This is a genomic window from Arthrobacter sp. CAN_C5, assembly GCF_017875735.1.
Classification (GTDB): domain Bacteria; phylum Actinomycetota; class Actinomycetes; order Actinomycetales; family Micrococcaceae; genus Arthrobacter_D.
In genome coordinates this window covers 1,718,662-1,776,332 of sequence record NZ_JAGGMZ010000001.1, presented here as the reverse complement: position 1 = coordinate 1,776,332, position 57,671 = coordinate 1,718,662, and the positions used below count along the sequence as shown (strand labels likewise).

The 57,671-nt window shown below is 64.9% G+C and carries 47 protein-coding genes and 3 pseudogenes (1 of these 50 running past the window's edge); 12 read left to right on the top strand and 38 right to left on the bottom strand.

Annotated elements, in window-relative coordinates:
- Window positions 1-247: 247 nt before the first annotated feature.
- Window positions 248-942, top strand: a pseudogene (locus H4V95_RS18320) (transposase); the annotation flags it as partial.
- A gap of 35 nt (window positions 943-977) precedes the next feature.
- Here the strand turns inward: H4V95_RS18320 and H4V95_RS08380 are convergent.
- The gene (locus H4V95_RS08380; RefSeq protein ID WP_245346027.1) at window positions 978-1,988 is read right to left on the bottom strand and encodes an IS30 family transposase; all 1,011 of its coding nucleotides are present in this window, start codon (window positions 1,986-1,988) and stop codon (window positions 978-980) included.
- 591 nt (window positions 1,989-2,579) lie between these two features.
- On the opposite strand from H4V95_RS08380, the pseudogene H4V95_RS18935 reads away from it, so the two are divergent.
- Window positions 2,580-3,059: pseudogene (locus H4V95_RS18935) on the top strand (IS3 family transposase); the annotation flags it as partial.
- Between the two features lie 103 nt (window positions 3,060-3,162).
- Here the strand turns inward: H4V95_RS18935 and H4V95_RS08370 are convergent.
- The 4 genes from H4V95_RS08370 to H4V95_RS08355 form a co-directional block, all read right to left on the bottom strand.
- Window positions 3,163-4,346, bottom strand: a protein-coding gene (locus H4V95_RS08370; RefSeq protein ID WP_209729841.1) for an IS3 family transposase whose coding sequence is annotated in 2 segments (ribosomal slippage) — window positions 3,163-4,085 and window positions 4,085-4,346 — 1,185 coding nt in all. Because the reading frame shifts where the segments join, the coding sequence is not laid out codon by codon here.
- 716 nt (window positions 4,347-5,062) lie between these two features.
- Window positions 5,063-5,338, bottom strand: coding sequence for a hypothetical protein (locus H4V95_RS08365; protein WP_209729839.1), 276 nt, complete (start codon window positions 5,336-5,338; stop codon window positions 5,063-5,065).
- A 260-nt stretch (window positions 5,339-5,598) separates the two neighbouring features.
- Window positions 5,599-7,221, bottom strand: a complete 1,623-nt coding sequence (locus tag H4V95_RS08360) for a serine hydrolase (protein WP_209729837.1) — start codon at window positions 7,219-7,221, stop codon at window positions 5,599-5,601.
- On the bottom strand, window positions 7,218-8,549 hold the full coding sequence (locus H4V95_RS08355) for an alpha/beta fold hydrolase (protein WP_209729835.1): 1,332 nt from the start codon (window positions 8,547-8,549) through the stop codon (window positions 7,218-7,220). Before H4V95_RS08355 ends, H4V95_RS08360 begins: the two co-directional genes overlap by 4 nt.
- Before the next feature lie 414 nt (window positions 8,550-8,963).
- Here H4V95_RS08355 and H4V95_RS08350 point away from each other — a divergent pair, with 414 nt between their 5' ends.
- Complete coding sequence (locus H4V95_RS08350) at window positions 8,964-9,605, top strand: recombinase family protein (RefSeq protein WP_209729833.1); 642 nt, start codon at window positions 8,964-8,966, stop codon at window positions 9,603-9,605.
- 57 nt (window positions 9,606-9,662) lie between these two features.
- Here H4V95_RS08350 and H4V95_RS08345 read toward each other — a convergent pair whose 3' ends face one another.
- A complete protein-coding gene (locus tag H4V95_RS08345) occupies window positions 9,663-10,079 on the bottom strand; it encodes a hypothetical protein (RefSeq protein WP_209729831.1) in 417 nt (138 codons plus the stop codon).
- Window positions 10,076-11,326 (bottom strand): hypothetical protein, encoded by a 1,251-nt coding sequence (locus tag H4V95_RS08340; protein ID WP_209729829.1) that lies wholly within the window; start codon window positions 11,324-11,326, stop codon window positions 10,076-10,078. The genes H4V95_RS08345 and H4V95_RS08340 overlap by 4 nt, the downstream gene beginning before the upstream one ends.
- A 290-nt stretch (window positions 11,327-11,616) precedes the next feature.
- Between H4V95_RS08340 and H4V95_RS08335 the strand changes: the two genes are divergently transcribed.
- Both H4V95_RS08335 and H4V95_RS08330 read left to right on the top strand, forming a co-directional pair.
- Window positions 11,617-12,900, top strand: coding sequence for an IS256 family transposase (locus tag H4V95_RS08335; protein WP_245345628.1), 1,284 nt, complete (start codon window positions 11,617-11,619; stop codon window positions 12,898-12,900).
- Between the two features lie 285 nt (window positions 12,901-13,185).
- Window positions 13,186-13,782, top strand: coding sequence for a hypothetical protein (locus H4V95_RS08330; RefSeq protein WP_209729827.1), 597 nt, complete (start codon window positions 13,186-13,188; stop codon window positions 13,780-13,782).
- Window positions 13,783-13,893: 111 nt separating this feature from the next.
- Here H4V95_RS08330 and H4V95_RS08325 read toward each other — a convergent pair.
- Window positions 13,894-16,928: pseudogene (locus tag H4V95_RS08325) on the bottom strand (Tn3 family transposase).
- Window positions 16,929-16,930: 2 nt separating this feature from the next.
- Entirely contained in the window at window positions 16,931-18,220 is a 1,290-nt protein-coding gene (locus H4V95_RS08320) for an ISL3 family transposase (protein WP_209729825.1), read from the bottom strand.
- A gap of 811 nt (window positions 18,221-19,031) precedes the next feature.
- Between H4V95_RS08320 and H4V95_RS08315 the strand changes: the two genes are divergently transcribed.
- Window positions 19,032-20,282, top strand: coding sequence for a DUF222 domain-containing protein (locus H4V95_RS08315; protein ID WP_312883979.1), 1,251 nt, complete (start codon window positions 19,032-19,034; stop codon window positions 20,280-20,282).
- A gap of 428 nt (window positions 20,283-20,710) precedes the next feature.
- Here the strand turns inward: H4V95_RS08315 and glpK are convergent, their stop codons facing one another.
- The 3 genes from glpK to H4V95_RS08300 form a co-directional block, all read right to left on the bottom strand.
- Window positions 20,711-22,225 (bottom strand): glycerol kinase GlpK, encoded by a 1,515-nt coding sequence (glpK, locus tag H4V95_RS08310; protein WP_196866174.1) that lies wholly within the window; start codon window positions 22,223-22,225, stop codon window positions 20,711-20,713.
- A gap of 84 nt (window positions 22,226-22,309) precedes the next feature.
- Window positions 22,310-23,056: an MIP/aquaporin family protein gene (locus H4V95_RS08305; RefSeq protein ID WP_196866175.1), complete on the bottom strand. Its 747-nt coding sequence runs from the start codon at window positions 23,054-23,056 to the stop codon at window positions 22,310-22,312.
- 132 nt (window positions 23,057-23,188) lie between these two features.
- Window positions 23,189-24,937: a glycerol-3-phosphate dehydrogenase/oxidase gene (locus H4V95_RS08300; RefSeq protein ID WP_245345626.1), complete on the bottom strand. Its 1,749-nt coding sequence runs from the start codon at window positions 24,935-24,937 to the stop codon at window positions 23,189-23,191.
- Between the two features lie 183 nt (window positions 24,938-25,120).
- Here H4V95_RS08300 and H4V95_RS08295 point away from each other — a divergent pair, with 183 nt between their 5' ends.
- From H4V95_RS08295 to H4V95_RS08275, 5 genes are read left to right on the top strand one after another with little or no spacing between them, the layout of a single operon-like run.
- Window positions 25,121-26,080 (top strand): sugar-binding transcriptional regulator, encoded by a 960-nt coding sequence (locus H4V95_RS08295; RefSeq protein ID WP_196866226.1) that lies wholly within the window; start codon window positions 25,121-25,123, stop codon window positions 26,078-26,080.
- Between the two features lie 28 nt (window positions 26,081-26,108).
- Window positions 26,109-26,945, top strand: coding sequence for an aldo/keto reductase (locus H4V95_RS08290; RefSeq protein ID WP_209729823.1), 837 nt, complete (start codon window positions 26,109-26,111; stop codon window positions 26,943-26,945).
- Between the two features lie 3 nt (window positions 26,946-26,948).
- Window positions 26,949-27,839 (top strand): alpha/beta hydrolase, encoded by an 891-nt coding sequence (locus H4V95_RS08285; protein ID WP_312883978.1) that lies wholly within the window; start codon window positions 26,949-26,951, stop codon window positions 27,837-27,839.
- Complete coding sequence (locus tag H4V95_RS08280; protein WP_209729821.1) at window positions 27,836-28,945, top strand: glycosyltransferase family 1 protein; 1,110 nt, start codon at window positions 27,836-27,838, stop codon at window positions 28,943-28,945. The genes H4V95_RS08285 and H4V95_RS08280 overlap by 4 nt, the downstream gene beginning before the upstream one ends.
- Window positions 28,942-29,469: a GNAT family acetyltransferase gene (locus H4V95_RS08275; RefSeq protein ID WP_312883976.1), complete on the top strand. Its 528-nt coding sequence runs from the start codon at window positions 28,942-28,944 to the stop codon at window positions 29,467-29,469. Before H4V95_RS08280 ends, H4V95_RS08275 begins: the two co-directional genes overlap by 4 nt.
- A gap of 13 nt (window positions 29,470-29,482) precedes the next feature.
- Here H4V95_RS08275 and H4V95_RS08270 read toward each other — a convergent pair whose 3' ends face one another.
- The 13 genes from H4V95_RS08270 to pyrR all read right to left on the bottom strand — a co-directional run bounded on the left by H4V95_RS08270 (window position 29,483) and on the right by pyrR (window position 44,636).
- Complete coding sequence (locus H4V95_RS08270; protein WP_312883975.1) at window positions 29,483-31,795, bottom strand: primosomal protein N'; 2,313 nt, start codon at window positions 31,793-31,795, stop codon at window positions 29,483-29,485.
- Window positions 31,761-32,975: a methionine adenosyltransferase gene (gene metK, locus H4V95_RS08265; protein WP_209729819.1), complete on the bottom strand. Its 1,215-nt coding sequence runs from the start codon at window positions 32,973-32,975 to the stop codon at window positions 31,761-31,763. The genes H4V95_RS08270 and metK overlap by 35 nt, the downstream gene beginning before the upstream one ends.
- Before the next feature lie 114 nt (window positions 32,976-33,089).
- Window positions 33,090-34,334 (bottom strand): bifunctional phosphopantothenoylcysteine decarboxylase/phosphopantothenate--cysteine ligase CoaBC, encoded by a 1,245-nt coding sequence (coaBC, locus tag H4V95_RS08260; RefSeq protein WP_209729817.1) that lies wholly within the window; start codon window positions 34,332-34,334, stop codon window positions 33,090-33,092.
- Between the two features lie 49 nt (window positions 34,335-34,383).
- Complete coding sequence (rpoZ, locus tag H4V95_RS08255; RefSeq protein WP_019482806.1) at window positions 34,384-34,647, bottom strand: DNA-directed RNA polymerase subunit omega; 264 nt, start codon at window positions 34,645-34,647, stop codon at window positions 34,384-34,386.
- A gap of 56 nt (window positions 34,648-34,703) precedes the next feature.
- Entirely contained in the window at window positions 34,704-35,273 is a 570-nt protein-coding gene (gmk, locus tag H4V95_RS08250; protein ID WP_209729815.1) for a guanylate kinase, read from the bottom strand.
- A gap of 37 nt (window positions 35,274-35,310) precedes the next feature.
- Window positions 35,311-35,640, bottom strand: coding sequence for an integration host factor, actinobacterial type (mihF, locus tag H4V95_RS08245; RefSeq protein ID WP_196866181.1), 330 nt, complete (start codon window positions 35,638-35,640; stop codon window positions 35,311-35,313).
- 104 nt (window positions 35,641-35,744) lie between these two features.
- A complete protein-coding gene (pyrF, locus tag H4V95_RS08240; RefSeq protein ID WP_196866182.1) occupies window positions 35,745-36,638 on the bottom strand; it encodes an orotidine-5'-phosphate decarboxylase in 894 nt (297 codons plus the stop codon).
- Window positions 36,625-39,939, bottom strand: a complete 3,315-nt coding sequence (gene carB, locus H4V95_RS08235; RefSeq protein ID WP_196866183.1) for a carbamoyl-phosphate synthase large subunit — start codon at window positions 39,937-39,939, stop codon at window positions 36,625-36,627. The genes pyrF and carB overlap by 14 nt, the downstream gene beginning before the upstream one ends.
- On the bottom strand, window positions 39,940-41,151 hold the full coding sequence (gene carA / locus H4V95_RS08230; protein ID WP_209729813.1) for a glutamine-hydrolyzing carbamoyl-phosphate synthase small subunit: 1,212 nt from the start codon (window positions 41,149-41,151) through the stop codon (window positions 39,940-39,942).
- Entirely contained in the window at window positions 41,148-41,705 is a 558-nt protein-coding gene (locus tag H4V95_RS08225) for a hypothetical protein (RefSeq protein ID WP_245345625.1), read from the bottom strand. The genes carA and H4V95_RS08225 overlap by 4 nt, the downstream gene beginning before the upstream one ends.
- Window positions 41,693-43,030: a dihydroorotase gene (locus H4V95_RS08220; protein WP_209729811.1), complete on the bottom strand. Its 1,338-nt coding sequence runs from the start codon at window positions 43,028-43,030 to the stop codon at window positions 41,693-41,695. Before H4V95_RS08220 ends, H4V95_RS08225 begins: the two co-directional genes overlap by 13 nt.
- Window positions 43,027-44,040 carry an aspartate carbamoyltransferase catalytic subunit gene (locus H4V95_RS08215; RefSeq protein ID WP_196866185.1) on the bottom strand — a complete coding sequence of 338 codons (1,014 nt, stop codon included), beginning with the start codon at window positions 44,038-44,040 and terminating at the stop codon, window positions 43,027-43,029. Before H4V95_RS08215 ends, H4V95_RS08220 begins: the two co-directional genes overlap by 4 nt.
- Complete coding sequence (pyrR, locus tag H4V95_RS08210; protein ID WP_196866186.1) at window positions 44,037-44,636, bottom strand: bifunctional pyr operon transcriptional regulator/uracil phosphoribosyltransferase PyrR; 600 nt, start codon at window positions 44,634-44,636, stop codon at window positions 44,037-44,039. The genes H4V95_RS08215 and pyrR overlap by 4 nt, the downstream gene beginning before the upstream one ends.
- Window positions 44,637-44,780: 144 nt before the next feature.
- Between pyrR and H4V95_RS08205 the strand changes: the two genes are divergently transcribed.
- Window positions 44,781-45,953: a PrsW family intramembrane metalloprotease gene (locus tag H4V95_RS08205; RefSeq protein WP_196866187.1), complete on the top strand. Its 1,173-nt coding sequence runs from the start codon at window positions 44,781-44,783 to the stop codon at window positions 45,951-45,953.
- Window positions 45,954-45,956: 3 nt separating this feature from the next.
- On the opposite strand, the gene nusB is transcribed toward H4V95_RS08205, so the two are convergent.
- From nusB to H4V95_RS08140, 13 genes are all read right to left on the bottom strand, one after another.
- Window positions 45,957-46,367 carry a transcription antitermination factor NusB gene (nusB, locus tag H4V95_RS08200; RefSeq protein ID WP_171587123.1) on the bottom strand — a complete coding sequence of 137 codons (411 nt, stop codon included), beginning with the start codon at window positions 46,365-46,367 and terminating at the stop codon, window positions 45,957-45,959.
- Window positions 46,364-46,927 carry an elongation factor P gene (gene efp / locus H4V95_RS08195; RefSeq protein WP_019482818.1) on the bottom strand — a complete coding sequence of 188 codons (564 nt, stop codon included), beginning with the start codon at window positions 46,925-46,927 and terminating at the stop codon, window positions 46,364-46,366. The genes nusB and efp overlap by 4 nt, the downstream gene beginning before the upstream one ends.
- Window positions 46,928-47,063: 136 nt before the next feature.
- Entirely contained in the window at window positions 47,064-48,155 is a 1,092-nt protein-coding gene (gene aroB / locus H4V95_RS08190) for a 3-dehydroquinate synthase (RefSeq protein ID WP_209729809.1), read from the bottom strand.
- The gene (locus tag H4V95_RS08185; protein WP_209729807.1) at window positions 48,145-48,738 is read right to left on the bottom strand and encodes a shikimate kinase; all 594 of its coding nucleotides are present in this window, start codon (window positions 48,736-48,738) and stop codon (window positions 48,145-48,147) included. The genes aroB and H4V95_RS08185 overlap by 11 nt, the downstream gene beginning before the upstream one ends.
- On the bottom strand, window positions 48,738-49,937 hold the full coding sequence (aroC, locus tag H4V95_RS08180; RefSeq protein WP_209729805.1) for a chorismate synthase: 1,200 nt from the start codon (window positions 49,935-49,937) through the stop codon (window positions 48,738-48,740). The genes H4V95_RS08185 and aroC overlap by 1 nt, the downstream gene beginning before the upstream one ends.
- 32 nt (window positions 49,938-49,969) lie before the next feature.
- Window positions 49,970-50,884, bottom strand: a complete 915-nt coding sequence (locus H4V95_RS08175; RefSeq protein ID WP_209729803.1) for a shikimate dehydrogenase — start codon at window positions 50,882-50,884, stop codon at window positions 49,970-49,972.
- Window positions 50,885-52,156, bottom strand: coding sequence for an endolytic transglycosylase MltG (mltG, locus tag H4V95_RS08170; RefSeq protein WP_209729801.1), 1,272 nt, complete (start codon window positions 52,154-52,156; stop codon window positions 50,885-50,887).
- On the bottom strand, window positions 52,153-52,743 hold the full coding sequence (ruvX, locus tag H4V95_RS08165; protein ID WP_245345623.1) for a Holliday junction resolvase RuvX: 591 nt from the start codon (window positions 52,741-52,743) through the stop codon (window positions 52,153-52,155). The genes mltG and ruvX overlap by 4 nt, the downstream gene beginning before the upstream one ends.
- Window positions 52,744-52,776: 33 nt before the next feature.
- Window positions 52,777-55,455, bottom strand: coding sequence for an alanine--tRNA ligase (gene alaS, locus H4V95_RS08160; RefSeq protein ID WP_196866193.1), 2,679 nt, complete (start codon window positions 55,453-55,455; stop codon window positions 52,777-52,779).
- A 177-nt stretch (window positions 55,456-55,632) separates the two neighbouring features.
- Complete coding sequence (locus tag H4V95_RS08155; RefSeq protein WP_171587115.1) at window positions 55,633-55,878, bottom strand: DUF6167 family protein; 246 nt, start codon at window positions 55,876-55,878, stop codon at window positions 55,633-55,635.
- 19 nt (window positions 55,879-55,897) lie between these two features.
- Window positions 55,898-56,272, bottom strand: a complete 375-nt coding sequence (locus H4V95_RS08150; protein ID WP_196866194.1) for a DUF948 domain-containing protein — start codon at window positions 56,270-56,272, stop codon at window positions 55,898-55,900.
- Between the two features lie 146 nt (window positions 56,273-56,418).
- Entirely contained in the window at window positions 56,419-57,045 is a 627-nt protein-coding gene (gene rpsD, locus H4V95_RS08145) for a 30S ribosomal protein S4 (protein ID WP_019482828.1), read from the bottom strand.
- A 302-nt stretch (window positions 57,046-57,347) separates the two neighbouring features.
- Window positions 57,348-57,671: the 3' end of a replication-associated recombination protein A gene (locus H4V95_RS08140; protein ID WP_196866195.1), read on the bottom strand. Its footprint extends 1,068 nt past the window's final position; the window shows 324 of its 1,392 coding nt (coding positions 1,069-1,392); the start codon falls outside the window, past its right edge; the stop codon is at window positions 57,348-57,350.

The window sequence follows — 57,671 nt, the reverse complement described above, 5'->3', positions numbered from 1 at the left end:
ATCAGCCATACTGCAGCAGTCCCAACCCGTGATGGGGTGGCCCGGCTTTGCCGGCTCCCAGCCCAGCCCTACTTCCCAGCCCTACTTCCAGCAATCCGATTGCTTCATCTACAAGCTCCGAAGTAAGTGACTATCAGACTCACCCGGTGACAGCACACACACATCTCGCCTCGCAAAAGGGACTGCTGAAGGTTTGGTTGACTCCTGACCTGTGAGGATTAACCTCGCGGGTGGAAGGATGTTCATCATGCCTAAAGCCTTTCCCGAAGAGTTCCGCCGCGACGTGGTCGCGGTCGCCCGTAAGGGCGAAGCACCCCTGTCCACGATCGCTAAGGACTTCGGTGTCTCCTCGGCTGCCCTGCACCGGTGGCTGAAGAAAGCCGACGAAGAAGACGACCCCAAAGCCAAAGCAGCGAAGGAAGAATCAGTAGAGCTGCGCGAGGCCAGGAAACGGATCAAACTCCTGGAACAAGAAGCCGAAGTGATGCGCAGAGCCGTCGCTTACCTTTCCCGGGACGTCAACCCAAAATGATCTACCCGCTGGTCCGCGAACTGGCCGCTGACGGTGTCCCCGTCACGGTGACCTGCCGGGTATTGAACTTCTCCAAACAAGCCTTCTACAAATGGAAGGCCAACCCCGTCTCGACCCGGGACTGGGAAGAGGTGCACCTGATCAACGCCGCAATCGACGTGCACGCTGATGACCCCGCGTTCGGGTACCGATTCATCACCGACGAACTCAACGCCGGCAACGTTCTGGCGGCCAGTGAACGTCGGATCTGGCGGCTCTGCTCGACCAACGGGATCCTCTCGGTCATCCACCGCAAACGAGTCGGTGGACGCAAGGCCGGGCCGCCGGTCCACGATGACCTGCTGCAACGGGATTTCACCGCTGACGCCGCGGATACCAGGTGGGTTACCGACATCACCGAACACCCCACCGCTTGAATTCTAGGCATCGTCGCAACACCGGCTCGCTATGTGAGTTCCAGTAAAGCATGCAGTCGCTCTGCCGGGGTGTCCCAGTCCAGGGACTTGCGTGGGCGCTCGTTGAGTTCAGCAGCAACTGCTCGAAGATCTTCCGCTGTGTGGGTCGAGAGACTCGTGCTCTTGGGGAAGTACTGGCGCAACAAGCCGTTGGTGTTCTCGTTGCTGCCGCGCTGCCAGGGGCTTCCGGCATCGCAGAAATAGACGTTCATGTCGGTCGCGACTTGAAACGAGACGTGTTCGGACATCTCGGCGCCCTGGTCCCAAGTTAGCGATCGACGTAAGGCATCAGGCAGTTGGATCACTGTCTTCACCAGCCCGTCGCGCACGGTTTCAGCGGTGTGGTCATGCTCGAGGTGCACGAGCGAGACGAATCTGCTGGAGCGTTCAACAAGAGTTCCGATCGCCGATTGGTTCAGGGTGCCGGTAATGAGATCACCTTCCCAATGCCCGGGCACTGCCCGATCGTCGGCCTCGGCTGGGCGCTCAGCGATGGAAATCATGGGATCCATGAAACGTCGGGTTCGATGGGCGGAATCACGGCGGGGTTTCCTTCTCGTCCGCCCGCGGCGCATCGAGGCTGCTATCTCTCGCTTGAGTGCGCCCTGACCCTGAATGTAGATCGCTTGATAGACCGTCTCGGTACTCACCCGCATCCTCCGATCCTCGGGGAACTCCTTCACCATCCGGTGGCTGATCTGTTCCGGTGACCACCGCTTCCGAAGCTTCACCTCAACATAGGCGCGCAAAGCCCCATCGTCGAGTTTGCGGGACCTGGGCCGCGGCCGGCGTGCTGCAGCGGTACGGTGCGCCGCGTAAGGTAGGTAACCAATCGTTGGGGACGCGTTGCGCTCTAACTCTCGACTGATCGTCGACGGGCTGCGACCCAACACCCGGCTGACGGCACGCATCGACTGGCCGCTCCTGCGGAGATCGTGGATCTGCTCGCGTTCAACCAGGCTGAGGTAGCGGGCATTGACAACGGTCTCGAGGCGCACCAAATCAACTGGTGTCCCTCGTGTGTAGGTGGTGCGCGGTGACTTCACATTTGCCAGTATCGCCGCTTGGTTGTAGCGGACCACACGCCCGTCCGGGTAGCGGCGTCCGCCAGTGATCTGGGTGATGCCCTTGTCCCAGTCTGCCGCGGTCCGTTTGTCGACCTGGACTTCGCTGGCCGCCGCGGTCCGACTTACCCCGGCAGCTCGGAGATCGAGAAACCGTGCCCGCTGGGCGCGGGTATCCGTGCCTGTGAAGATCCCGGCCTGATGCGCCCATTTGTAGCAGGTGACCCGGACAAAGCCGAGTTCCTTCGCCACCCTCGACACGTTCCCGCTAATCTTCAGCCGTCGGAAGAACTCAGCCTTGTCTGCAGCCGTATACGACCGGTTTTTCACGCGAAGTGTGGACAGCTGCGCCTCGCGGCGCCACCGGTAACAAGAATCGACGCTCAGCCCGAGCTCGGCTGCGACAGCACGAATCGTGCCCCCACGATCCAAACGATGAAAGAACTCCTCCCGCTCCTTCGCCATGTACTGCAGGTTCCGCTTTCCACGAGGTCGACCGACCACAACATGCTCCCTAAATTTCAGGGTGTTGCGACGATGCCTAGAATTCAAGCCGGTGAGGGCAAGCTCTACCTCTGCGCCATCAAAGACCTGCACTCGAACCGGATCGTGGGCTACTCCATCGACGGGCGGATGAAGGCTTCCCTCGCGGTCGCGGCGCTGGCCCACGCCGTGGCGCTCAGGGCCCCTTCCGCGACCGTGGTCCACTCCGACAGGGGCAGCCAATTCAGGTCTAGGAAGTTCGTTTCCGCGCTGCACGCCAACGGGCTGACCGGCTCGATGGGCAGGGTCGGCGCGTGCGGCGATAACGCAGCAATAGAATCGTTCTTTTCGCTACTGCAAAAGAACGTGCTGAACCGGAAAAGGTGGGAAACCCGCCAAGAATTACGGCTGGCAATCATCACCTGGATCGAACGCACCTACCACCGCCGACGCCGGCAGAAAGCCCTCGGTAAACTAACCCCGATCGAGTTTGAGACAATCAACAACGTGGCGCTAGCCGCCTAAGAAACTATCAATCCCACGAGTCAACCAAACCGTGGGCAGTCCCAAAGTAGGTGTATGTCTGAGCTGCTGCGGGGATTTCGGACAGCGGAATTAGTGGATTCTTCTACGCTGCCAAGGTTGGCTGTTGATAACCATAGTGGACTTCGTTGGGCCGCCGGTAACCGAGCGCGGAGTGACGGCGCCGGCTGTTGTAAAACCCTTCGATGTAGCGAATGACGTCGTTGCGGGCCTGGGATTTGGTGGCGTAAACGGTCCGGTAGACGCGTTCGTTTTTCAGGGCTGAGAAGAACGATTCGGCCATGCTGTTGTCCCAGCACACACCGGTGCGTCCCATCGAGGATCGCATGCCCAGACCGATCACCAGGGCCCTGAAATCGGTCGAGGTGTAGACGCTGCCCCGGTCGGAGTGCCAGATTGCGGCCGGCTCGATCCGGGTGGTGGCGGCGGCGTTCTTGAGTGCGTCGGCGACGAGTTCGGTGCGCATGTGATCGGCGATGGACCAGCCGACAACTTTCTTGGAGTAGCAGTCGATGACGGTGGCGAGGTAGACGAATCCCTGCCAGGTGTGGATGTAGGTGATGTCGCCGACGAACTTCACCCCGGGGCGGTCGGCGGTGAAGTCGCGCTTGACGAGGTCGGGCATGCCCGCGGCCGCGTCGGCGTCAGCTTCGGTGGTGATCCGGAACGGGCGTGGCTGACAGGCCACCAGGCCTTCGTAGCGCATGATCTGCCGCACCAACTCGGGAGAGCACTCGGTCTTTTCCGCGGCGAGATCGGCGTGGATGCGCCGGTACCCGTAGGTCCCCTCGGAGTCCTCGAAGTAGTGCTGGATCCGGGCGGTCAGGGCCTCGCGTCGGGCCGCTGTGGCCGATTGCGGACGGGTGGCCCAGTGATAGAAACCGGACGTCGAGACGGCCAACCAGCGGCACATTCTCACCACCGAATTCAGATTGGCCCGCTCAGCTTTTTGGGAATCGATGAATTCATACTTGCTCACTACCGCTGCTCCCGCGCGAAGTAAGCGCTGGCTTTTTTCAAGAACGCAGTCTCCGCCCGCAGCTCTTGAACTTCACGCTCGAGCTCCTTCAGCCTTGCCCGTTCCGTTACCGTCAGATCCGTCTCCGTGCCGCCGTTGGCCTCGCGGTACTTGATCAACCAGTTGCGGAGCGTCTCAGGGCCGACACCGTACGCGGTGGCCACGTCCTTAATCGGCTTGGAAGTATTGATCACCTCGCGGCACAGCTCGTCCTTGAACTCCTGGGTAAATCGTCTACGTGATGCGGTCATGCTGATCTCTACTTTCGGTAGACCCTCATTTTATGAGGGCCCACTGTCCGAAATCCCCGCGGCAGCCCAGTCGCTTTGCGACGGAGCACACACATCGACTTTAGAGGCCGTACGTATGCATCTACTGGGGATAGCGATGGTCGTGCGCCTGCAAGAGCCCGTGAATGGTGGCAAGCATGTCATCGAGGGATGTTTGCATCCAACGGAGTGCGTTTAGGTCGTCCTCGTACAGTCCATTGTGACGGATATGCTCGAGTGCCTGGGTGTTAGTAGTAAGGCAGAGCGCTACCAACTGGAGTGCCCGAGTATACTGAATTCCCTGGTCGGCCTGAGTCTTTTTTTGGGAATATCCATGTTCCTTTCTCTCATCAATGCAGGAGAGATGCTGGTCCAAGAACTTCACGGTATGGTGCTCAATTCTGCTGAGTCTTTTCTTTGGTGTTGCTTGATCTAACGTGCTGATCTTTAGTCCATTGTGACGGCGCGTGCTTATCCCCTTAACAATTCAGCTCGCACCGACGAACCGACGTTGAAGGATGCTCCCACGGCGAGCAGGCACGCAAGCGAAGCCTGAGTCGTGACACGGAACGAGCACGCGAAGTGCTGTGACGAGATGCAGCCCTTCGGGGCGATGACGAGTCGTCCTAATAGCGCTTGTTCTTGGAGATCGCAGTCCAGTCTCCTGGGGACTACGCGGGATCACCCATCGGTACTTACTACCTAAGGAGAATTACTGTAAGAATCGTCGCGGCGACGAAGTCGACAGTGACGCAGAACGGTGGCCACCACCGTGTGTTACGTACGAATTGCGTGCGGTGTTGCCACAGGTCCTTCAGTCCGTGCGCGGTCAGCGAGGCGACTATGATCCATGCTGATCCCGTGATCGCTGTTGCAGCGACCACGACGAAGGCTGCGGCGACTCCAATTTCGATCAGGAGCACGCGGATACGCCCGTCGGCCACAGCAAATCCGATATAGGCCGAGGCGATCACGGCAAGAGCCAAAGCATAGACTGCGGACGGTGGGAGCCACCATGCGGCCAGCGGTGCGGCGGTTTGCCCTACTCCGACGACTGCTCCCCAAACTATGGCGGCCGTTGGCACGTCTGTCGGTGAACGGGTCGGTCGTGGCGTGGCTCGAACTTCATTGGGTGGCATATGGCTCTTCCCTATCGATGCGGTGTGGGCCTAGGTTGTTGAACCCATCGGCGAGCAAGTTAGCCATCGTGGGGTTATGCGTTTAGGTGGTGGTGCTACATAGGCGGCGGCACTGGTCGCCCCGCCGTTGCCGGGTGTTTCGAAGCGCGCCTGCGTTGATGCAGGCGCAACACTCGAGTGCTCAGAACGATGAGCGCAGCCAGTCCTGTGGAAAGGACGAAGATCACCAGGGCCGGCCAGCCGTAGGCGGCGGCGACCCAGGTCACCTCCCGGCCGTAAGCCAGCTCGGCTAGGCGCGGAAACGCCGCGCATAGCCCCACTACCGCAACAAACGGGACAGTGCTTAGCGCCAAGCGTGTCCGGGATGCACCGCTCCTACTGGCCCAGCGCCGTGAAAGCATTGTAAGTCGAGCTCCTAGAGCCACGCCGACGACGGTGAGCAGGGCAAGAATTGCATTCATAACGTTGGTGCGTGTCAACGTATCGCTCGGTGGGACGTCAGCGCCTTCAATAAGGTCGATGACGCGGGAGATGATGGCTGATTGCTCGTCCAAGAATGCAGTGCTGCTATTGAACAGCAACGCGACACCGATGTCGTCGGAAGGCAACAGCACCTGAAAAGCGCTAAACGTGAGCAAGTTGCCGCTGTGTTCCAGACGAGTCGGTGCCGCGACTGGTCCGTCCGTATCCCAACCGAGAGCGTACCCGTTTGGTGCGCTCGGGGTGTGCATCGAAATCAGCCCTTGCTTAGATAAAATACGGCTGCCGTCGGCAGACATCCCGTAATTCGTTTGCACCGCAAGCCACCGAGCCATGTCGGAGGCCGTACTGACCACGCCCCCGGACCCCGCAGCAAATAGACCTGGCCCCCGCATCCCGACTGGCGTCCCGTACAGTGCGACATGCCCGTCTGCGAGCCCTTCGACTCGTTCGTTGTCCGTTTTCGTCGTGACACTTGAGATCATTCCGATGGGTTGGAAAACGTGGCGTTGAAGATAGTGTTCGAATGTCTCTCCACTGACGACCTCCACGAGGCGTGCGGCGATTTCGTAGTTCGGGTTGTGATAGTTCCACTGGGCTCCGGGCATGGCGACGAGGTCCACAGCGGTGAGGGCCGCAGTTGCCTCGGCGAGAGTGTCCGGCTGGTTGCGACTGAGATCGGGACTGGTGCTGTCGGCAAGTCCTGTCGTGTGGTCGAGCAGTTGCCGGACGGTGATGTCGGACCCGCGCGGGTCGTTCAAGCGGAACTCAGGGAGATGTGCGATAACCGGGTCGTCCAGCGAGACCAGACCGGCGTCGACGAGCTGGAGTACCGCCAGTGATGTGAACGACTTGCTCAACGACGCGATCCGGAACGGGGTGTCGCCCGTTACCGGCCGTCCCTGTGAGTCATGGCCGAACCCACGGACGTGCACTACCCGATCACCTTGCGTAATTGCCACAGCAAGACCCGGGATCGCTGCCGAGCGCATCTGGTTTTCGAGAAACCCGTCGATCGCAGCAATGTCCAGGGTGTCCGGCGCGCCCGCGTGAGCTCTCGTGGTCGAAAACGTCAGTGCAACGCAGATCAGTACACCAATTACGACTAGCCACATCCCCGCTCTTTGCCAGCCGGTGCCGGATAAACGGTAATCCTTTACTCGTAAATGACTGCCCGACTCGGAAACTCGTTCGCGTTCTCTGTCATTCCTATGGGTGTATGTTTTGAGGCCATTCACTGCAGGCCCTCTTCATTCCGTACTGCTGTCACGGCGTCGAGGATGCCCCGGGCGGTCTCCGCGGCGTCCTGGTCATCGTCGAGCAAGGACCCGTGCGTGGCGCCGATGACGGTACGGTGCAGTGTGTTGGTCGACAGAGTGGCGAGGGCGTTTTGAGATGAAGTCCACCCGGGTCTGGTGCCGCTACCCGCCGTCAGGACCACCAGCGGCTTGTCCGCAAAGGTCTTCAGGGCGGCGCCCTGCTGGACCGAGGACCCCGCGACGAGGTATTCGTCCACCGTGCTCCGCAGATGGTCGCCCGATTCCACCCCGAGGAGTGGGCCGATACCGAACCGTCCTGCGGCGCCGACCAATGCGGAGAGACGACGCGTGGTGTCATCGGGTCGCGCGGGCTCTGCGGTGTCGGGTGCCGGGTCGGACGCCGGGGCGGTCGAGTCCACCAACACCAGCCCCGCAACCTCCTCCGGATAGCGGGCAGCGAAGGTAAGCGCGTAGAGGCCGCCGAAGGAATGACCGGCTATCACGTACGGTCCAGACTCGTCGCCGCGCTCCAAGAGCGTGTGCAGGTCGGCGGCGATCTGCGCGCCGTCCTGCGGGGCGGTTGCCGGATCACTCGACCCGCGCCCTGCCCGGTCATAAACGCACACCCGGGTGTCACTGGCCACGGTCGGGGCGATCAGGGCGAGGTCCGAAGACGTCAGACCCGCACCGGGTTCGATCACCACGGTAGGGCTGCCCGAGCCGGTACAGTCCAGGTACAGGCGGTGGCCGCCGACGTCGATCAACCGCCCCTGCCCCGGAGAGGTCCCGGCCGTGAGGGCTCCGCGCACGGTCTCGTACCCGCTCGCCAGTGACGCGAGGACAAGCAACGCGAGCACGGGATAGAGCAGTACGCGCGCGCTCCGGTTGAGCAGCTGCCGGCGGATCCTGACGATCATCCAGACCACGAGCACCAGCAGGGCAGGAGGCCACACCCAGGCGAGTGCCTCCTGCAGCGGGGCGCCGAACACCGCCAGGACTAGGCCGCCCAACCCCAGGAACAATGCGGGAGCTGCGGCCCACCGCTGCGGCTGGTCCGTGAATCGGACGGACAGCACCGCCAGCAGGGCCCACCCTAGGGAGGACCCCAGCAGGATGCCCCCGGTCACGCCGCTCTCCGTCGCGGGGATGAAGGGGGCCGCCGCCAGCAGGAGGGCGGCGAGGAAACCGGCCATGAGTGCGCCGGCGACCACCCAGCTGAGGCGCCCCCGCCCGGGACCAACGCCACGCGGACGATCCTGCCCTAAAGGAACGGCAGCCGTCATTCTTTTCCAACCGGAAATCACCATGCTGTCATTTTGTCATTTACCGGTAGGTGCGGGGCATAACAAAAACGCCTCATATGAAAAGGATCCTGCTCGCTGGTGCATTCGTTAGTTCAGTGGCCCCATGCACCGAGTCGTCGCTTTGGCACTGCCGCGTGCCGTCGCTTTTGACCTTGCCATTCCAGCCCAGGTTTTTGGCCACGTGGATGGACCGGAAACGGTACTCCTTCCGGGTCTGCGCAGCCCAGCCTGGATTGGTGCTCACCACATGTGAAGCAATCCACGGCCTTATTAGGCGCGTCCCACTTCCTTAGAAGTGGAACACTCTTAGCAATCACGCTTTCCCCGTAATGTATGCGGCATTTGCTGTTCCACAACTAATTCCATAAATAGGTCCCAAATGGTGCGTACGGAACTGACATCCGGTACGGTGGGCAGATGGATCTCGGCTACGCCCGTGTCTCGACAGCCAAACAGGACCTCGATCGGCAAATAGATGCGCTCCGAGCTGTAGGGATTGCTCGTGAGCGCATTTACGTGGATAAGAAATCTGGGTCAACTACCAACAGGGTAGGACTCAACACAGCATTGGCCTACGCCCGCGATGGAGATGTCATCGTAGTACACACCCTCGACCGCCTCGGCCGCGCCGTCCGCGATACCCTGAACATGATTCACGATCTGGCCCAACGGGGCATTGGGGTGCGTAACCTAGCCGATCCCATCAGGGTGGATTCGGCTAAACCGGATGACCCAATGTCGCAACTAGCGCTGGTCATGCTGGCGTTGTTCGGGCAAATGGAGCGAACCTACGCTATTGAGCGCGCATCTCATGCCCGGTCGGTGGCTACGAGCCAAGGCAAAAGAGTGGGCAGGCCCTCCGTTGTCGATCCGTCCAAGCTTGCCTATGCCGCACACTTACGCGACGCCGGACGGTCAATCACCGAAATTGTCGACGAGACAGGAATCACTCGATCGAGCTTGTACAGGCACCTGCCGCCAAGACCCCCTGAATCGGTGATGGCCGACGGGTCGTTGGTGTCATTGCGTGAAGAGGACTCGACGCAGAACGCTGAATAGCGGGTCGTCAACCGAAGATAGCAGCGCCATCAGAGCAGGACTGCGACGTGTCTGGGCTCACCGGATGCTCTGAACCTTGTTCTCTACGTTCGTGCTGTTGGATCGCAGACGCAGAAGTTCCTCGTTCTGGGCTGCCAGCCTTGAAAGCGCCTGTTCCTTGAAATTTTCCAGTTCACGGACCTTACTTGCCATTTCTGCGAGGCGGAATTGGAGCCTGTCCCTTTCGGTTTGCAGCTTCTGCTCTTGTTCCGGTGTGCTACCGGGGCTCGGCCCTGCTTGGTCCCTCAGAAACCGCTGTTGCTCGAACTCGGCTTTGAGATGCGGATAGGTCCGATACATGGTGGCGCGAGACACGTTCGCTATGGAGCAGAGGCTGGTAATGTCGCGTTTCATTCCGAGCGGGACCTCCCCTTCCAGCAACTGTCGGATAGCTGCACGGATCCGGTTCTCTACCTGCAGTCGTTCCGATTTCATGTGAGGGGTCCTTGAGCGACTGTCGCGTTGTCTATTTCAGTGAGGATCCGATTGGCCCTGTCCAAGGTCGCCTGAGCTCGGCCGCGTTCAGGTTTGGAAATCCGAGGGTTGCCCAGAAAGACCGTGCGGGTCGCTTCGGCGTGATTTGCCCAGGCTTCGCGGTGTACCTCGTGATGCGTCGCTTGGGGACAGCGTCCCGAATCGCAGAGCCCGATGAGTGGTGCTTTTGCGTTTGGCGTCCCAGCCAGTTGGAGGCATAACGCCTTTTTGGGATCGCTGAACCAGCAATAATTTGCTGCTCCGATGTGCAGACTCTCGGCCTTAACCTTGAGGAGGCGTTCAACCCGGCGGTCATCGATAACGATAGCGGGACCGGGTTGGTGGCCTGTCAAAGCTTCATCGACGGCAATGAACAGAGTGACCAGTTCTTTCGCTCCGCGACCAACGGGAAGTTTTCCCTGCTTGTAGTCGTCGTACGCGGCGACGGTGAGCCGTAAATGTTCCGCATCTTCTTCTGCCGAAATTTCGGCTTGGAGAGCTGCTTGGTGTCCCCCGGGGCGTGCCGCATACCCCTCCGTGGTCGCTACGCTGATGTGTTTGAGGTGATATTTCGCTGCCATCAGTCCGTGTGGGCGCTGGGCAATGGATAGCGCCAGCGTTCGGCGAAGCGCGCGTGGATTAACGGGCCCTTCGGGAACCGGTACCAGCCCCAGGCGCTGCCCATTGGGTCCGTTCATCCACCTGCGAAAGCGGTCGTACCGGACCGAGTCGGAATTCGACTGCTTTGTGAAGAGCAACTCGCTTGACGAAGCGTTCTGCAGCGACTCGACTATCCCCAAGGCACGGTAAACATCTTCAATCACGACCCACGAATCATCGATACCGCCGAATCGTTGTCCCTTAATCCGCCGGGATGAGATCCGATAGCGGAAGATGCCGTTTCCCATGTCTTCGTGCATGCGACTGCCAAATCGGAGCTCCTGCAATTCTGAGGATCTCATCCCCGAGAGCGCGGACGTAAGAAAGAAGGCGGCGGACTCCACGGCGGTTTTGGTCGAATTGAGGCTCGCCCGGTCGGCGGGAAGAGACCAAGGTATCTGCTCTTGGTTGTCCGCTCGGGTGACGGGGGCGCTGTCGCGGCACCATTGCTCTTCGAAACCGCATTCACGAACCCATGCAAGGAGTACCGGCCGGAGTTCCTCGAGGTCACTTCGATGCCCCATCGCACCGACGGCGGTTACCACCACTGTGTGCCACGCCAAGCTAACGAGGGGGTCCGTGACGTCCCAGCCCTGGGACTTCCGTTTGCCGATGCCGGCTCGAGATAAGCGTGGAGCCGCTACACCGGCTTTCCGCAAGCCCTCTACCAACGCCCGCAATTGTGGCTTTTCCGCGATTGGTAGGCGCCGTATCGACTGGCTTTGAAGTTCGTCGAAGTCCAGTGCCCTCCTAACCTCTCCGGCTAGCATGGGCCCGACAACTTCCAGTAGAGGGTCTGTACGATTTTCGGTGTAACTCCTGAATAGGAGGAACCGTAATGAGTGACGTGAAGATCGACGTGGAGGGTGAAGCCGTGGCGACGGTGAAGCAGGATGACGTGGTGGACGGCCGGCTCGTGGAGCAGCTCATCGGGAGGGCCCGGGAGAAGGGGTTGGCACTGACCGGCGAGACCGGCCTGTTGGGTCAGCTGACGAAGATGGTTCTGGAGTCGGCGCTCGAGGGCGAGATCACTGACCACCTCGGCTACGACAAACACGAACGCGCTGGAGACGTCTCGAACGCCCGGAACGGGTCGAGGACCAAGACGGTGTTGACCGAGATCGGCCCTGTCCCGATCGAGGTCCCGGGGGACCGGGACGGGTCATTCCAGCCGCAGATCGTCCGCAAACACCAGCGCCGCCTCACCGGGGTCGACGAGATGGTGTTGTCGCTCTCGGCCCGAGGGTTGACCCACGGTGACATCAGCGCCCACCTGGCCGAGGTGTATGGCGCGGACGTGTCAAAGACGACGATCGGGGCGATCACCGACCGGGTCATCGAGGGCATGACCGAGTGGCAGAACCGGCCGTTGGACCCGGTGTATCCGGTGATCTTCATTGACTGCATCCACGTCAAAGTCCGCGACGGGCAGGTGGCGAACCGGCCCATCTACGTGGCTCTGGCCGTCACGGTCGAGGGGAACCGGGATATTCTCGGGCTGTGGGCCGGCGACGGCGGTGAGGGCGCGAAGTACTGGTTGCAGGTCCTCACCGAGATCAAGAACCGCGGTGTCGAGGACGTCTGCATGGTCGTCTGCGACGGCCTGAAAGGGCTCCCCGATTCGATCGGGACACTCTGGCCAGAAGCGATCACCCAAACCTGTGTGGTGCACCTGATCCGGGCGAGTTTCCGGTATGCAGCCCGGCAGGACTGGGACAAGATCGCTAGAGCTCTGAAACCGATCTATACCGCCTCGACGGTCGACCAGGCTGAGGAACGGTTCTTGGAGTTCAGCGAGGCATGGGAGAAGAAGTATCCGGCGATCGTCAGGCTCTGGGAATCAGCATGGGCCGAGTTCGTGCCGTTCCTGAAGTTCGATGCCGAGATCCGCCGGATCGTGTGCACGACGAACGCGATCGAGTCCGTCAACGCGAGGATCCGCAAAGCCGTCCGGGCTCGGGGCCACTTCCCGAACGAGCAAGCCGCCCTGAAGTGTGTCTACCTCGCGGTGATGAGTCTGGATCCGACAGGCCAGGGACGGGCCCGCTGGACCCAACGATGGAAGGCTGCTCTTAACGCCTTCGACATCACCTTCAACGGCCGACTCAGCGTCGGACGCTAACCCACAACACAACTAGTTACACCGAATTATTGACACACCCCATGAAGACGGCGCATCGTGTGAGTAGCGATGATATTTGAGGCGGTTTTGTGATCGAAGTGTGGCCGAGTGGGGTCGCTCGACGCGTAGCAGCCTGATCGAAGGTGGGCTGGAACCAAGAGATCAAGTCGTCGTTGGCGCGATGGTGCTTGTAACCGCGGCGGGTCGACGTCCGGAAGCGGATCCTGATGCGGGACGGGCATCCCGCGACCCGCTATGGCTATCGCGCAGGAGAATGGAGGGGTGATGTTCGTCCCTTGCAGTGACTTGGCAGCCGCGGAGTGGATCGCGACGAGCGATGAGCATTGGTGGACCCTGGTGACGCTGGGCCCTCCAGGGTTCCCGGCGTATGCGCGACTGCGGTTCATCCCTGATCCGGCCTATGAGGGTCAGTCCGAGAACGAGGGTGCGCGCCAGAGCGACGTCCTTTCAGATACTGATCAACTCCGCGCCGCGGTTGGGACGTTGCTGCGGCACACCGGCTCGCCTATCGAGGGGTATCTGCTGATGTGGGACGGGTGGGGCGAACATGCGTTCCCCGACGTCGTGCTGCGCACACCCCGTGTGGTGGTCCCAAATCGTGAGTACTATCTGTGCAGGGTCTCGCTACCGGACTTTGTCTCCGGGGCGATCGAAGACTCGTGGCAGGCGGAAACGGATTGCTTCATGCCGCCCCCTGCGTTCATTTGGCCCTCGGACCGAGCCTGGTGCATCACCCAGGATGTCGATCCCCACTGGGCCGGCATCGGGGCTGAGCAGGCGCTGATCGACCCGCTCCTGACCGAACCACGTCTCGACGTCGTTCAGGTCGAGGCGAATCAAAAGCGGCCCTTCTACTACTAGAGGAGGCGAACCGACGATCTCAAGGGAAGGGGCCTCGCTAGAAGATCGACTATCGGAACGTTGAGGCGTCCCGCCTACGGGACGGGTTGCGTTCAGTGCAATGCGCCTCGTTCAGCTCTCCCGGTCCTCGTCCGGGTGTCGGAAGGGCCGGAGCGGCGCTCCGGCGGGGGCGTCCGTGAAGGTGTAACGGCCCATCATGTTGATGTGTTCCGAGACCAGCGGGGAGAGGCGTTGTACGTCTTCATCGGCAACACGGGCACCACGGTCGCGGAGCTCCGTGAGCGTGGCGTCCAGGTACCTGGTGTTCCACAGGATCACGGCGTTCAAGACCAGGCCAAGGGCTCCGAGCTGGTCTTCCTGGCCTTCCCGGTAGGACTGACGTATCTGGCCCCGGCGGCCGTGAAAAATGAGTCTGGCCAGGGCGTGCCGGGATTCCTGTAGCGCCAACTGGGTATGAATTTGCCGGCGGTAGCCCTCGTCAACGTCGATGAAGTCCAGTAGATGCCGGGTTTTGGCTATCCTGCCGTACTCCGCCAACGCTTTTCCGAGCAGGGTTGGTGTTCCGCCGCCCTGAGTGACCCGCAGAACTTCCGAGGCGCGCACAGTCCCGGCAGTCAAGGATCCCGCCAGGCGGAGCATGTCCGGCCAGCTCGCCGTGATGAGGCCCAGGTTGATCCGGTTGCGTCCGGCGACGGCATTCAGCTGTCCGTAGTCAGCTGTGGTGTCGATGCGCCAGAAGCGTTGATCGGGAAGACCGGCCAGGCGGGGCGAGAACCGGTATCCGAGCAAGGTGAAGAGCCCAAAAATCTGGTCCGAGTAGGAGGCCGTGTCGGTGGCGACCATCTCGGGACGTTCGCCCCCGTCAAGATCGAGCAGCCCATCTAGTACGTGCAGGGAATCGCGGACCGTTCCCGGGACGACGATGGCGCCCAGGCCTGCCACCTGGTCGTTGAGATAGTTCAGCCAAGTCAGGCCGCGACCCTGGCCGAAGTAGCGTGGATTCGCCCCGGCATTGACGGTGGCGACCGGCACCACGAACCGCATTCCGTCAACGGAGGCCAGCATGCCGGTACCCCAGCGTTGAGCGAGCCCAAGATCGGACTGGGTCTGGACCAGCCGGGAGTTCGCCGCGCGGAGCGTATCGGCGCGCACATAGTTTTGATCGACGTGTGACAAGCGTCCACGGGTCAGCGCGGGGTGGCCGTCCTTGACCACCGGTGTCAGGCCGACGTTGCACGCCTCGGCCACCAGGATGGCGGCGACGGAAACGCTGAGCTGGCCCATCCGTGCGAAGGCTTCCGACACGTGGCTGAATTCTGACAGGAACCCTGTCCAGGAATGCACTTCCAACAGCACATCGGGCAGGTCCACCCGCGGCAGCATCGCCGACACGAGCCCCCGCAGCTCGGTCAAGGACTCGGGTACCGTCCTGGCCTCCAGGGGAGAGAGATGAACCTTGCCGTCATCGCCGATTCGTACCGCAGGATTATCTGCCAGTTGATCGGCCGCCGCACGGTAGCGGGCGTCCAGGCTCTCCCGGGCACCGTCAAGGTGGGCCGCGGGATCTTCGGGCAGCTGGAGTGCCGTCAAGGTCTCTGTCTTGGTCTCCTGCCACGCCGGGTCGGTCAGCAGCTGTGCCCTGGGGTCTCCCCAACGGCGCCCGTCGACAACGAAAATGTCCCTGCGCCGTAGCGCCTTATGGACGGCGTCCATCACGGCCACCGTGTAGGCCTTGCGGTTGATCTCTCCCGCAGCCTCGACAAGGCGTTGCCATGCCGGGGACAGGACAGTCAGATCAACCTGGCCCGGATCGGTTTTGCGGCCGTCCAAAACGTCCGGCAAAGCTGCCAGGGCCGCCAACGTCTGGGCACCGCCTGCCGTTGCCCCAAAAGGTGCCGCCGATGCCAACGCCGGCAGGAACGAACGAACCGTGGCGAACCGGCGCATCATCTCGGCCGCGGTGTCGCCCTCGCTGCCGTCCGGATTGACCAACTCAGTCACCACATCCACCGCGGCGCGCAACTCGGGTAGGGAAATCTGTTCGGCAAGCACCGACGCGGCATCTGCCCCGGACAATTTTGTGTTGCCCAGGACCTCAACCAGTGTTTCCGCGGCCATTGCCAGCTTCAGCGAGGCCTTCGACAGGCGGGGCAGAGACTTCAGCCGGGTGGCCGTGGATTCCCTAGCCGCCTTCCGGACCACCCGTTCAGAGACGATCGCGTCCAAGGCATCACACAGATCATCGGCAACCTCGGCCGTCAAAGCCCGCACCGCGCAGAGCAGTGTCGCGCCCCGGCGTTGGCCCGACAACCCCTGAAGCGCCGATGCCTTGCCTGCCAACCCGTAACGGGCCAAGGCATTCATCCGGCCCGCGGGTACCGTCTCCACATCAATAGTCCCCGCGCCGAGGAAACGCAGGCGGACCAGCCGGTCCAGCTGCCGCAGCAACTCTGGCACCGATACCCTCGAGGGCCCCGTCCGCAGCCTTTCCCACACGGTCAGCCTTGAGCCGTCCTCAACGCGGAGCAAGCCCTCCAGTTCCTGGACCAGCGCGGGGCCGGCCGCGTCAACCAGCACGGAATAGAGCCGGTCATTCGCGCCGGTACGGACCTCTGAAACCAGGCGCGTCAACGTGGAGACACCTGGAAGGAGGACCTTCCGCTCACGCAACCAGACCGCAGCCCGTTCGAACACGCGCACCGGCCCCTCCGAGGACGTCCACGCCCGGGCCGAAAAGAACAGTCTCAGTTCCTCATACTTGACCGGATCAGCGAAGTCCACGTACCCATACACGGCGGCGATCTCCTCGGCATGCTCATAACCGGTCTGTCCCCGCTGCGCGTAAAGCTTGAGAACGGAAGCGTCCGCAATGCCCAACTGTCCGGCCAGGGACTCGACCACCGGCCACGGGACAGCCAGCGGATCCGTCAGGAACCGGCCCACGACACGGACCGTTGCCAGTTGAACAGCGAATCCCAGACGGTTATGAGTTCCCGGCGGCGGCCCACTATCGACAGATCGGTATCGTCCAACCAACAGAAGCGTTCCAGGTCCTCCCGCGATACCTCGTCAGGGAACCGGCCGAACCCAGCGGCCTGCTCATCAGGCTCTTCGCGTTTCGTGGTGAATTCCGCTGCTGAGGAGATGTTCAGGCCGCTGTTCTAGCGGCGCTTCTCAATAGGATACGGGTTTTGTAGTTGGAGTTATTGACGAATCCCCGTCCGGTCCTTTTGATGTTCTTGATCGCGGTGTTGTTGGCCTCGACTTTCGCGGTGGTGGCGCCGGTGACGATGAGGACTTCGATCTCGTTCCACCACCGGCAGACCGTGCGGTAGAGCCTTCTGGCCTCGGGCTGGCCTGCACGGTCGACCAGTCTTGCGAGCTCGGTCTTCGCCGCGGTGGCCTCAGCGATCGACCCAGTGTGCAGCAGTGTCCGGAGCTGTTCCTTCACCTCCCAGACGGCCTGCAGCCCGCCGGTGGGATCATCAACGGAGAAGACCACCTCGAGACGGTTTCGGGCCCGGTCCGAGAGCCGTTCCGTACCCTTGAGCAGTAGTCTCCGGTTTGCCCATACCGGGTCGGTGGCGCGCCCGCGGCGGCCCTTGGCTTCCTGGCAGAGGCGTTGGCGGACCTCGGTGACCATAGCGTTCGCGAGCATGCTCAGGTGAAACGCGTCGACGCTGACCGCGGTGCGGGGCAACCACATCCGTAGCGCCTTGCGGAACGCCGCTGATGGGTCGATTGCGACGACCTGCACGCCGAGCCGCCACCCCAGTGGGCGGGCCTTGAGCCAGTCGCCGACCCCGGTGCTGTCGCGTCCGTCGACGACACCCAGGACCTGCCCGGTGTCCAGGTCGACAAGGGTGGACATCCACGGTTCGTACCGGGTCCAGGCTTTCGTGGCGGGGTCCTGGAAGAACCGCACGGACCGGAACCGGTGCTCATCGATACCCAACCTGACCGGTGCCAGGGAGTCCACGTCAGGTAGTTTCACCACCGCGGTATCCAGGGCCCGCTGGACCAGCCACCAGGACACGCCGAACGCAGTGGCGGTCTCCGACGCGGCACGCCCGGATCCGATCACCGCATCGGTCAGGGCCTCCCGCAGCCTCGCCGTGGACCGCGAGTATGCGGGTACTTGCGGGGTAGATTCAGCGAAGGTTTTCCGGGCGCATTCTGCCTCGTCGCAGAAGAACCTGCGTTTGGACCAGATGACCTCGACCGGGCCAGCGACCCGGATGTCACGAATCCGCTGGAACCGGCGTGAATGCCGGCGGGCACTGATCACGCCACAGCCCCTGCAGCCAGCTTCCAGGACTGATTCGACCCGGATTCTACGCTGCCCGCAGGCAAGGACCTCCGCGCTAGTTACCCGGTAACCGGGCAGGTTGAAAACAGTAGTGGCAGCGTCAGGGCGCTGAGCAGTAGGCTCGATCAAGGCTCGTGGGCCCTGTCAGTGATGAATGCGTCAAGAACATCCATCCCAGCAGGGCCACGAGCCCCTATACGTCTACGACACGAACCCGACTTTCACCACGAACCACGGAGAGCCGCTCATCACTTAGAGACTCGACCGCCATGCAACCAATTCAACAGCCGCCGGACCCCTTAGCGTGAATTTCCGCACCAATCCTCCTCAGACCCCGGTTTCTAAGGGCAGTTCTCGAGCTTTCGAACATCAGCAATCTTGGCTTTTGTCAGGCCTCGAGAATTAGTTGAAAAAGTTTCTTGAGCACCCCTGATTTCCCCCTTGTTTTGTCAGTGCCGGGTGATGGAATTGAGGTATGGAAAGCAGTGAAGCTTCTTCTCCCGGACCGGGATCGTCCCCCGATTCTGGCGCGGATTCTGCTTCCGATAGCGGGACTCCGGATACTTCCACGGAGACATCTGGGGAGACGTCCACTGATACGTCCACGGGGGCTTCCTCAGGCTCTTCCTCGGGGTATGGGCCGGCTGGTCCGTTGGGTGTCGAGTCGGTGTGGACGGCCCCGGTCATCGAGGCGCCGGTGCCCACGACCGACACGGACCCGGCTGAGGCTGATCCGAACCAAGGGGAGACTGCCGAGTCCGATTCAACAGGGCCAGAATCAACGGAGTCAGATTCAACAGAGTCTGAATCTACAGAGTCTGATTCGGCGTGGTTGTTCTCTGAATCGTGGGGTTCCTTTCACCTGGGAGGCGACCCGGATGAACGGGTCCGTTCCAGTAGCGAGCCTCCCGCACTGACTGGGCAGCTTCAACTGGCGGCGGTGGGTGGTTTGGATGCCTGTCAGGCGTTGGACACGTTGAAAGACATCGACGAAGCACGGTCCTGGCTGGACGCGCAGGAAGCCAAGATTGTTACCCGGGTCCTGAACCTGCAAACCGAACAAACCCGCCACGACCCCCGAGGTTGGGGTTACGAAGCAACCCTCACCGCTAGTGAGGTTGGGGCGGCGTTGCACCTGCCGGACCGGACGGCGGGGTTCCTGGTCGAGCACAGCACCCTGTTGACCCGGTACTACCCGGCCACCCTGGAAGCGTTGGAGGCCGGGAAACTCAGCCGGCGGCACGCCTGGGCCGTGGTGGAGGAAGCCACCAGCATCCCCGACACCGACCCGACGGTCACCGCCGCCTTCGAGGACCGGCTGATCGAAATGGCGTCCCTGACGACCGTGGTGAAGTTTCGGCAGCAGGCGAACCGGCTCCGGGAAAAACTCCACCCCGAAACGATCACCACCAGACACAAGAGAGCCGTGAAGGAACGCGGGGTGTACTTGACCCCTTCCTACGACGGGATGGCCTGGCTCGAAGCCTACCTCCCGGTCGATCAGGCCGCCGGGATCTTCCACCGCGTCGACACCGCCGCCCGCGCATTACAAGGCCCCGACGAACCCCGCACCCTCACCCAGCTCCGCGCCGACGTCCTCACCGACGTCCTCACCAGCGCCGGCGCCACCGCCGACGGTGCCGATGCAGCGGGTGAGTTGGTCAGCCGTGGTGGTGCAGGTGCCTACTGGGGTGTGCAGGCGAAAGTATTCGTCACCGTCCCCGTGATGACCCTCCTCGGCGGAGATGTACCGGGGGAACTCGAAGGGTACGGCCCGATCGACCCCGACACCGCCAGGAAACTCGCCGGGCACGCACCATCATTCACCAGAATCCTCACCCACCCCATCACCGGAGCCAGACTCGGCGCCGACGCCACCACCTACCGGGTCCCCCAAGACCTCCAAGACGCGGTCCGGGTCAGAGACCGGACCTGCCGGCACCCGGGGTGTAACCGGTTGGCGGTATTCTGCGAACTCGACCACACCACACCCTGGTCACAAGGCGGGAAAACCAGCTACGGCAACCTCGCAGCACTGTGTAAACGCCACCACAAACTCAAATCCGAAGGCTACTGGCACTACCGACAACCCGAACCCGGAATGATCATCGCCATCTCACCCATGGGCGAAACCTACCTCACCCGACCAGACCCACCACCGGCACCACCAGACGACCCGCCACCCTTTTAGAGTCCTGAGCCAGACACTCTGTACTGGAGTGTTGCGGGTGCACGGCATGGGACATCCACTCGGCGCTGTACATCTCTTCCACCCCATGGCTCCCAGGACAAGCACGTGGCTCTTTGCCCACCCGAAGTTCCACCCTCACTCCTGAACGACCCCGCCGGATATCCGAACAGACACCGAGCTTCACCCGTCGCGGCGGAATGAGACCAGCACATGCGCGGGCCCTTCCTCTGTGGGCGGGACGTGACATCCACCGATCCAGACAACGCTCGGGAAGGTGCAGCCCCAAGCACTCACCCCGAACACGCAGCAGGGGGCGGCGACCATCCTTCCGGATAGCCGCCGCCCCTGCTGTGATGCAGATACCTGATGTGTCGCAGATACCTGCTGGTCTTGCACAAGTGGTCAAGCAACCACAGGTGAAGCTAGACCTACTTCACGTCCTCGTCGACCCAGTCGAACGTGCGCGTGACAGCCTTCTTCCAGAGGCGCAACTGGCGGTCCCGCTCTCCTTCGTCCATTGAAGGCGTCCAGCGCTTGTCTTCGGCCCAGTTGGTTGCCAGCTCGTCGGTGTCCTTCCAGAACCCGACGGCCAGACCGGCTGCGTAAGCCGCGCCGAGGGCGGTGGTTTCGGTGACCTTCGGGCGGATCACCGGAATGCCGAGGATGTCGGACTGGAACTGCATCAGCGCATCGTTGGCGACCATGCCGCCGTCGACCCGCAGGTCCTCCATGTCCACACCCGAGTCTGCGTTCGCGGCATCCAGGACCTCGCGGGTCTGGAACGCCGTGGCCTCAAGCGCGGCACGGGCAATGTGACCCTTGTTCACAAAGCGAGTGAGTCCCACGATGGCGCCGCGGGCTTCGCCGCGCCAGTAAGGGGCAAACAAGCCGGAGAACGCCGGCACGATGTAGACGCCTCCGTTATCTTCAACGGTCTCGGCCAGCTGCTCCACCTCGGGAGCCGTTTTGATGATGCCCAGGTTGTCGCGCAGCCACTGGATCAGCGACCCGGTCACCGCGATCGAACCTTCGAGGGCGTAGACGGGCTTGGCATCGCCGAGCTTGTAGCAGACGGTGGTCAACAGACCGTTCTTGGAGTGGACGATCTCCTCGCCGGTGTTGACGATCATGAAGTTACCGGTGCCGTAGGTGTTCTTGGCGCCGCCCTTCTCGAACGCGGCCTGGCCGAAGGTCGCCGCCTGCTGGTCACCGAGGATGCCCGCCACCGGCACCTCGCGCAGCAGCTGGGATGTGTGGACGGTGCCATAGACCTCGGACGATGACTTGATCTCCGGCATCATCGAACGTGGCACTCCAAATGCCTCAAGGATTCCATCGTCCCAGGACAGGGTCTCAAGATCCATGAACATGGTCCGGGAGGCGTTGGTGACGTCGGTGATGTGCACGCCGCCGTCGGTGCCGCCGGTGAGGTTCCAGGTGACCCACGAGTCGGTGTTACCGAAGAGCAGGTCGCCGGCCTCCGCCTTCGCCCGCGCCCCGTCGACGTTGTCCAGGATCCATTTGATCTTGGTGCCCGAGAAGTAGGTGGCCAGCGGCAGGCCGACCTTCTGCTTGAACCGCTCCACTCCCCCATCGGCCGCGAGTTCGTCGACGATGGACTGGGTCCGTGTGTCCTGCCAGACAATGGCGTTGTAGACAGGCTGGCCGGTGTTCTTGTCCCAGACCACTGCAGTCTCACGCTGATTGGTGATGCCGACGGCGGCAATATCGTGCCGTGTCAGGTTCGCCTTCGACAGCGCGTTGCCGATGACCTCCCGAGTGTTGTTCCAGATTTCCATCGGGTCGTGCTCAACCCAGCCGGCCTTCGGGAAAATCTGCTCGTGTTCCTTCTGGCCTGAGGACACGATGTCCCCACTGTGATCGAAGACAATGGCCCGGCTGGAGGTGGTGCCCTGATCGATTGCGATGACGTACTTCGACATGTAGTGCTCCTCTTTGAGTATTTCCGTCGTGAATAGTCCCAGCCTGCGCGGTAGAAGGACCGAGCTGCCGGGGTGTACTGATTGTTAGCCGGTGACAGCCGGGAAGGTTATCAACATGGCGACGAGGCCGCCGAGAACGCCACCAACGAGGGGGCCAACCACTGGCACCCAGGAGTAGCCCCAGTCGCTGCCACCCTTACCCTTGATGGGCAGCAAGGCGTGGACGATCCTGGGACCGAGGTCACGCGCAGGGTTGATGGCGTAGCCGGTGGGACCACCGAGGGATGCACCGATACCCACAACGAGCAGAGCGACAGCCAATGGGCCGAGGCCCGAGGGCGTCCCTGCGAACGAAATGACCACGAACACCAGGACGAACGTGCCGATGACCTCGGTGACCAGGTTCCAGGCATTGGACCGGATGGCCGGACCGGTAGAGAACACGCCCAGCTTGTTGGCGGGGTCGGGCTCAGCATCGAAGTGCTGCTTGTATGCCAGCCAGCAGAGGAAGGCGCCAAGCATGGCGCCGATCAGCTGGGCGGCGAAATAGGCCAGCACGTTGACGAAGGTCTTGTCGATATCGGGGCCGAGCGTCGCAACATCAGAGTTGACCAGCAGGCCGACCGTCACGGCCGGGTTCAGGTGGGCGCCGGAGAGCGCAGCCACATAGACACCGGCGAAGACGCCGAGCCCCCAACCGAAGTTCACCATCAAGAATCCGCCATTATTGCCCTTGGTACCGGCCAGCGCGACGTTGGCAACGACACCTGTACCTAGCAGCAACAGCAGCATGGTGCCGAACATTTCGGCAACGAATGCTTCCAGAGACATCTTTGACTCCTTTAATTATTCATTTTTAGCGAACCCAGCCTGCGGCTGTGGCTCTCTTGCTCCCCCCGGCAACAGCTGCCGTTGGTCCTGCATCCGCTCCGGGAGCGGCAATGGTTGCGTGCCTGACAGCGGCTACGCCACCAAATCTTCGACCTGAACGTTATGCCACTGAAGCAGCACCTGCTCAGCCAGTTCTACCTCAGCCGACACTTTTTCGACGCTCCAGCCCAGCAGCGGGGCCAGCGTTTCCGCAAGCTCGTGAAGCAACTCACCGGTCACCAATCCCCGGAAGGCGATCGACGTCCGGCGGATCAGAACATCAGCCAGGTGCCCCACCTGCTCGTGCGCGACCATGTACTCCAGCTCCCGCTGGCTCAACTCACGGGTGGAGGAGAACTGACGGTCCTCCCCCGCACGCAGGTACTCGATGACATCGACGGCGCGGGTCCCGTAACGGGTCAGCAGCACCTCGACTCGCTCAGCTGAAAGTCCCGGCTCCACATGAGCGCTCACCCAGGCTTTCTCCGCGGACGGCGTCCGGGGGAATCCCTGGCCGCCGCCGATGGCGAGCCCCGCCGTCGTCGTCGTCCGTCGTTTTCCCAGGATCTCGAGCACATCGTTGGTCATGTGCTCCGAGAGGGCGCGGAAGGTGGTCCACTTGCCGCCGACCAGGCTGAGCGTGGTCACCGGCTTGGTGCCGGTGCTGTCCTGGCGCTTCTCGATCCGGTAGTCGCGTGACACGAAGCCGGGCTGGGTGTCGTCGTGCCGTGGCAGCGGGCGGACCCCGGAGAAGCTGTAGACGACGTGGTCGTGCTGGACGGTGATGGCCGGGAAGACGTGCCCGATCAGTTCGATGAAGTAGTCGACTTCCTCGGGCGTGCACACAGCGGGCTCGTCCACATCGGTGTCGATGTCGGTGGTGCCGACCAGTACCCGGTCGCCGATCGGGTAGACCAGAACAATGCGGCCGTCCGTGTGTTCGAAGAAGATCTCGCGGCCCGCGCAGGCGGCGAGCAATTCCGGGTGGTCGAGCACAATGTGGGAGCCCTTGGTGCCGCCCATGAAGGTGCTGCGTTCGCCCAGTGCGCCGTTGGTACCGTCCACCCAGGCGCCGGTTGCGTTCACGACGACGTCGGCTGCGAAGGTGAATTCCTCGCCGGTCAGTTCGTCGCGGAGGAGCACCGACTCGCCGTCGCGCCCGATCGCGCTGACATAGTTGCTGGCCCGCGCCTCTGGATTGGCGGCGAGGCCGTCGCGGAGCACGTCGAGGGTCATCCGCTCGGGGTTGTGAACCGACGCGTCGAAGTAGGTGGCCGTGTAGCGCACGTCAGGGCGCAGATCCGGGAGCTGGGCGAGGGAAGCTTTGCGGCCGGCGAACGTGTGGCGAGGCACGGCTCCGCCGTCGCGGGAAAACCAGTCGTACATGGTCAGGCCAACCTTGATCAGGAAGGCACCGCGTTCGCGGGGCTGGCCATGCTGGCGGTGGGTGAGGAAACGCAGCGGCGCCGCCAGGATGCCCGAGAAGGTGCTGAAAATGGGGATGGTGGTCTGGAGGGGCTTGACATAGTGGGGTGCGGTTTTCAGGAGGGCGTTCCGCTCGACCACTGATTCGCGGACCAGCCGGAACTCACCGTTTTCGAGGTACCGGATCCCGCCGTGGATCATGTGGGATGACGCCCCCGACGCGCCCTGGCAGTAATCTCCCCGCTCTACGAGCGCGACGTCGACGCCCTGCAGCGCAAGGTCGCGGAAGGTGCCTACGCCGTTGATGCCGCCACCAATGATGAGGACAGACGCGCGGGGGGTCTCCCTGAGGCGTGTCACCCCTGCTCGCTCAGCGGGTGTGCTTGTGGCACCTTTGCCGGTAGCGGACTCAGCCAAAACATTCTCCTCAACAGTCTGCACGCTGCACTGGATCCGCAGCCGTTCCACCTATTCTTGAAATGCTGGGAATAATAGTCAATGGTGATGCACATACGTGCAGATGTGACGGAGGATTTGGCTATGAACGTTCGACCCGAGGCTGAAAGGCCCGACCCCGCTGCACAATCTTCCGCTGAGGACTTGAAGCGTTCACGGAGCGGGGACGCGCTGCGGGCAGCCCAGATGTATTACCTGCAGGACCTGACCATGAACGCCATCGCCCGGGAGCTGAGGACCTCCCGATCGACTGTTTCCCGGCTACTGTCGATGGCCCGGGACACGGGGCTCGTGCAGATCCAGGTCAACAATCCGCTGCAGCGGGCACCGTCCCTTGAGCAACAGATCCGGCGACAGTTCGGTGTGGAGGCCCACGTGGTTCCGGTCACCGACATCGTCAGCGACTCGGAGGTGCTGGACCGGGTGGCGATCCAGGCGGCGCGGACCATTGGGCCGCTGGTCGATTCGAACGCCATCATCGGCGTCGCCTGGGGGTCCACCCTCAGCGCGGTCAGCCATCACCTGACCCGCAAGGTCACCCATGACAGCACCATCGTGCAGCTGAACGGCGCCGGCAACACCCAGACCACCGGGATCACCTACGCCAGCGAGATCCTGCGCCGGTTCGGCCAGGCCTACGGCGCCCGGGTGGAGCAGTTCCCCGTACCGGCCTTCTTCGACCACGCAGAAACCAAAACGGCCATGTGGGCCGAACGCAGTGTCCTGCGAATCCTCGACCTGCAACGCCGGATGACCATGGCCATCTTCGGGGTCGGCTCCATCGACGCCAACATTCCCAGCCACGTCTACTCCGGTGGATACCTGGACGACGACGACCTGCGTGCGCTGGACGAGCACCAGGTGGTGGGCGACGTCGCGACCATGTTCTTCCGCGCCGACGGCACCCACAGCGACCTCCTCCTCAACCAGCGGAGCACCGGCCCTGAGTTGGATCTGCTCCGGCAGGTACGACGGCGCATCTGCGTAGTGTCGGGGGAAACCAAGATCAACGGGTTGCGCGGGGCGCTGGCCGCTGGGCTGGCCACGGACCTCATCCTCGACGAAGGGTCGGCGCGACGGCTGGTGCACGGCGGGTCCCGCTGAGCCAGAGCCCCTTCGGTATTGTCGAGGTATGCATAAGGCACCGAAAATCGCGCTCAACAACGGGGTACAGATCGACCAGGTTGGCTACGGTGTGTACAAGGTGCCGCCCGAGACGACGGCCGACCTCTGCGCCCAGGCCCTCGAAGTGGGGTACCGGACGATCGACACCGCCGCCATGTACGGCAACGAGGCGGGGGTGGGCCGGGCGGTCACGAATGCCGTCGGCGACGGCTGGCTGGAACGCGACGACGTCTTTGTCACCACCAAGCTGTGGAACGACAACCACGGCTACGATGCGACGCTCCGCGCGTTCGACGCTTCCCAGCAGGCACTCGGCCTGGACGACGTCGACCTTTACCTGATCCACTGGCCCTGCCCCGACAAGGACCAGTACGTTGACACCTTCCGCGCCCTGGAACAGCTCTACCACGACGGGCGGGTACGGGCCATCGGGGTGTCAAACTTCCAGGTCACCCAGCTGCAGCGACTGCTGGCGGAGACCGGGGTAATTCCTGCCGTGAACCAGATCGAGCTGCACCCGTACCTGCAACAGGATGAGCTGCGGCAGTTCCATGACGCCCACGGGATCCGCACCCAGGCGTGGAGCCCCCTCGGCCGGGGAGCCATCCTGGCTGACCCGGTGATCGGTGGGATCGCCACCGACCTCGACCGGACGCCAGCCCAGGTGGTACTGCGCTGGCACGTGCAATCCGGCAATCTGGTCATCCCCAAGGCGAGCACCCGGGCCCGGATCGCCGGCAACCTCGACATCTTCGGGTTCGAGCTCACTCCCGGGCAGCTCGCGGCAATCCGCGGGCTCGAACGGGACACCCGGTTCGGTTCCCATCCGGACAAGGTGAACTAGCTGGTGCCTTCCCCGATAACTGTGCGCCGCCAGGCCTCGGTGGTGACCATGACCTATCTCCGAGCGGCTCAACGCTACTGGATCTTCCCGTCCCTGGCCGTCGGCGGCGCTTCGCCGACAATCTTCATGGTGCATGGTTTCAGGGGTGACCACCACGGGTTGCTCCGCATCATCGAGGAACTGCCCACGCACCGGGTTGTGGTGCCGGACCTTCCCGGTTTCGGCCAATCCGAGGCTCTGGAGGGCGTGCACGACGTCGACGCGTACGCGCGGTTTGTCGGTTTCAGCCTTGCGGAGCTCGGATTGGGCTCCGACACGGTACTGCTCGGCCACTCCTTCGGGTCGATCGTCGCGTCCCGGTGGGCAGCAGACCATCCCTCCGCGATTGCCGCCCTGATCCTGATTAATCCCATCTGTGAGCCTGCGTTGGAAGGTTCCAACCGGCTGGCCTCCACAGCGGCCGCACTGTACTACCGGGTCGGCGCTGCGCTCCCGGAGCGGTTGGGAGTGGCACTGCTGGGGAATCCACTCATTGTGCTCGGCATGAGTTCAATGATGGCGAAGACCCGGGACCGGGCACTCCGGAAGTACATTCACGGCCAGCACATCAGCTACTTCAGCAAGTACGCCAGCCGCCGGGTCCTGCTCGAAGCGTTCCAGGCGTCCATTACGGGAACGGTCAGAGACAGTGCGGCGCGGCTCGCCATGCCCGTTCTGCTGATCGCTGCCGAGAAGGACGACCTCGGCTCGGTCGCCGGACAGCATGCACTTGCCGGCCTGATCCCACACGCGCGGCTCGAAATCATCGACGGGGTGGGCCACCTGGTGCACTATGAGACCCCCCACGTAGCGGCCCGCTTGATTGAGAGTTTCCTGGGAGGGACACACGAATGAGGATCCTGTTTGATGCGCGGTTCACCCGCCTCGACCACCATGACGGCATCAGCCGGTATGGTGCCAGCCTCATTGCCGCCGTGGCAGAACGGGCCGACGTGGCGATGCTCGTTTCCGACCCCAGACAGCTTGCCCTCCTGCCCGCTGTCCCCTCCGTCCTGATCACTTCGCCGCTCTCCCCCCGGGAACTGTTCGTGGCCTCGACAATCAACCAACTGGCGCCCGACGTCGTGATCTGCCCGATGCAGACCATGGGGAGCTGGGGACGAAAGTACCCGTTGGTGCTCACCCTGCATGACCTGATCTATTACCAGAACCCCCAGCCACCCGGTTTCCTGCCCTGGCCGGTCCGCGCGCTGTGGCGGCTCTACCACCTTGCCTACTGGCCGCAGCGCCTGCTGCTGAACCGGGCCGACGTCGTCGCCACCATCTCGGAGACCACCCGGGGGCTGATGCAGGAGCACCGGCTGACCAGTCGTCCGGTCCGGCTTGTGAGCAACGCTCCCCAGGCGGACACCGAGGTCCGCCCCGAGGGGGTCCCACCCGGCAAGGACCTCCTCTACATGGGGTCCTTCATGCCCTACAAGAACGTCGAGACCCTGGTGGCGGGCACGAATGGTCTCGACGGGTACACGCTGCATCTGCTCAGCCGGATCACCGATGACCGGCGGACAGAGTTGGAGCGGTTGATCCCGCCGGGCCAGCGGGTCATCTTCCACAACGGCGTGACCGACGAGCGGTACCAGGAGCTGCTGCGGTCCGCGGCGGCTTTGGTGACACTCTCGCGGGCCGAGGGCTATGGCCTGCCGGTGATCGAGGCGATGGCGGCCGGGACCCCCGTGATTGCCGCCAACACGCAGATCTTCAGGGAGGTCGGTGGCGACGCCGCGCTGTATGTGGACCCCGACGACCCCTCGGCGTTCACCGCAGCGGTAAAGACCCTCGCCGCACCTGACCGGTGGGACGCGGCCTCGCATGCCGGCAAGGCGCAGGCAGGCTCCTACTCCTGGGACCGCTCAGCCGACCAGCTGCTTGAGGCTGCCGCCATCGCCACCGTCGAACACGCGGGCCGCTCAGGCCTCGGCCGACTACTCCGGCGCCAGTGACGGCTGGCAACGACCCGACGGCTGATGCTTTCCCGACGGCTGGCAACGACCCTGCGGCAGGCGCGGTCCCGACGTCCGGGGACGTCCCGACGGCCCCTGCCGAAAGAACTGACTGGAACGTGGGCCCGCTGACCCCTGATCGCTATGGCGAGGCAGCGGCCCTATGGGAGGTGACCGGGTTGACCCGGCCGTGGAATGATCCGCTCGAGGACATCCGCCGCTCCTTGGTCGGGCCGGCGTCCACGGTCCTGGCGTGTGTTGTCCAGGACCGGCTCGCTGCGACCGCGATGGTGGGCCACGACGGGCACCGGGGCTGGGTCTACTACGTTGCGGTGGAGCCCGGGCGCCGGACCTCCGGGCTCGGCCGGACGATGATGGCAGCCAGCGAACGGTGGCTCGCCGAACGAGGAGCCGTCAAGGTCCACCTGATGGTGCGGGAGTCGAACGAGCAGGTGATCAGGTTCTACGAGCACCTTGGCTACGAAAGATCGCAGGTCTCGGTGCTCGCGAAGTGGCTGCCCTAGATCGGGTCCGCTACTAGATCAGGTCCGCGGCATCACAGCGGATGTGGACCGGTTCGGACGTCCCCTTCGCTGACAATGACGCCTTGCGGGCCTTCAGCCAGGCGGTCGCCGCCGGTGCACTGCGGTAGCTGAAGAACACCAGTAGCCGCTGCTGGTCAGCGCTGGAGGTCTGCGTCTCGGCTGCGTCGCGGCGCACCCCGGGTCCGCCCTGACGTCCCCCCGGGGCGCGGCCCGGCTGCGGTGCAACCGGCATGGGGCCCACGGTGCGAAGGGGCAGGGCCGGATCGAGGTCGGCCGTGAACGCGGTCAGAGCTTCCCGGGACCCGGTCAGGGCGGCGAAGCGGACGGCGGGCGGCAAACCCAGTTCGGTCCGGGTGGACAACTCCCGCCCGGCAGCGCCCTGCGGATCCCAGCGCACCAGGTGACCCACCGCAGTGGAATCATCAGCGGTGATGACCACCAGGCCGCCGTCGCTCGCGGGGCGCGCGAGCAGCGATGCGGTAAACCAGCGCCGCAGGGTGTCCTCCCCAGCCCGGAGGGATTCCCGGGACAGCATCGTCGACCCGTCCAGGAGGATCACCGCCGCGTAGCCGTTCGGGGCGAGCGGCTCAGCCCCGGGCGTGGCGACGACGACGGCTGGACGGTCGGGTACTGAGTCCAGGATGTGCTCGCCGGCAGAGGAATAGACCGTCGCCCCGGGAAAGGCGCGCCCCAACTCTTCGGCGGTCCGAATGGCACCGGCGACTGTCGCACGTAACCGGTGGCTTCCGCAGTTGGCGCAGGCCCACCGTGGGTCAGGCCGTCCGCACCAGCGGCACCCGGGAGGTCCGCCCCGCCCGGTCTGGGCCAGCGGGCCGGTACACACGGTACAGCGGGCCGGTTCCCGGCAGTCCTCGCAAGCCAGTGCCGGTGAGAATCCGGTCCGTGCCACCTGCAGGAGCACCGGCCCCCGGGCCAGCCCGTCGGAGGCAGCCTTCCACGCTGCGTGCGGGATCCGTGCGCGGGCCGCCAGTGGATCGCGGGCCGTCTGGAACTCGTCCCCGGTGTGGAGTACCCGCGGGCTGCTGCGCCGGACCTCGGCCCGGTCCGCGGCGACCGACTGCGCCCAGCCAGTAGCCACCAGCCGGTGCGCCTCGGTGCTTTGCGATCCGGCTGCGAGCAGCGCGGCGCAGCCCTGGAGCTCTGCCCGGAGCAGCAACACTTCGCGGGCATGCTGGTAGGGCGCCCGTTGCTCCTGGTGCAGGTCGTCGCCGTCGTCCCAGATGCAGACCAGCCCCAGGTCCTGCACCGGTGCGTAGGCAGCCGACCGGGTGCCGACCGCCACCCGTACCTGCCCGTGCAGAAGTTTCAGGAAGTTGCGGTACCGCGGAGTCGGCCCGTCCTCAGCGGTCAGCCGCACCATGTTGTCGGAGCCCAGCCGCAGCGCCAGGGCGGCTTCAACCCGAGCCAGGTCCCGCTGGTCGGGGACGACGACGACGGCGCCCCGGCCGGCATGCCACACAGTGGCGACCGCCTCAGCGATTTCTGCGGGCCAGTCCCGTGCGCCGTACCCTCCCAGGCTGGTGAGGACCGCCCGGGGGCTGTGCCCCGCTGCCAGATGCCTGAGGAAGCTGGCACCGTTGCCATAGCGGGTCAGCAGCGGTGCGGAGGGCTGCCCTGGATCGTTGTCACCTGCAGGGCTGGGCTTCTCGTCATGCTCCGGCTCGTCGGCGACCGGCTGTTCGGCGACCGTTTCATCGAAGCCCGCGTCCACCCGCGCCATCCGCGGCGGGATGGCGACCTTGAGGATATCGCTGACGGTCCCGGCATACCGGGCGGCGACGGCACGGCCTAGGGCCAGCACCTCGGGAGTGAGGACGGGCTGCGCGGAGAGGACCTTGCCGAGGGGCAGGAGCCGGGTGGTGCTGTCGGTGGTGGCCGCCCGGGCGACGATGAATCCGGTGAACTCCCTACCGCTGAAGCGCACCTTGACCCGGACCCCGGGTTGGGCGGAGTCCGCCAGCTCCTCGGGGACGGCATAGTCAAACACCCGGTCCAGGTGCGCCAGCGGAGAATCGAGCAGGACCTGCGCCACCGGCAACTCTCCGGCGGGCACCGGCGCCCCGGCGGCCCGTGGTGCCGCCGGGAATCCCTGCAGCAGCGACAGCTGAACCGCCCCGTGATCGCCGACGGTACCGGCAGTCGACGAAGGCGGGGTACCGGCAGTCGACGAACGCGGGGTGGCGCCGGGGTGCTGCCGGGTCGCGCGTCCGCCGGAAGTGTCCCCGTTGCCGTTGCCGGGCGGGCGCGTGCTAGGCGTTGAAATAGCTCCGCAACTTGTCCACACGGTCGGTCAGTTCCCAGTTGAAGCCGACGTCCTCGCGGCCGAAGTGGCCGTGCGCGGCGGTCTTCTGGTAGATCGGCCGCAGCAGGTCCAGAGCGTTGATGATGCCGAGCGGACGCAGATCGAAGACTTCGCGGATGGCGGCGCCGATGGCGGCAGGGTCAACCGTCTCGGTGCCGAAGGTCTCCACGTAGATGCCCACGGGCTGGGCCATTCCGATCGCGTAGGCGATCTGGATCTCGGCGCGCTTGGCCAGGCCGGCCGCAACCACGTTCTTGGCAACCCAACGCATGGCATAGGCCGCTGAACGGTCAACCTTGGACGGGTCCTTGCCGCTGAAGGCGCCTCCGCCGTGCCGGGCCATTCCGCCGTAGGTGTCGACAATGATCTTGCGTCCGGTCAGGCCCGCATCGCCCACGGGGCCGCCGATGACGAAGTCGCCGCCTGGGTTGAGGATGTGGCGCACATTGCTGATGTCCAGCTCCGATGCCGCCAGCACAGGATCGATCACGTGGGTCACAAGGTCGGCGCGCAACTCGTCGAGGTTGACGCCCTGCGCGTGCTGGGAGGAGACGACCACCGAGTCCACGGAGACGGGCACATCGCCGTCGTATCCGATGGTCACCTGGGTCTTGCCGTCAGGCCGGAGGTAGTCCAGGGTGCCGTCCTTCCGGACGGTAGTCAGGCGCTCGGACAGCCGGTGGGCCAGCCAGATCGGGGTGGGCATCAGCACGGCGGTCTCGTCGCTGGCATAGCCGAACATGATCCCCTGGTCGCCTGCGCCCTGCGCGTCGTAGGGGTCCGCGCTGGTTCCCTGGCGGTTCTCCAGCGAGTTGAACACTCCGCTGGCAATTTCCGGCGACTGCTGCCCGATGGACACCGAGACGCCGCAGCGTGCGCCGTCGAACCCGTTCGCAGATGAGTCGTAACCGATGTTCAGGAGCGTCTGGCGGACCAGTTCGGGGATTTCGACGTACGCCTCGGTGGTGACCTCGCCGGCGACGTGCACCAGCCCCGTGGTCACGAGGGTCTCGACGGCGACCCGGGACTTCGGGTCCTTCCGAAGCATCGCGTCCAGGATGGCGTCGCTGATCTGGTCGCAGATCTTGTCGGGGTGGCCTTCGGTGACGGATTCCGAGGTAAACAGGCGCAGATCGCTGCGAACGGGATTGGCTGACTTCACGTGATCACTCTACTTGGTTCGACCGACAGAATTGCGGCTTGTGTGACGGACTGTGTGACTGCTGGATGGGGTTGCTGACGGCGACGCCAACAGCACTGGCGGACCGGTGCTTGGTTAGCCTCGGCCCGTCAGAGCGGCTGCCACCCGGGCCACCACTGCGGTGGCGACGTCGGTTTTGGTACCGGCAACCTCAACTGGTTCGGCGCCGTGGGCGTCGAGGATGGTTGCGACCGTGTCATCGAGTCCGAACACCTTGCCATCGCCCACCTGGTTGAGCACCAGGAGGTCGCAGCCCTTCCGGACCAGCTTCTGGCGGGCGTGGTCGAGCGGGTCGGCGGTCGGGTCACCGGTCTCAGCGGCGAACCCCACGATCACCGGCCCCGCGCCCGCAGCGTCACGCTGCTCCACGGCTTCTCGCAGGATGTCGGGGTTGCGGACCAGGGTAATCACGGGGTCGACGCCGTCGGGGCGCTTCTTGATCTTGGTGAGCACCGGCTCGGCTGGCCGGAAGTCGGCGACGGCTGCGGCCATGATGAGGGCGTCGGCCTGTTTCGCCGCACGCAGTGTCGCGGTCCTGAGCTGTTCCGCGGTTTCGACCTGAACCAGGTCGACGCCGTCGGGAGCGGGCACCTCCACGTGGGCGACGATCAACTCCACGGTGGCTCCCTCGGCGAGGGCTGCGGCGGCCAGCGCCATCCCCTGCTTGCCCGACGAGCGGTTGCCGAGGTAGCGGACGGGGTCAATGGGTTCGCGGGTGCCACCAGCGGTGATTACCAAATGCCGGCCAACGAGCGAGCCGGGTGCCGACGCTGTGGGAGACCTGTCGTGATTGGCGCCCTCGCAGGCCGCCATCGCGGCGGCAAAGATGTCGGCCGGTTCGGGCAGCCTGCCGGCACCGGAATCGGTGCCGGTCAACCGTCCCGAGGCGGGATCGAGCACCAGCGTGCCCCGGCTGCGGAGGGTGGCAATGTTGGCCACGGTGGCAGGGTGCTCCCACATCTCGGTGTGCATGGCGGGGGCCATGAGGACCGGACAGCGGGCCATCAGCAGGGTCCCGGTCAGGAGATCGTTGGCCATCCCGGCGGCAGCGCGGGCCACCAGGTCGGCCGTGGCCGGGGCAATGACCACCAGGTCGGCGAGTTGGCCGAGGCGCACGTGGTTGACCTTGTCGACGTCGTCGAACACGCTGTTGCTGACCGGGTTGCCGGAGAGAGCCTCCCAGGTGGCGGTCCCCACGAACCGGGTCGCGGCATCCGTGGGAATGACGGTGACGTTGTGCCCCGCCTCAGTGAAGAGTCGGAGGAGGGACGCCACCTTGTAGGCGGCGATCCCTCCCCCGACTCCCAGAATTACGCGCACTTGCTCGGCATTCGGTTCGGCTCGGCTGCAATCACAAGGACGGCGAAAATTACTGCTCGGTTGATTCGACCGGTGTGGCGACGAGCATGCCCTCGTTGATCTCGCGCAGGGCGATCGAGAGTGGCTTCTCGTTCAGACGGGTGTCGACCAGCGGGCCAACGTACTCGAACAGTCCCTCGTGCAGCTGGGAGTAGTATGCGTTGATCTGGCGGGCACGCTTTGCACCGTAGATCACCAGGGCATACTTCGAATCCGATGCCTCCAGCAGGGAGTCGATCGGCGGGTTGATGATGCCTTCAGGCTGTGTTGACACAAATACTCCGTAAATGGTTCAGATTGTTGGTGGGACAGCGGCTACCAGGTCACGCGCTAGCGTGCCTGAGGGCTTAGTCCCATCAGTGATACAAGCTCGTCCGCTGCGCGCTGAACACTGTCGTTGACCACCGTGTGGTCGAATTCAGGCTCAGCGGCAAGTTCTAGTTTAGCGGTTTCCAGCCGTTGCTGCTGTTCCTGCTCCGTTTCGGTCCCCCGGCCGATCAAACGGCGGACCATCTCGTCCCAGCTGGGCGGTGTCAGGAACACGAAATTCGCCTCGGGCATTGACTCCTTGACCTGCCGGGCACCCTGCAGGTCAATCTCCAACAGCACCGATTTCCCGTCGGCCATTGCCGCGTCGACGGTCCGCCGGAGGGTGCCGTAGCGGTTGCGGCCGTGGACCAGCGCCCATTCCAGCATCTGGCCCGTGGCGACCAGGTCGTCGAATTCCTCGTTGCTGACGAAGAAGTAGTGGACTCCGTCCACCTCGCCCGGCCGCGCGGGCCTGGTGGTGGCCGATACGGACAGCCAGACCTGCGGGTAGTTGTCACGGATGTAGGTGGATACGGTTCCCTTACCGACGGCCGTTGGCCCGGCGAGTACTGTCAGCCGAGGCTGCGACACGTGGTTCCTTACTTACAGGTCTGCTGCCTTGCCCCGATCAGGGCGAAGGGTCCTGCTTTGCTAGATGTTCGATCAATGCCTGGCGCTGGTGCACACCCAGCCCCCGCACTCGGCGGGTTGAGGCGATGCCGACGTCGTTCATGATGCCCGAGGCACGCACGTCCCCCACGCCCGGCAACGCCTTCAGCAGGTCGAGCACTTTGAGCCGACCCACCGCGGGATCCATTGACATGCCGTTGACGACGTCGCTGACCGAGGTTTCCCCCGATTTCAGCTTCACCTTCAGATCTGCCCTGACCGCACGTGCGGCGGTGGCCTTCTCGCGCGCTTGTGTCCGTTCGGAGTCCGATAGCGGCTTCAAGCTCACAAGTGCTCCCCTGCAGTTGGCACCGTGCCGCGCTGGACGCTCGGGTAGATGCAATTCTTGTGGAATGGGCTTCCACTGAACCTATCTGTAGAGGTGGCACAAAATCAATTGCGCAGTTCCGCCGTCGCGTGCTCCGCGGCCGCCCGAAGCTTGCCGCTGTCGGGTCCAGCCCGCAGGATGCTGCGGCTCGCGCTTCCGACCACGAGGGAGGATGCGGGCCCGAACGTGTCGGCGACTTCTTTCCCGCCGGCACCCTGCGCGCCGATGCCGGGGGCAAGGATGGGTCCGTTGAGGTTCTGAAGGTCAAGGCCCAGGGTGCGCACGGCCGTGCCGGCCGTTGCTCCGACGACCAGGCCCACCGATCCCAGCCCGACGGCGTCGCGGTTCTCCCGCGCAGCCGCGTCGGCGATCAGCCGGGCCACCGCGTGACCGCTGGGTGGGGTGTTGCTGGGCCTGTCGGCCACTGGTTCGCCGGTCTGGCCCGACACTACCGCGTGCTGGATGGCGGCGCCCTCCGGGTTGGAGGTCAACGCCAGCACGAACACACCGCGTCCGGTGGCGGCCGCGAGGTCCAACGCGGGACGCAGGGATTCGAACCCCAGGTAGGGGTTGAGCGTAACCGCGTCGGCCGCCAGCGCTGACCCGTCCCGGAGCCAGGCATCGGCGTAGGCGGCCATGGTGGAGCCGATGTCTCCCCGTTTGGCGTCGGCAATGGTCAGCACCCCCTGGTCAGCGGCGTCGGCCAGCAGCCGTTCCAGGGCTGCCATTCCGGCAGAGCCGTGCCGTTCAAACAGCGCCACCTGGGGTTTGAGGATGGCCGCCGTCTCGCCGACGGCCGCCAGCACGGTCAGCGCGAAGCGTTCGCACCCTGCGGCGTCGTCGGTCAGTCCCCAGTCACGCAGCAGGGCCGGGTGCGGGTCGATTCCCACACACAGGCTGCCGCGCTCCTGCATGCGGGAGGCCAGACGGACCCCGAAGGAAGGCCTATCGTGCGGCATCGCGGGCCTCGGTTGCCGCCTGCAGGTTGGCGGCGTGTTCCTGGAGGCTGGTCACCGACCACTCGTAGGAGCGCATGGCCTCGATCGCTTGGACGGCAGCGCCGAACTCGGGGACGGTCGTGATGACCGGAAGCCCGTAGGAGGTCGCGGCCGCTCGGATCTCGTAGCCGTCGCCGCGGGCCTGACCGCCCGAGGGGGTGTTGATAATCATGTCGATGGTGCCGTCGGTGATCAGGTCAACGACGGTGCCTTCACCGTGCTCACCGGTGCCCTCGGCGATCTTGCGCACGGTGGTGGCCTGGATGCCGTTGCGGCGCAGCACATCGGCGGTGCCGCCGGTCGACAGGATCTCGAAGCCCAGATCGACGAGCCGCTTGACCGGCATGATGATCGAGCGTTTGTCCCGGTTCGCCACCGAAACGAAGACCCGGCCCTCAGTGGGGAGGGCCGCGTTGGCGGCTGACTGGCTTTTCGCAAAAGCGGTGTCGAAGTACTTGTCGATCCCCATCACCTCGCCCGTTGAGCGCATCTCAGGGCCCAGCAGCGAATCGACGACGGTCCCGTCGGGGGTGCGGAACCGGCTGAAGGGCAGGACCGCCTCCTTCACGGAAACCGGTGCGTCCAGCGGGAGGTCCCCGCCGTCGCCGCGGGCGGGCAGGAGGCCGTGCTCGCTGCGCAGTGCGGCGATGGACACCCCGGTGCCGATCAGGGCGGCAGCCTTGGCCAGCTGCACTCCGGTCGCCTTCGACACGAAGGGTACGGTGCGGGAGGCACGCGGGTTGGCTTCGAGCACATAGAGCACATCCGAGGCCAGCGCGAACTGGATGTTGATGAGCCCACGGACCCCTACCCCATCGGCGATCGCGAGGGTCGCTTCGCGCACACGTTGCAGGATGTCGGCGCCCAGGGTGATCGGCGGCAGGACACACGCCGAGTCGCCGGAGTGGATTCCTGCCTCCTCGATGTGTTCCATGATGCCGCCGAGGTACATGTCGGTGCCGTCGTAGAGGGCGTCGACGTCGATCTCGATGGCGTCCTCAAGGAACCGATCGATCAGGACCGGGTGGGCTTCGGTGATTTCGGTGGCGTTGGCGATATAGCGGGAGAGATTGGCCTCGTCGTAGACGATTTCCATTCCGCGACCGCCGAGAACGTAGGACGGCCGGACCAGGACCGGGTAACCGATCTCGTCGGCGATCTTCTTGGAGTCCTCGAAGGACACGGCGGTGCCGTTCTTCGGCGAGACCAGTCCGGCCGCGTCGAGGACCCTGCTGAACGCACCCCGGTGTTCGGCCAGGTCGATCGCCTCGGGTGACGTGCCGAGGATCGGGATGCCGGCGTCGGCCAGTTCCTGCGCGAGCTTCAGCGGGGTCTGCCCGCCGAGCTGCACGAAGACACCCAGCACGCCGCCGCTGCGGTCCTCGGCCGCAATCACCTCCAGGACGTCCTCGAGGGTGAGGGGCTCGAAGTACAGGCGGGTGGAGATGTCGTAGTCGGTGGACACCGTTTCCGGGTTGCAGTTGACCATGACTGTTTCATAGCCGGCCTCGCGCAATGCCATGGTGGCGTGGACGCACGAGTAGTCGAACTCGATGCCCTGCCCGATCCGGTTCGGACCGGAGCCCAGGATGATAATGGACGGCTTCGCGTGCGGGCCCACCTCGTCCTCCTCGTCGTAGGACGAGTAGTGGTACGGGGTGTAGGCCGCGAACTCCGCGGCACAGGTGTCAACCGTCTTGTAGACCGGGCGCACGCCGAGGGCGTGGCGGACTCCACGCACCACCGCTTCGGGGGTGTGGGTCAGAGCACCGATCTGTTCGTCGGAGAAGCCATGCCGTTTGGCCAGCCGCAGCATCTCCTCGGTGAGCGCGGGCGCCTCCCGGACGGTCGCAGCCACCTCGTTGAGCAGCACCAGCTGGTCCAGGTACCACGGGTCGATGCCCGTCGCCTGGTAGAGCTCATCGATCGTGCCACCGCCCAACAGTGCCTGCTGCACCTGGGCGAGGCGTTCGGTGGTGGGCCGCTTGGCGGCGGTGATGAGGGCCGGCACATCGATGTCCGCTGACGTGTCGAAGGACAGCTGGGAGCCCTTCTGCTCCAGGGATCGCAGGGCCTTCTGGAGTGCCTCGGTGAAGTTGCGGCCGATCGCCATCGCCTCACCCACCGACTTCATGGTGGTGGTCAGGGTGGGATCCGCCGCCGGGAACTTCTCGAACGCGAACCGGGGCACCTTGACCACGACATAGTCGAGGGTCGGCTCGAACGAGGCGGGGGTCTTCTGGGTGATGTCGTTCGGAATTTCGTCGAGGGTGTAGCCGAGGGAGAGCTTGGTGGCGATCTTCGCAATCGCGAAGCCGGTGGCCTTGGAGGCCAGGGCCGAAGACCGGGAGACGCGCGGATTCATTTCGATGACGACGATGCGGCCGGTGTCGGGTTCGATGGCGAACTGGATGTTGCAGCCGCCCGTGTCGACGCCCACCTCACGGATGATCGCGATCGAGATGTCACGCAGCCGCTGGTATTCACGGTCGGTGAGGGTCATAGGCGGGGCGACGGTGATCGAGTCACCGGTGTGGACTCCCACCGGGTCGAGGTTCTCGATGGAGCAGACAACCACCACGTTGTCGTTCTTGTCCCGCATCATCTCGAGTTCGTACTCTTTCCAGCCGAGGATGCTTTCCTCGAGGAGGACCTCCGTGGTGGGGCTGTACTGGAGACCCTGGCCCACGATGCGGCGCAGATCCTTTTCGTTGTAGGCAAGACCCGAGCCGAGCCCGCCCATGGTGAAGGAGGGGCGCACCACCATCGGGTAGCCGAGGTCGGCTGCCGCCTCGAGCGCGCCGTCGATGGAGTGGATGATCATGGATCGCGCCGACTCGGCCCCGCAACGGGCGACAACACCCTTGAACTTCTCGCGGTCCTCCCCCAGCTCGATGGCGGCGATGTTCGCGCCGATCAGTTCCACGCCGTACTTCTCCAGGACACCGTTTTTGTCCAGGGCGATGGCGGCGTTCAGTGCGGTCTGCCCGCCGAGGGTGGGGAGGAGGGCGTCGGGGCGCTCCTTCTCAATGATCTTGGCGACCACCTCGGGAGTGATGGGCTCAACATAGGTGGCATCGGCGAACTCGGGATCGGTCATGATGGTGGCCGGATTGGAGTTGACGAGGATGACCCGCAGGCCCTCCTCCTTCAGCACCCGCAGCGCCTGCGTTCCCGAGTAGTCGAATTCGGCGGCCTGGCCGATGACGATCGGCCCGGAGCCGATGACCATGACGCTTTTGAGGTCGGTTCTGCGTGGCATCTAGTTTTCTTCCTTATCGTTTGCGTCGCTGCTCAGCTGGTGACCGGACCGGGTGTCGGTCATCAACTGGATAAACCGGTCGAACAGGTACGCCGAATCGTGGGGACCGGCTGCCGCTTCCGGGTGGTACTGGACGGAGAAAGCAGGCAGGTCCAGGCAGGCCAGGCCCTCGACGACGTCGTCGTTGAGGCTGACATGGCTGACCTCGACCCTCCCAAACCGGGCCTCAGGCGCCAGGGTGGGACCGTCGAGGGGTGCGTCGACGGCGAACCCGTGGTTCTGCGAGGTGATCTCCACCTTGCCGGTGCGTCGGTCCAGGACGGGCTGGTTGATGCCGCGGTGGCCGTAACGGAGCTTGTACGTGCCGAAGCCGAGGGCACGGCCCAGGATCTGGTTGCCGAAGCAGATACCGAAGAACGGGATCCGCGCGTCGAGCACCTCCCGCAGCAGGCTGACCTGGGGGTCGGCTGTTGCCGGGTCGCCCGGCCCGTTGGACATGAACACCCCGTCGGGTGACTCCCGCGCCACCTCCGCGAAGGTGGACGTGGCAGGAAGGACCACCGTGCGGACCCCGCGCTGCGCGAAGTGTTTCGGAGTCATCGACTTGATCCCCAGGTCCAGGGCGGCGACGGTGAACAGTGGCTCGCCCTCCCAGCCGTTGTCGGACGGCTCCACCACATAGCGTTCGACGGCGCTGACCTCCTCGGCCAGCCGGGCACCCGTCATCGACTCCTGGCCGAAGACCTGCGCCAGCAGTTCGGCGTCGGACCCCGATGCTGCCGGGCCGGAGAAGATTCCGGCCTTCATCGCACCGCGTTCGCGGAGGTGCCGGGTCACGGCGCGGGTATCGACGCCCTGAATGCCGACAATCCCCTGGTCCCGGAGCTGCCCGTCGAGGCTCTGCTCGGACCGCCAGTTGGAGGGGCGGCGGGCGGCGTCGCGCACGATATAGCCGGCCACCCAGATGCGGCGGGACTCGGCGTCGTCCTTATTCACCCCGGTGTTGCCGATGTGGGGGGCCGTCTGGACCACCAGCTGGCGGGCGTAGGACGGGTCGGTGATGGTTTCCTGGTAGCCGGTCATGCCGGTGGCGAAAACCGCTTCGCCCAGCGCAGTGCCCTGCGCCCCGTAGCTGCGGCCACGGAAGGTGCGGCCGTCCTCAAGGATCAGTACTGCAGCGCTCTCGGTTGCTGGCTGGCTGGATTCTGTCACGGTGTGTCCTTCATGGGGTTTTGACTCTGTGCCGGGGGTGTGTGGGTGTTGGGAGACGGCTGAGGGCTGGCGGGGGCGAGGGCCGCGGCGGCGCCCAACAGCCCGTTGCGGTCCTGGGCCTGGCGGGTGCGGAAGCCGGTGTCGACGGGTGTCCCGTTCAGTGCCCAGGTGAAGACCACCAGGCCGTCCTTCTCGACGAATTTGCCGGCCATCCCGCGGTCCAGCCGGACGCTCCTGAGGTCGGCACGCCTGATGAACAGGTCGCGGGCGCCGCTGCGGACCACCATGATGCCCTCCTCGTGGACGCTGGCGGTCGCGTTGGATTTCACGCCCAGGCCGTGGACGGCGATCCGGTCAAGCCAGTCCCCCGCCGTCGTCGTGACCACGTACTGGCCGTTGGCGACGTACACCGGGTCGCTGAGCACCTCGGGTGCTTCGGGAGGGGCGGGGACGTCCCGCTGCCGGGCCAGGCGGCCGCGCCACCCCAGTACCCCGAGGGTGATGACGGCGGCGATGATGCCCGTGGAGAGGGCGACGGGCATTAGCCAGTCCATGTGGATTCCTCAGCTGCTGTTGGGTGCGGGGTGTTCAGGCGGCCGTCCAGCACGGTCGGGTGGCCCCGGAAAAACGTGGCGTGGACGGCCCCGGGTAGCTCCGTGCCGGCAAATGGGCTGTTGCGGCCCATCGTGGCCATTTTATCCGGATCGACTACCCATCGTGCCTCCGGATCAACGAGTGTGACGTTAGCTGCCTCGCCCTCGGCCAGTGGCCGGCCCTGGCGCTCCAGGCCGCCGATCGCTGCGGGGGTGTGGGAGGTGACGCGGGCGAAACCCTCCCAGTCCATCAGGCCGGTGTTGATCATGGTGTGCTGCACCACCGACAGTGCCGTTTCCAGCCCGGTCATGCCCATGGCGGCCTGCGCCCACTCACAGTCCTTGTGTTCGGACGGGTGGGGTGCGTGGTCGGTGCCGACGACATCGATGGTGCCGTCGGCCAGGGCCTCCCTGAGGGCCTGCACGTCTTCGCCGGTACGTAGTGGCGGGTTCACCTTGTAGACCGGGTTGTAGGTGCGCACCAGCTCATCGGTGAGGAGCAGATGGTGGGGGGTGACCTCGGCGGTGACCCTGATGCCGCGGGCCTTGGCCCAGCGGATGATCTCCACCGATCCGGCGGTTGAGACGTGGCAGACGTGGAGGCGGGACTGCACATGGTGCGCCAGGAGGACATCCCGGGCAATGATGCTCTCCTCGGCGACCGCAGGCCAGCCGGTCAGGCCGAGTACGGCCGAGACGGCCCCCTCATTCATCTGGGCTCCCTCGGTGAGCCGGGGTTCCTGGGCGTGCTGGGCGATCACGCCGTCGAACGCCTTGACGTACTCCAGCGCACGGCGCATCAGGACCGGGTCGTTGACGCACACGCCGTCGTCGGAAAACACCCGGACGCGGGCGCGCGAGTCCGCCATCGCACCGAGCTCGGCGAGCTGGGTGCCGCCGAGCCCCACGGTGACGGCACCAACCGGGCGGACCTCCACCCAACCGGCCCGGCGGCCCAGGCTGTAGACCTGTTCCACGACGCCTGCGGTATCGGCGACGGGGGTGCTGTTAGCCATGGCGTGGACCGCAGTGTAGCCGCCCCTCGCCGCGGCGCGGGTGCCGGTTTCAACGGTTTCGGCGTCCTCCCGGCCGGGTTCGCGGAGGTGGGTGTGCAGGTCTACCAGCCCGGGCAGGGCGACAAGGCCGTCGGCGTCGATCACCGTTGCCCCTGCGGCCGAGAGGCCCGGTCCGACGCCGGCGATCACACCGTCAGTGATCAGCAGGTCGGAGCGTTCCCGGCCGAGCAGCGCTGCGCCGCGGATGAGGTAGCGGGCTGATGCGTTCATCGGTGGTTCTCCTGGGTGGGGGTGGGAAGTGCCGGAGCGGGACCCGTCTGGTCCTCACCGGCGAGCAGCAGGTACAGCGCAGCCATCCGGACCGATACTCCGTTGCGCACCTGCGCCAGCACGGTGGAGCGGGACGAATCGGCTGCTGCGGCCGAAATTTCCAGACCACGGTTCATCGGCCCGGGGTGCATGATGACGGTGTGGTTGAGCCCGTGCGTATCGAGGGCCGCCAGCCGTGCGTCGTCGAACCCCCAGCGGCGGGAGTATTCGCGGGTGGAGGGGAAAAAGGCGGCGTTCATCCGTTCGGCCTGGAGCCGCAGCATCATGACCGCGTCGGGGCCGGCGGCGAGGGCTTCGTCCAGGTTGTAGGTGATCCGGCAGGGCCAGTCTTCGGCTCCGACCGGGACGAGGGTGGGCGGCGCCACCAGGGTCACCGTCGCGCCAAGCGTCACCAGGAGCCACAAGTTGGACCGCGCCACCCGGGAGTGCAGCACGTCGCCGACGATGGTGACCGCCATCCCCGAGAGGTCGGACCCGTGGGAGGGGACGCCGTTGAGCTTCGCCCAGTGGCGGCGCAGGGTGAAGGCATCCAGCAGTGCCTGGGTGGGGTGTTCGTGCATCCCGTCCCCCGCGTTGATCACCGCGGCGTCGATCCAGTCCGACGTCGCCAGCCGGGCGGGTGCACCGGAGGCCCAGTGCCTGATCACGACGGCGTCCGCGCTCATCGCTTCAAGGGTCTGCGCTGTGTCCTTCAGCGACTCGCCCTTGGACACGGACGACCCCTTCACTGCGAAGGTGATGACGTCGGCGGACAGGCGCTTGGCTGCCGCTTCGAAGGAGATCCGGGTCCGGGTGGAGTCCTCGAAGAACAGGTTCACCACGGTGCGACCGCGGAGGGTGGGAAGTTTTTTTATCTCCCGCTCCCCCACTGCCGCCATTTCCTCAGCCACGTCGAGGATCCGGATGGCGTCCCACCGGGACAGGTCGCGGGTGGACAGCAGGTGCCTCATGCGGGGCCCTCGATGACAACCTCGTTGATCGGCTGGCCGTCCACGGCGTCGATTTCGGCGAGGTGGACGCGTACCTTCTCCACGGAGGAGGTGGGAAGGTTCTTTCCCACGTGGTCGGCCCGGATGGGGAGTTCCCGGTGCCCGCGGTCCACCAGGACTGCCAGCCGGACGGCCCGCGGTCGCCCCAGGTCCACGAGGGCGTCGAGGGCGGCACGGATGGTCCGCCCGGAGTACAGGACGTCGTCGACGAGCACCACCACTTTGTTGTCAATGCCCGACGGCGGCAGCTGGGTCCGCAGCGGCGAGCGGGTGGGGTGGTGGCGGAGGTCGTCCCGGAACATGGTCACGTCGAGTTGTCCGACCATGGCGGCGGGGTCGAGCGAGGATCCGGTGGCCTGGTTTTCGGCGGCCGCGATCTTGCGGGCCAGCCGTTGGGCGAGGGGGTAGCCGCGGCGTGGGATACCCAGCAGCACCAGATCGGCGGTCCCCTTGTTGGCCTCGAGGATCTCGTGGGCAATGCGGGTGAGCGCACGGTCAATATCGGCTTCGGCGAGAACGACACGCGAGAGCACATTCTCAGACTGAGGTGCAGGCATGTTCATTGGACGCTTCCTCCTTCCCCGCCTCACAGGACGGAATTTAAAGGTTGGTTGCGCTGTCAAAACTATCACAGCACATGCCGCGTTCTGAGCTGTCGCTCCTTTATATGACGCCCTGCCGCGACGATCTATTGTGTGAGGATGAACATCACCGCCCCACCGCACTGGGAATCCCCACAGCCTCTACGCCCGGTCTGGAAGCAGGGGGTGCGTCGGGGCCCCGGCGTCGTGAATGTCCTGCTGGTGGCGGTGGCCGCCCTGGTCCTGGTGCTCCTCGCCTGGTTCCTGAGTACCACCCTTGGCGGCGTCGCACTGATTCTGTGCGGGATCCTTGCGCTGATCCCGCTGTCCATCTGCGTGGCGGGTCTGATGTGGATCGACCGGTGGGATCCCGAACCGCGGGGTGCGCTCTGGTTTGCGTTCCTGTGGGGGGCCGGAATCTCGGTGGTGGCGGCCCTGGTGTTGGGCAGTTATGTGACCGAACTGCTGTCCGTGGCGCTGGCTGCTACGCCATCGGATGTGATTGGCCCGGTACTGCAGGCACCGCTGGTGGAGGAGATCGCCAAGGGGCTGGGCGTGCTGGTACTGGTGTTCTCCAGGCGCAGCCACTTCGACGGACCCGTCGACGGGATTGTGTACGCAGGAATGGTGGGGGCAGGCTTCGCCTTCAGCGAGAACATTCTGTACTTTGGCGCGGCCGCGTTGGACGGCGGCGGGCTGGGCGGCCTGGTCTCGGTGTTCGTGATCCGGGGCCTGTTCTCCCCGTTCGCCCACGTGATGTTCACCGCCGCCCTTGGCACCGTGGTGGGTTTGGCGGTGGCCCGCAGCGGCCGGCGCTACATCTTCCCCGCGTTCCTGGTCGGTCTGGTTCCCGCCATCGCTGGGCACATGTTGTGGAACGGTGGCCTGCTGGTGCTGTTCACCGATTTCTTTGAGTTCTATTTCCTGATCCAGTTCCCCCTATTCCTCGCCGCCCTGGCCAGTATCGTGGCCCTCCGGCGTGCCGAACGACGTCTGACCGAGGATCGGCTCGGTGGGTATGCGGCGGCAGGCTGGTTCACCGCCCAGGAGGTGCACATGCTGGCTACCCCCGGGGGTCGTTCGCAGGCCCTCGGCTGGGCGCGGCGGTTTGGCCGCCAGCAGACCATGAAGGCGTTCATCCGCTCGGCCACCCGGCTGGCGTTCACCCGCCAGCGCATCGTCGCGGGCCACGACCGGCACCTGAACATCGCCCGGGAACAGCTATTGCTAGCGGATGTCACCCGATTACGGAACGAGCTGTTTACTGCGGCCCACCGGCACACCAACGCCTGAGTGCTAGGCGAGCAGTGTCGGCTTCAACTGCTGAAGACGACCAAGGAGGCCGTTGATAAAGGCGGGCGACTCATCGGTGGAGAGCATTTTCGCCAGTTCCACGGCCTCGCTGACTGCGACGCCGTCGGGCACGTCCGAGTTGTAGAGCAGTTCCCAGGCGCCAATGCGGAGGATCATCCGATCCACGGCTGGCATCCGGTCGAGGGTCCAGCCCTGCGAGTAGGTGCCGAGAAATTCATCGATCTGCTCGCCCTGGGTCATGACACCCTCGATGATATCCACCGAGTAGGGAGCGACGATGGTGTCGGTCTTTTCCCGTCGGGCCTTGAGCGCCTCGAGGGGTGAAACGGCACGCTGTTCCGCTTCGAAAAGGATGTCCAGTGCCCTGCGGCGGGCTTTACTGCGGGCACTCACTCGTTGACGCGTCCCAGGTAATCGCCGGTGCGGGTGTCGACCTTGACCTTGGTGCCGGTCTCCAGGAACAGGGGAACCTGGATGTCGTAGCCGGTTTCGACCGTCGCTGGCTTGGTGCCGCCGGTGGAGCGGTCGCCCTGCAGGCCCGGCTCCGTGTAGGTGACCTCGAGGACCACTGAGGGTGGCAGTTCGACGTAGAGGGCTGATCCTTCATGCATGGCGATGGTGACCATGAGGCTCTCGAGCATGAAGTTTTCGGCCTGGCCGACGGTCTTGCCGGGCACGGTGAGCTGATCGTAGTCCGACGTGTCCATGAACACGAAGTCTTCGCCGTCCTTGTACAGGTACTGGTAGTCCCGGCGGTCCACCGTGGCGGTCTCGATCTTCAGGCCGGCGTTAAAGGTCTTGTCGACCACCTTGCCGGACAGGATGTTGCGCAGCTTCGTGCGGACGAAGGCGCCACCCTTGCCGGGCTTGACGTGCTGGAACTCGAGAACGTTCCACAGGTTGCCTTCAAGCTTCAGCACCGTGCCGTTTTTGATGTCGTTTGTGGTAGCCACAGAGTCTCTTTCGTTCGAACACATCGTTCCCCGGGCAGTAAGTATCCGGGGCCACATGCAGTGGGGTGGGAAAAGTCCAGAGCCTATTCTACCTTGTGGGACGGCCCACGGCTGCGGCGGGCCCTGCAACGGGTGGTTAGGAAGCAATCTCCTGGTACGCGGCGAACAGGAGCGACGTGTCCGGCACCTCCAGCATGCTGGGCCGGGCGACGTCGTCGAGGACGACGAAGCGCAGGAGGTCCCCGCGAGACTTCTTGTCCCGACGCATACCGTCGAGCAGCGCCGCCCACCGGTCCTTGCGGTAGGTGACCGGAAGCTCCAGTGACTCAAGGACGCTGCGGTGACGATCAGCTGCCTCGTCGCCGAGCCGACCGACCATGCGGGAGAGTTCAGCCGCGAACACCAGACCCACCGAGACGGCCGCACCGTGCCGCCAGGAATACCGTTCGGCCAATTCGATGGAGTGCCCGAGCGTGTGCCCGTAGTTGAGGTATTCGCGACGGCCGTGGTCCTTGAGGTCGCCAGAGACGAAGTCGGCTTTGACCGCGACCGACCGTTCGATGAGTTCCCGGACCGTTGCGGATCCGCCGTCGGACACCGCCGCCGGGTCGGCTTCGATCAGCTCGAGAATCCGCGGGTCGGCGATGAAACCGCACTTCACCACCTCGGCCATCCCGGTGAGGAGTTCGTTGCGCGGCAGGGTCTGCAGGGTGTCGAGATCCGCCAGGACCGCGGCCGGCGGGTGGAAGGCCCCCACGAGGTTCTTGCCCTCGGCCGTGTTGATCCCGGTCTTGCCGCCCACGGCGGCGTCAACCATGCCGAGGAGGCTGGTTGGCAGGTGGACCACCTTGACGCCGCGCAGCCAGGTAGCGGCAACAAACCCGGCGAGATCCGTGACCGCGCCGCCGCCGACAGCCACCACCGCGTCGGAGCGGGTGAAGTCGTTCTGGCCGAGCACCTGCCAGCAGAAGGCCGCCACCTGGATGTGCTTGCCTTCTTCAGCGTCGGGGATCTCGGCCGTCACGGCGGTGAACCCGGCATCCGCGAGTTCCGCGCGCACCGTGTCGCCGGTGCTGCGCAACGCCCGGGGATGGATAACCAGAACCCGGCGGACCCGCTCTCCCAGTACTGCTGGAAGCCGCTCCAGCAGTCCGTGCCCGATCACTACGTCGTAGTTCTCGGCGGTGGTGGTCCCGGTGACCTTGATGACGGTCGGCTCATTCGCCATGACTGTCCCCCTCATTGTTTGAAAGCTTGTCGTGTTGCTGCTTGTGGTGGTGACGCCGGTCGGGTGGAAGCTGAAGTTGTGTGCTGAGCTCGGTGACAAGCTGGTCAATGCTGCGGCCGCGGGTGTCCAGCACGATGTTGGCAAGGCGTTCATACAGCGGTCGACGCTCACGGTCCATCCGGGTCCACGCCTCGACCGGGTCACCGGCAAGGAGGGGCCGACTCCTGTCCCGGGTGATCCGGCGGCGTACGGTGGCCAGGTCCGCGTCGAGGAAGACCACCCGGGAGCCGGCGAGCAGCGCCCGGGTGCCCCCGTCGAGGACCGCGCCACCTCCGAGGGAGACCACCGTTTCGGCGGAGGCCCCGGTGAGGACCTCGGCGACCACCTCGGCCTCGAGGCGCCGGAAGGCCTGCTCACCCTGCTGGCTGAAGATCCTGCTGATCCGCCCGTGGCGGGCGACGATCAGCTGGTCGGTGTCGATGAACGTCCAGCCTAGGCGGGATGCCAGCTGGGCACCCACCACTGACTTCCCGGTCGCCATCAGCCCGATGAAGGCCACCGCCCCCCGGACTGCTGAGTCCATTAGTTCCCGGCCGAGTTCAGTGCGGTGGGGATGGCCGCCAAGTACGACTGGAGGTTGCGGGCGGTCTCCCCGACCGAGTCCCCGCCAAATTTCTCGGTCACGGCCTCGGCGATTACCAGGGCCACCATGGCTTCGGCGACGACGCCGGCGGCGGGCACGGCGCAGACGTCTGACCGCTGGTGGTGCGCGCGGGCGGCATCACCGGTGCTGACGTCAATGGTCCGCAGCGCGCGTGGCACGGTGGCGATGGGTTTCATGGCTGCCCTGACCCGCAGGGTGTCACCGATGCTCATGCCGCCCTCGATGCCGCCGGCGCGGTTGCTGGCGCGTTCGATCATGCCGGAGTCTCCGCGGACAATTTCGTCGTGGGCGCGTGAGCCGCGTCGGGACGCGGTGAGGAATCCGTCGCCGACCTCAACGCCCTTGATCGCCTGAATGCCCATCAGTGCGGCCGCCAGCCGGGAGTCGAGCCGCCGGTCCCAGTGGACGTAGCTGCCGAGTCCCGGGGGCAGACCATACACGACCACCTCGACGACCCCGCCCAAGGTTTCGCCTTCCTTGTGGGCGGCATCCACCTCGGACACCATGGCCAGGGACGTCTCATGGTCAAAGCACCGCAGCGGATCCTGATCCAGGGCGATCACGTCGGAGGGAATGGGCAGCCTCGACCCTTCGGGGACGGCGACCGAGGCGATCGCCACGGTGTGGCTGACCAGGCTGATTCCCAATGCTGACAGGAAGCGCGAGGCCACCTCGCCGAGCGCGACCCGAGCCGCTGTCTCCCGGGCGCTGGCCCGTTCGAGCACCGGCCGTGCCTCGTCGAACCCGTATTTTTGCATGCCGGTAAAGTCGGCGTGGCCTGGGCGGGGGCGGGTGAGCGGCGCGTTTCGGGCCAGCTCGGCAAGTTCGCCTGCGTCCACTGGGTCGGCGGACATGATCCGGTCCCACTTGGGCCATTCGGTATTACCGACCTGAATGGCCACCGGCCCGCCCTGGGTCAGCCCATGACGGACACCGCCGATGATGCTCACCTGGTCCTGTTCGAACTTCATCCGGGCGCCGCGGCCGTAGCCGAGCCGCCTGCGCGCCAACGCAGCTTGAATGTCGCTGCTCGTGATCTCCACGCCTGCAGGCATTCCCTCAATAATTCCCACCAGTGCCGGTCCGTGGGATTCTCCGGCAGTTAACCAACGCAACATGCTTCCAATCCTGCCACGGTGACGCGGCTGTTTCAGCGAGCGGGCGCTCCGACCGCGTCACACATGGCTTTTAAGACCCGTGCTGGATCAGGAAATCTGGATCCAGTGAAGAGTCTGACCTGCTCCACGGCCTGGTAGATGAGCATCTCCAGTCCCGGCACGATCGTTCCGCCGCGCGCCTCCCAGGCCGCGGCGAGGGGGCTCGGCCAGGGGTCGTAGGCGACGTCCAGGAGGACCGGCCGGGTGGGGTGCACCCGCGGTGCCCGCAAGTTGCCCAGCTGGCTGGCCAGCGCGTCGGCGCCCCCCGGGGGCAGGGTGGAGATGACGACGTCGGCCTCGAGGAGTCCTGTGGCCGCCCCGTCCCATTCGCGCAGCTGCACGGGAACGCCCAGGGAGTCGCCGAGCGTGCGCAGCGGGGCGGCGAGCCCGGGTGACCTGACGAACACGGTGACCCCGGTGGCCCCGAGCTGCTGCAGGGCCGCCAGCGACGCCGCCGCAGTGCCGCCGCCGCCGAGGATCACCGCGGAGCGGGGAGCTTCGAGCACCCCGCCGTGACGGAGGGCACCAATAATCCCGGCGACGTCCGTGTTGTGGCCGGTCAAGACCGGCCGGGGCCCTCCGGTATCAACAGTCACCGTGTTCAAGACGCCCAACACCCCCGCCAGAGACGTGACGGAATCCACCAGGTGCACCATCGCCGTTTTGTGGGGCATGGTGACCGATAGTCCCCGCCAGTTCCCGGCGGCGCGGACGCTCTCGACGAAGGCCGGGAGGTCCTCCGGCGACACGTCGATCGCCTCGTAGCTGCAGTCAAAGCCCAGCAGGTGATAGGCAGCCCGGTGCAGGGCTGGTGACTTGGAATGACCGATCGGTGACCCGATCACTGCCGCCCGCAGGCTGTGCCCAAGGCTGGCTGGTCCGGCGGCGGAGTGCGCCGTCGGGGTCACCTAGCTGCACCTGCCGGGGTTGTCGGCGCACCAGGCCTGGTACTCGGCGACGTAGACGGCGTGTTCGGCCAGTGTTTCAGAGAATTTGGTTTCCCCGGTGTCCAGGTCGACTGTCACCCAGTAGTAGAACGGAACGTCGGCCGGGTTGACTGCAGCGTCGATAGCTTCCGCACCCGGGGATCCGATGGGCCCGACCGGGAGCCCCGGGTTGGCGAACGTGTTGTAGGGGTTGGAATCGTCCCGGCGTTCGTCCTCGGTGAAGTCGAAACTGCGCCGGTCCAGGCCGTAGGTGACTGTCGCATCGGACTGGATCAGCCCGTTGGTTTCGGTGTTGTCTTCCCGGAGCCGGTTATCGATCGAGCCGGACACGGCCGCGTAGTCGGCTTCGCCGGCCTCGGCTTCAATGATGCTGCCGATGGTGAGAATCCGGAACTGCTCGGCCGGGTCGGTGACGCCAGCGTCCTCCAGCAGAGCAAAGCTGCTGTCGACCATGATCTGGATCATTTCCACGGCGGTGGCACCGACGTCGAACCGGTACTCTCCCGGCGCCAGATACCCTTCGAGGCTGGGGGCAACATCGGGGATACCGAACTGGGTGGGGTCGGCGGCCAGTTCCTCGAAGGCATCCCGGGGGACTCCGGTCGATTCGGCAAGAATGTCGAGTGTCTCACCCTGGCGGAGGCCCTGGGCGACGGCCGCGTAGAGCACCTGGTTCGCTTCGACGTCCAGCAGGGCGAGGGCGGCGCCCTCAGACGACATCTGGTAGCTCAGCTCGTATTCGCCGGGCTGGACCTCACGCCCGTCCGCCACCTGCTGAAGGGCCATCACGAACTCCGACCCGTCCGCGACAATGTCCTGGGCCTCAAGGCCGGTGCCGATGGCCAGGGGGCCTGCGCCGTCGGGAACCGTGAAGACCACGCTGCCCTCACCCGGTCCGGCGTAGTCGGTGATGTCGTCCAGCCCCAGGAGGTCGCGCAGCATCAGGGAGACTGCCACCACCACGCCGATGAAGCCGAGGACCACCACCAGCATGATCACTGTGCGGCGGCGACGTCGGCGCTGCTTGGCTTTGGCCGCCCGGTGGCGATGGTGGCCGGTGGGCGCTTCGAAGAACTGGTCCACCGGTTCGACGTGCTCGTCGTGGTGGTCGTATGCGTCGTCATGCACGTCGTGCTCGTCGTGGTGGTCGTATGCCTCGTCATGCCCGCCGTCGTTGGCGTGGCGCTCGGGCTCGCTGTCGGCGGCCGGGAACTGGGGGTGTTGGTGGCTCACAGTTCCGGGTTCCTTTCGCGGGTGTTCTCCGTAATGACTGGCTCCTTGGTAGGGGTCAGCGGATCCCCTTGTGGATGATCCCGCCGACGTGCGTCGACCTGATCCCCCACATCCCGCATTTGTGACCTTTGCATGTCCATGGCGTGCTGGAGAATTTCCACAGCCGCCACCTGATCTACCACCTTACGGTGGTCGCGGGTATTCAGGCCAGCTTGCCGGAGCGACCGGTGCGCCGAAACCGTGCTCAACCGCTCATCGATCAGCCGGACACTGACCGCCAGGCCGGCCCGGCCGATGGCGTTGGCCAGCTCCTGGGCGTACCCGCGCGCCATCTCAGCCGACGCCGACTCGGTGCCGCTCAGGTTTCTTGGCAGCCCGACAAAGACCTGGACGGCCTCCCGCTCGGTGATCTCCCGAATGAGTATGTTGAGATCCGATTTTTTCTTCAGATCCCGTTTCATGGTCCGCACCGGCGTGGCGAGCAGCGAACCGCTGTCGCTGCTCGCCACCCCCACGCGGACCATCCCGACGTCGACGCCGATCTTGACGCCCCGCGGATAGTTGCCGTCGGTGCCGTGCTCACTCATTGTCAGTGCTCACCGGTCGCTTGGGTTGCTGGCTCAGCGGGCCGCGACGGCTGCACGGATCGCGCTCAGGGCCGGTTCCACCTTGGCGGGATCGGACCCACCGCCCTGTGCGACATCGTCCTTGCCGCCGCCTCCGCCACCGAGAATCCCAGCGGCGACGCGGACCAGTGCTCCAGCCTTCACTCCCGCGGCGCGGGCCTCCTCATTGGTGGCGACCAGCACCAGCGGGCGGTCGTTGCTCACCCCGGCGGTCGCGACCACTGCGGCACCGGATCCGAGCCGGTTCCGGAGGTCGAGTGCGAGGGTCCGCAGATCATCGGCGCCTCCGATGGTTCCGGCGTCGTGCACCAGCAGGCGGACGCCGTCGACGTCGACAGCGCTACCGACGAGGGCAGCCGCCGAAGCGCTCAGCGCCTCCTTGCGCAGCCGCTCAAGTTCCTTCTCGGCTGTCTTGAGCTTCGCCAGGGTCGCGGACAGCCGTTCGGGCAGCTGAACCGACGGGACTTTGAGCATCTCGGAGAGCTCGGTGACCAGGGCCCGCTCGGCGGCCAGATGGCGGAACGCGTCCATGCCGACCAGAGCCTCGACCCGCCGGTTGCCTGATCCGACCGACTGTTCGCCGAGCAGGGTCAGCGACCCGATCAGCGAGGTGGACCCGACATGGGTGCCACCACAGAGTTCCCGTGACCAGTCACCGTCGATCTCAACCACCCGGACGGTGTCACCATAGGCTTCACCGAAGAGGGCGGTCGCGCCGAGGGCTTTTGCCTCGTCCAGTTTCATCAACTTGGTGTCGACGGTGTGGTTGTTGCGGATCGCAATGTTGGAGACCTCTTCGATCTCCGATTTGGCGCCGGCGCTGATACCCTCGCCCCAGGAGAAGTCGAACCGTAGGTAGCCCGCCTTGTTGAAGGAGCCACGCTGCAGGGCCTCCGGGCCGAGGATCTGGTGCAGGGCTGCGTGCACAATGTGGGTGCCCGAATGGGCCTGCTCCCCCGCGTGCCGTCGCTGCCGGTCGACGGCCGCGACTACCGGGGCACCGACCGTGACTTCGCCCTCCCTGACGACCGCACGGTGGACGCTCAGACCCTTGACCGGGCGCTGGACATCGAGGACCTCCACCACGAAACCGTTGCCGGTGATGAGCCCGACGTCGGCGGCCTGGCCACCAGCCTCCGCGTAGAACGGGGTCTGATCCAGGATCAGGTCGATCTCTGCTCCCTGACCCGCTGCGGGCACCGTGACGCCGTCACGGACGATGCCGGTGATCAGAGATTCGGTGGTGAGCTCGTCGTACCCGGTGAACACGGTCTGACCGTCGGCCAGAAGCTCGGTGAAGACCGACAGGTCGGCCTGGCCGGCTTTTTTCCCACGGGCGTCCGCCTGGGCGCGCTGCCGCTGCTCGAGCATCAGGGCACGGAACCCGTCGGCGTCGACCGCGAGTCCCGCCTCTGCTGCCATTTCGAGGGTCAGATCGATGGGGAAACCGAAGGTGTCGTGCAGGGCGAAGGCGTCCTCCCCGGACAGCGGCCGGCCAGCGGCCTTGGATTCGACAACTGCACCCTCGAGCCGGGCGGTTCCGGAGGCGATCGTGCGGAGGAAGGCGCGCTCCTCGGCGTAGGCGATCCGGCTGATCCGCTCGAAATCATTCTCGACCTCGGGGTAGGTGCCCTTCATGGCGTCGCGGGAGGCCGGCAGGAGTTCGGGCAGGCAGGCGCGTTCGACGCCGAGCAGCCGCATCGCGCGGACGGCGCGGCGGATCAACCGACGGAGCACGTAGCCGCGGCCCTCGTTGGAGGGGGTGACGCCGTCGGAGATGAGCATCAGGGCGGAGCGGATGTGGTCGGCGACCACCCGCATCCTGACGTCGTCGGTGTGGTGCGGGTCGGTGTCGGACTCAGCGCTGGTGTAGGTCTTGCCGGAGAGTTCGGCCGCCCGGTCCAGGACGGGACGCACCTGGTCGGTCTCGTACATGTTCTCGACACCCTGGAGGACCAGCGCGAGGCGCTCCAGTCCCAGGCCCGTGTCGATGTTCTTGGCCGGCAGCTCGCCGGCGATATCGAAGTCCTCTTTGCTGCGCACGGCGGAGAGCTGGTACTGCATGAACACCAGGTTCCAGATTTCGATGTACCGCGGTGAATCCGTGGCGGGCCCGCCGGCGATGCCGTACTCGGGCCCACGGTCGTAGAAGATTTCCGAGCAGGGACCGCCGGGGCCCGGCTGGCCCGTGCTCCAGTAGTTCTCCGCTTCGCCGAGCTTCTGGATCCGTTCGGCAGGGACGCCAACCTGGTCGCGCCAGATGGCGAGTGCCTCGTCGTCGTCCTGATACACGGTCGCCCAGAGGCGGTCCGGGTCCAGGCCATAGCCGCCGTCGTCGAGCGGGGAGGTCAACAGTTCCCACGCCATCATGATGGCGCCTTCCTTGAAATAGTCACCGAAGGAGAAGTTGCCGCACATCTGGAAGAACGTCCCGTGGCGGGCGGTCTTGCCCACCTCTTCGATGTCGCCGGTCCTGATGCACTTCTGGATGCTGGTTGCACGGTCGAAGGGCGCCTTTTCGCGCGCCGTCAGGTACGGGATGAAGGGGACCATTCCCGCGATGTTGAACAGCAGGGACGGGTCGGTCGACACCAGCGACGCCGACGGCACCACCGTGTGTCCCTTGCCTTCGAAGTACGCGAGCCAGCGGCGGGCAATCTCATGGGATTTCATGGAAAGTATCAGTCCTTATGGTCTTTTCTGGGGCCGGGAACCCGGGAGCCTTGTTCCTCGGGGAGCCTGACGCCTTGTTACCTCTCAGGCCCTGGTCCGATGGCAAGACTGGCCGGTCGGTGAAGCTGGGGCCGGCGGCGTTCCCTGAGGCGGTGCCACCTGGTGGGCACGGGGCAGTTACTGGCCGGGGCGTTCCGGGGCAACGTCGGCGGGATTGATTCCGAGGGCAGCGCGGAGGTCGGACTCCCGCTCCTGCATCCCCGACCGCAGGGCATCAGCAAAGCTGGCGACGCTGTCAGAGACTTCTCCCATGGCCCGGTTCAGGCCCGCTGGCCCGTAGCTATCGGCAACCGAGGACAGTTTACGGACGGCGATGACGCCAATGGCGACGCCGGCACCCATCCAGATGACTCGCATGATCATTGAATTCCTCATCGTTTCCTCAGCGGCTTCGGCGGCGGGGGGCGGGCTTGCCGCGCGCTGCCAGGGCAGAACGGACACCGTAGGAGAAGGCTGCGACCTTGATCAGCGGAGCGCCGAGCGTTGCCGCGACAAGCGACGACAGGGCGGAAAGATTCGCTGTCGCATCGGAGACGTTGGACGTGATTCCGTCAACGTTCTTCAGCTGCTGATGGGTGGTGGTGACGGTGCTCGTCACTTCTTCGATCAGCGGTGTGGTTTCGTTGCTCACACTGCGGATCGTGGTCCGGAGCTCATCGAACACTTTCCCGAGTTTCCATACCGGCACAGCCAGCAGTGCCACCAGCACGGCGAACACTCCGGCCGCGATGAGACCGGCGATATCTCCACCAGACATGGATCGTGTCTCCTTCGTCAATCAGGTAGGCCGCCCGGGCTTCGGTCGCTCGGCGGCAATAACGTACTTCTGTACCTTACCTACTCAAAGGCCCGCGGCGTGTGCCGCGGGCCTTTGAGTAGGTCCTTGCTGAAATAGCTAAGGAACTAGCGTGCGTAGTACTCCACCACGAGCTGCTCTTCACAGGTCACGGGGACCTCTGAGCGCTTGGGGCGGCGAACCAGGCGGGCCTGAAGCTTGTCCAGCTGGACCTCCAGGTAGCCGGGAACTGCGGGCAGCACATCGCGGTGCGCGCCTGCGGCGGCAACCTGCAGCGGGTCGAGGACCTCGCTGCGTGGGTGTACGTGAATGAGCTGTCCTTCGGCGACGCGGTAGGACGGGCGGTCAACGCGTGAACCGTCGACCATGATGTGACGGTGAACAACCAGCTGACGGGCCTGCGCGCTGGTGCGGGCGAAGCCGGCGCGGAGCACCAGGGCATCGAGACGCATTTCGAGCAGTTCGATCAGGTTCTCACCGGTCAGCCCCTTGGTGCGGCGGGCTTCTTCGAAGACCCGGGTCATCTGGGCTTCGCGGATGCCGTACTGGGCGCGCAGACGCTGCTTTTCGCGCAACCGTACAGCGTAGTCGCTGTCCTGCTTGCGACGGGCACGTCCGTGCTGGCCGGGCGCGTACGGCCGGCGTTCCAGATACTTTTCGGCCTTGGGGGTCAGAGCAATGCCGAGGGCACGCGAAATGCGGACCTTGCGGCGGGCACGTGTGTTGTTAGCCACGAATACCTTCCATTTATTTTTGCGGCAAAGCAGCTCAGCTGAGTCCAGTCGGTCTAACCCGGCCGGACGGCTGGCACTTTCAGTGTCGCTGGCCTCCACTTGCGGAGAGCCGGGAGTGGCCGCTTCCCGGTACTACAGTGCGCAGTTTGCGCAACCTCCACGGAAGGGAACCGCCGAAACGGATCACACTTGAGCGAATCAAGCCTTCAATGATGGGATGCGCAGAACGCGACTTGCCAGTCAACCGACAATCCTAGCAGTGCGCCCGGCCCGCCGTGGAATCGCTGGGGCCGCCCCGGGAATCACTTGCCGCGGATGATGCGGCGAAGTCTCGCCAGACGGGAACCGATGTCCCGTTCCGCGCCCCGGTCGGTCGGCAAATAGTAGTCGTGGCCCGCCAGGTCGTCGGGGGCGTACTGCTGGGCGGCGATCCCGTGGGGCTCGTCGTGGGAGTAGATGTAGCCGCTGCCATGCCCCAGTTGTTTCGCACCCGGATAGTGGGCGTCCCGTAGGTGGGAGGGGATCCCCTGCCCCCGCCCGGCCCGGACATCTGCCACGGCCGCGTTGATCCCGTTGTAGGAGGCATTGGATTTGGGTGCAGTCGCGATATGCACCACCGCTTCGGC

Excerpts from the sequence above, each read along its gene's own strand:
- H4V95_RS08355 (WP_209729835.1), bottom strand. The coding sequence starts at position 8,549 with ATGGTGATTTCCGGTTGGAAAAGAATGACGGCTGCCGTTCCTTTAGGG.
- H4V95_RS08350 (WP_209729833.1), top strand. The coding sequence starts at position 8,964 with ATGGATCTCGGCTACGCCCGTGTCTCGACAGCCAAACAGGACCTCGAT.
- glpK (WP_196866174.1), bottom strand. The coding sequence starts at position 22,225 with ATGTCGAAGTACGTCATCGCAATCGATCAGGGCACCACCTCCAGCCGG.
- pyrF (WP_196866182.1), bottom strand. The coding sequence starts at position 36,638 with ATGCCGCACGATAGGCCTTCCTTCGGGGTCCGTCTGGCCTCCCGCATG.
- aroB (WP_209729809.1), bottom strand. The coding sequence starts at position 48,155 with ATGGCGAATGAGCCGACCGTCATCAAGGTCACCGGGACCACCACCGCC.
- H4V95_RS08205 (WP_196866187.1), top strand. The coding sequence starts at position 44,781 with ATGAACATCACCGCCCCACCGCACTGGGAATCCCCACAGCCTCTACGC.
- H4V95_RS08290 (WP_209729823.1), top strand. The coding sequence starts at position 26,109 with ATGCATAAGGCACCGAAAATCGCGCTCAACAACGGGGTACAGATCGAC.
- H4V95_RS08220 (WP_209729811.1), bottom strand. The coding sequence starts at position 43,030 with ATGAACGCATCAGCCCGCTACCTCATCCGCGGCGCAGCGCTGCTCGGC.
- H4V95_RS08225 (WP_245345625.1), bottom strand. The coding sequence starts at position 41,705 with ATGGACTGGCTAATGCCCGTCGCCCTCTCCACGGGCATCATCGCCGCC.
- H4V95_RS08215 (WP_196866185.1), bottom strand. The coding sequence starts at position 44,040 with ATGAGGCACCTGCTGTCCACCCGCGACCTGTCCCGGTGGGACGCCATC.
- carB (WP_196866183.1), bottom strand. The coding sequence starts at position 39,939 with ATGCCACGCAGAACCGACCTCAAAAGCGTCATGGTCATCGGCTCCGGG.
- H4V95_RS08345 (WP_209729831.1), bottom strand. The coding sequence starts at position 10,079 with ATGAAATCGGAACGACTGCAGGTAGAGAACCGGATCCGTGCAGCTATC.
- H4V95_RS08305 (WP_196866175.1), bottom strand. The coding sequence starts at position 23,056 with ATGTCTCTGGAAGCATTCGTTGCCGAAATGTTCGGCACCATGCTGCTG.
- H4V95_RS08330 (WP_209729827.1), top strand. The coding sequence starts at position 13,186 with ATGTTCGTCCCTTGCAGTGACTTGGCAGCCGCGGAGTGGATCGCGACG.
- pyrR (WP_196866186.1), bottom strand. The coding sequence starts at position 44,636 with ATGCCTGCACCTCAGTCTGAGAATGTGCTCTCGCGTGTCGTTCTCGCC.
- H4V95_RS08155 (WP_171587115.1), bottom strand. The coding sequence starts at position 55,878 with ATGATCATGCGAGTCATCTGGATGGGTGCCGGCGTCGCCATTGGCGTC.
- alaS (WP_196866193.1), bottom strand. The coding sequence starts at position 55,455 with ATGAAATCCCATGAGATTGCCCGCCGCTGGCTCGCGTACTTCGAAGGC.
- H4V95_RS08150 (WP_196866194.1), bottom strand. The coding sequence starts at position 56,272 with ATGTCTGGTGGAGATATCGCCGGTCTCATCGCGGCCGGAGTGTTCGCC.
- H4V95_RS08185 (WP_209729807.1), bottom strand. The coding sequence starts at position 48,738 with ATGGACTCAGCAGTCCGGGGGGCGGTGGCCTTCATCGGGCTGATGGCG.
- ruvX (WP_245345623.1), bottom strand. The coding sequence starts at position 52,743 with ATGAGTGAGCACGGCACCGACGGCAACTATCCGCGGGGCGTCAAGATC.
- aroC (WP_209729805.1), bottom strand. The coding sequence starts at position 49,937 with ATGTTGCGTTGGTTAACTGCCGGAGAATCCCACGGACCGGCACTGGTG.
- H4V95_RS08280 (WP_209729821.1), top strand. The coding sequence starts at position 27,836 with ATGAGGATCCTGTTTGATGCGCGGTTCACCCGCCTCGACCACCATGAC.
- H4V95_RS08335 (WP_245345628.1), top strand. The coding sequence starts at position 11,617 with ATGAGTGACGTGAAGATCGACGTGGAGGGTGAAGCCGTGGCGACGGTG.